Origin of the sequence: Paenibacillus polymyxa (assembly GCF_018614975.1) — a bacterium.
GTDB classification, from domain to species: Bacteria; Bacillota; Bacilli; order Paenibacillales; family Paenibacillaceae; genus Paenibacillus; species Paenibacillus polymyxa_E.
In genome coordinates this window covers 749,731-804,740 of sequence record NZ_JAGGNR010000008.1, presented here as the reverse complement: position 1 = coordinate 804,740, position 55,010 = coordinate 749,731, and the positions used below count along the sequence as shown (strand labels likewise).

45 protein-coding genes and 1 pseudogene (1 of these 46 running past the window's edge) are annotated in these 55,010 nt (G+C 46.8%); 36 read left to right on the top strand and 10 right to left on the bottom strand.

Annotated features, from left to right (window positions below; all coding sequences use genetic code 11):
- Positions 1-160: 160 nt before the first annotated feature.
- The 7 genes from J7E78_RS07005 to J7E78_RS06975 all read left to right on the top strand — a co-directional run bounded on the left by J7E78_RS07005 (position 161) and on the right by J7E78_RS06975 (position 10,432).
- Positions 161-1,600, top strand: coding sequence for an NAD-dependent malic enzyme (locus J7E78_RS07005; protein ID WP_074094504.1), 1,440 nt, complete (start codon positions 161-163; stop codon positions 1,598-1,600).
- Between the two features lies 1 nt (position 1,601).
- Complete coding sequence (locus J7E78_RS07000; protein WP_215075525.1) at positions 1,602-2,324, top strand: HD domain-containing protein; 723 nt, start codon at positions 1,602-1,604, stop codon at positions 2,322-2,324.
- A gap of 300 nt (positions 2,325-2,624) precedes the next feature.
- Positions 2,625-3,692: an FUSC family protein gene (locus tag J7E78_RS06995; protein ID WP_215075524.1), complete on the top strand. Its 1,068-nt coding sequence runs from the start codon at positions 2,625-2,627 to the stop codon at positions 3,690-3,692.
- A 150-nt stretch (positions 3,693-3,842) separates the two neighbouring features.
- On the top strand, positions 3,843-4,334 hold the full coding sequence (locus tag J7E78_RS06990; protein WP_251034844.1) for a pyridoxamine 5'-phosphate oxidase family protein: 492 nt from the start codon (positions 3,843-3,845) through the stop codon (positions 4,332-4,334).
- Between the two features lie 244 nt (positions 4,335-4,578).
- On the top strand, positions 4,579-6,954 hold the full coding sequence (helD, locus tag J7E78_RS06985; RefSeq protein ID WP_215075523.1) for an RNA polymerase recycling motor HelD: 2,376 nt from the start codon (positions 4,579-4,581) through the stop codon (positions 6,952-6,954).
- Positions 6,955-7,264: 310 nt separating this feature from the next.
- Positions 7,265-9,124, top strand: a complete 1,860-nt coding sequence (locus tag J7E78_RS06980) for an adenine deaminase (RefSeq protein ID WP_215075522.1) — start codon at positions 7,265-7,267, stop codon at positions 9,122-9,124.
- A 387-nt stretch (positions 9,125-9,511) separates the two neighbouring features.
- Positions 9,512-10,432: a hypothetical protein gene (locus tag J7E78_RS06975; RefSeq protein WP_215075521.1), complete on the top strand. Its 921-nt coding sequence runs from the start codon at positions 9,512-9,514 to the stop codon at positions 10,430-10,432.
- 155 nt (positions 10,433-10,587) lie between these two features.
- On the opposite strand, the gene J7E78_RS06970 is transcribed toward J7E78_RS06975, so the two are convergent.
- Positions 10,588-11,508: an AraC family transcriptional regulator gene (locus tag J7E78_RS06970; RefSeq protein WP_215075520.1), complete on the bottom strand. Its 921-nt coding sequence runs from the start codon at positions 11,506-11,508 to the stop codon at positions 10,588-10,590.
- A 172-nt stretch (positions 11,509-11,680) separates the two neighbouring features.
- Here J7E78_RS06970 and yicI point away from each other — a divergent pair, with 172 nt between their 5' ends.
- The 3 genes from yicI (at position 11,681) to J7E78_RS06955 (ending at position 16,555) form a co-directional block, all read left to right on the top strand.
- Positions 11,681-14,002 carry an alpha-xylosidase gene (gene yicI, locus J7E78_RS06965; RefSeq protein WP_215075519.1) on the top strand — a complete coding sequence of 774 codons (2,322 nt, stop codon included), beginning with the start codon at positions 11,681-11,683 and terminating at the stop codon, positions 14,000-14,002.
- A 74-nt stretch (positions 14,003-14,076) separates the two neighbouring features.
- Complete coding sequence (locus J7E78_RS06960) at positions 14,077-15,087, top strand: phosphotransferase family protein (protein ID WP_215075518.1); 1,011 nt, start codon at positions 14,077-14,079, stop codon at positions 15,085-15,087.
- Positions 15,088-15,253: 166 nt separating this feature from the next.
- Positions 15,254-16,555, top strand: coding sequence for an MFS transporter (locus J7E78_RS06955; RefSeq protein ID WP_215075517.1), 1,302 nt, complete (start codon positions 15,254-15,256; stop codon positions 16,553-16,555).
- 151 nt (positions 16,556-16,706) lie between these two features.
- Here J7E78_RS06955 and J7E78_RS06950 read toward each other — a convergent pair whose 3' ends face one another.
- Both J7E78_RS06950 and J7E78_RS06945 read right to left on the bottom strand, forming a co-directional pair.
- Positions 16,707-18,050, bottom strand: a complete 1,344-nt coding sequence (locus J7E78_RS06950; protein WP_215075516.1) for an MFS transporter — start codon at positions 18,048-18,050, stop codon at positions 16,707-16,709.
- A 30-nt stretch (positions 18,051-18,080) separates the two neighbouring features.
- On the bottom strand, positions 18,081-18,503 hold the full coding sequence (locus tag J7E78_RS06945) for a MarR family winged helix-turn-helix transcriptional regulator (protein WP_215075515.1): 423 nt from the start codon (positions 18,501-18,503) through the stop codon (positions 18,081-18,083).
- Positions 18,504-18,759: 256 nt separating this feature from the next.
- On the opposite strand from J7E78_RS06945, the gene J7E78_RS06940 reads away from it, so the two are divergent.
- The 3 genes from J7E78_RS06940 (at position 18,760) to J7E78_RS06930 (ending at position 20,475) form a co-directional block, all read left to right on the top strand.
- On the top strand, positions 18,760-19,233 hold the full coding sequence (locus J7E78_RS06940) for an RbsD/FucU family protein (protein WP_215075514.1): 474 nt from the start codon (positions 18,760-18,762) through the stop codon (positions 19,231-19,233).
- A gap of 127 nt (positions 19,234-19,360) precedes the next feature.
- Positions 19,361-19,582 carry a hypothetical protein gene (locus J7E78_RS29985; protein WP_397330466.1) on the top strand — a complete coding sequence of 74 codons (222 nt, stop codon included), beginning with the start codon at positions 19,361-19,363 and terminating at the stop codon, positions 19,580-19,582.
- A 272-nt stretch (positions 19,583-19,854) separates the two neighbouring features.
- Positions 19,855-20,475 (top strand): TraX family protein, encoded by a 621-nt coding sequence (locus tag J7E78_RS06930; RefSeq protein ID WP_251034843.1) that lies wholly within the window; start codon positions 19,855-19,857, stop codon positions 20,473-20,475.
- Between the two features lie 111 nt (positions 20,476-20,586).
- Here J7E78_RS06930 and J7E78_RS06925 read toward each other — a convergent pair whose 3' ends face one another.
- Positions 20,587-24,261, bottom strand: a complete 3,675-nt coding sequence (locus tag J7E78_RS06925) for a non-ribosomal peptide synthetase family protein (RefSeq protein WP_251034881.1) — start codon at positions 24,259-24,261, stop codon at positions 20,587-20,589.
- A gap of 79 nt (positions 24,262-24,340) precedes the next feature.
- Entirely contained in the window at positions 24,341-26,083 is a 1,743-nt protein-coding gene (locus J7E78_RS06920; RefSeq protein ID WP_215075568.1) for a methyl-accepting chemotaxis protein, read from the bottom strand.
- Between the two features lie 510 nt (positions 26,084-26,593).
- On the opposite strand from J7E78_RS06920, the gene rpiA reads away from it, so the two are divergent.
- From rpiA to J7E78_RS06850, 15 genes and pseudogenes are all read left to right on the top strand, one after another.
- The gene (rpiA, locus tag J7E78_RS06915; RefSeq protein WP_215075512.1) at positions 26,594-27,265 is read left to right on the top strand and encodes a ribose-5-phosphate isomerase RpiA; all 672 of its coding nucleotides are present in this window, start codon (positions 26,594-26,596) and stop codon (positions 27,263-27,265) included.
- Between the two features lie 27 nt (positions 27,266-27,292).
- A pseudogene (locus tag J7E78_RS06910) lies at positions 27,293-27,781 on the top strand (GNAT family N-acetyltransferase); the annotation flags it as partial.
- Positions 27,782-27,796: 15 nt separating this feature from the next.
- Entirely contained in the window at positions 27,797-28,258 is a 462-nt protein-coding gene (locus J7E78_RS06905) for a MarR family winged helix-turn-helix transcriptional regulator (protein WP_017689273.1), read from the top strand.
- 216 nt (positions 28,259-28,474) lie between these two features.
- Positions 28,475-28,879, top strand: a complete 405-nt coding sequence (locus tag J7E78_RS06900; RefSeq protein ID WP_251034842.1) for a cobalamin B12-binding domain-containing protein — start codon at positions 28,475-28,477, stop codon at positions 28,877-28,879.
- Positions 28,831-28,977: a hypothetical protein gene (locus J7E78_RS29285; protein ID WP_311516948.1), complete on the top strand. Its 147-nt coding sequence runs from the start codon at positions 28,831-28,833 to the stop codon at positions 28,975-28,977. Before J7E78_RS06900 ends, J7E78_RS29285 begins: the two co-directional genes overlap by 49 nt.
- A 75-nt stretch (positions 28,978-29,052) precedes the next feature.
- A complete protein-coding gene (locus tag J7E78_RS29980) occupies positions 29,053-29,208 on the top strand; it encodes a hypothetical protein (RefSeq protein WP_215075511.1) in 156 nt (51 codons plus the stop codon).
- A 36-nt stretch (positions 29,209-29,244) separates the two neighbouring features.
- Positions 29,245-30,207 carry an alpha/beta hydrolase gene (locus J7E78_RS06890; RefSeq protein WP_215075510.1) on the top strand — a complete coding sequence of 321 codons (963 nt, stop codon included), beginning with the start codon at positions 29,245-29,247 and terminating at the stop codon, positions 30,205-30,207.
- A gap of 57 nt (positions 30,208-30,264) precedes the next feature.
- Entirely contained in the window at positions 30,265-30,615 is a 351-nt protein-coding gene (locus tag J7E78_RS06885) for a hypothetical protein (RefSeq protein WP_215075509.1), read from the top strand.
- A gap of 17 nt (positions 30,616-30,632) precedes the next feature.
- Positions 30,633-31,346, top strand: coding sequence for a class I SAM-dependent methyltransferase (locus tag J7E78_RS06880; RefSeq protein ID WP_215075508.1), 714 nt, complete (start codon positions 30,633-30,635; stop codon positions 31,344-31,346).
- Between the two features lie 112 nt (positions 31,347-31,458).
- A complete protein-coding gene (locus J7E78_RS06875; protein ID WP_215075507.1) occupies positions 31,459-31,596 on the top strand; it encodes a hypothetical protein in 138 nt (45 codons plus the stop codon).
- Between the two features lie 55 nt (positions 31,597-31,651).
- A complete protein-coding gene (locus J7E78_RS06870; protein ID WP_215075506.1) occupies positions 31,652-32,089 on the top strand; it encodes a GNAT family N-acetyltransferase in 438 nt (145 codons plus the stop codon).
- Between the two features lie 219 nt (positions 32,090-32,308).
- On the top strand, positions 32,309-32,767 hold the full coding sequence (locus tag J7E78_RS06865; RefSeq protein ID WP_215075505.1) for a MarR family winged helix-turn-helix transcriptional regulator: 459 nt from the start codon (positions 32,309-32,311) through the stop codon (positions 32,765-32,767).
- Positions 32,764-35,931 carry an MMPL/RND family transporter gene (locus J7E78_RS06860; protein WP_215075504.1) on the top strand — a complete coding sequence of 1,056 codons (3,168 nt, stop codon included), beginning with the start codon at positions 32,764-32,766 and terminating at the stop codon, positions 35,929-35,931. Before J7E78_RS06865 ends, J7E78_RS06860 begins: the two co-directional genes overlap by 4 nt.
- 199 nt (positions 35,932-36,130) lie before the next feature.
- Positions 36,131-36,757: an SGNH/GDSL hydrolase family protein gene (locus J7E78_RS06855; protein WP_215075503.1), complete on the top strand. Its 627-nt coding sequence runs from the start codon at positions 36,131-36,133 to the stop codon at positions 36,755-36,757.
- A 92-nt stretch (positions 36,758-36,849) separates the two neighbouring features.
- Positions 36,850-37,911 carry a phosphotransferase enzyme family protein gene (locus J7E78_RS06850; protein ID WP_215075502.1) on the top strand — a complete coding sequence of 354 codons (1,062 nt, stop codon included), beginning with the start codon at positions 36,850-36,852 and terminating at the stop codon, positions 37,909-37,911.
- 113 nt (positions 37,912-38,024) lie between these two features.
- Here J7E78_RS06850 and J7E78_RS06845 read toward each other — a convergent pair whose 3' ends face one another.
- Positions 38,025-38,702, bottom strand: coding sequence for a tetratricopeptide repeat protein (locus J7E78_RS06845; protein WP_311516946.1), 678 nt, complete (start codon positions 38,700-38,702; stop codon positions 38,025-38,027).
- 120 nt (positions 38,703-38,822) lie between these two features.
- Positions 38,823-39,698 (bottom strand): helix-turn-helix domain-containing protein, encoded by an 876-nt coding sequence (locus J7E78_RS06840; RefSeq protein ID WP_215075500.1) that lies wholly within the window; start codon positions 39,696-39,698, stop codon positions 38,823-38,825.
- Positions 39,699-39,890: 192 nt separating this feature from the next.
- Between J7E78_RS06840 and J7E78_RS06835 the strand changes: the two genes are divergently transcribed.
- The gene (locus J7E78_RS06835) at positions 39,891-41,408 is read left to right on the top strand and encodes a tagaturonate reductase (RefSeq protein ID WP_215075499.1); all 1,518 of its coding nucleotides are present in this window, start codon (positions 39,891-39,893) and stop codon (positions 41,406-41,408) included.
- Positions 41,405-42,919: a UxaA family hydrolase gene (locus J7E78_RS06830; RefSeq protein ID WP_215075498.1), complete on the top strand. Its 1,515-nt coding sequence runs from the start codon at positions 41,405-41,407 to the stop codon at positions 42,917-42,919. The genes J7E78_RS06835 and J7E78_RS06830 overlap by 4 nt, the downstream gene beginning before the upstream one ends.
- Positions 42,920-43,020: 101 nt before the next feature.
- Here the strand turns inward: J7E78_RS06830 and J7E78_RS06825 are convergent, their stop codons facing one another.
- From J7E78_RS06825 to J7E78_RS06815, 3 genes are all read right to left on the bottom strand, one after another.
- Complete coding sequence (locus J7E78_RS06825) at positions 43,021-43,707, bottom strand: AlkZ-related protein (RefSeq protein ID WP_215075497.1); 687 nt, start codon at positions 43,705-43,707, stop codon at positions 43,021-43,023.
- A 34-nt stretch (positions 43,708-43,741) separates the two neighbouring features.
- Positions 43,742-44,698, bottom strand: a complete 957-nt coding sequence (locus J7E78_RS06820) for a helix-turn-helix transcriptional regulator (RefSeq protein ID WP_215075496.1) — start codon at positions 44,696-44,698, stop codon at positions 43,742-43,744.
- Positions 44,699-45,136: 438 nt separating this feature from the next.
- Entirely contained in the window at positions 45,137-47,164 is a 2,028-nt protein-coding gene (locus tag J7E78_RS06815) for a beta-galactosidase (protein ID WP_215075495.1), read from the bottom strand.
- 127 nt (positions 47,165-47,291) lie between these two features.
- Here J7E78_RS06815 and J7E78_RS06810 point away from each other — a divergent pair, with 127 nt between their 5' ends.
- From J7E78_RS06810 to J7E78_RS06785, 6 genes are all read left to right on the top strand, one after another.
- Positions 47,292-48,125 carry an AraC family transcriptional regulator gene (locus J7E78_RS06810; RefSeq protein ID WP_215075494.1) on the top strand — a complete coding sequence of 278 codons (834 nt, stop codon included), beginning with the start codon at positions 47,292-47,294 and terminating at the stop codon, positions 48,123-48,125.
- A gap of 143 nt (positions 48,126-48,268) precedes the next feature.
- Positions 48,269-49,057, top strand: coding sequence for an alpha/beta hydrolase (locus tag J7E78_RS06805; protein ID WP_215075493.1), 789 nt, complete (start codon positions 48,269-48,271; stop codon positions 49,055-49,057).
- An 83-nt stretch (positions 49,058-49,140) separates the two neighbouring features.
- Positions 49,141-49,806 (top strand): SGNH/GDSL hydrolase family protein, encoded by a 666-nt coding sequence (locus J7E78_RS06800; RefSeq protein WP_215075492.1) that lies wholly within the window; start codon positions 49,141-49,143, stop codon positions 49,804-49,806.
- A gap of 12 nt (positions 49,807-49,818) precedes the next feature.
- Positions 49,819-50,700, top strand: coding sequence for an SMP-30/gluconolactonase/LRE family protein (locus J7E78_RS06795; RefSeq protein ID WP_215075491.1), 882 nt, complete (start codon positions 49,819-49,821; stop codon positions 50,698-50,700).
- A gap of 391 nt (positions 50,701-51,091) precedes the next feature.
- Positions 51,092-54,172, top strand: coding sequence for a X2-like carbohydrate binding domain-containing protein (locus tag J7E78_RS06790; protein ID WP_215075490.1), 3,081 nt, complete (start codon positions 51,092-51,094; stop codon positions 54,170-54,172).
- A gap of 270 nt (positions 54,173-54,442) precedes the next feature.
- A protein-coding gene (locus J7E78_RS06785) for a response regulator transcription factor (protein ID WP_215075489.1) crosses the window boundary here: on the top strand, positions 54,443-55,010 show its start. Its footprint extends 980 nt past the window's final position; the window shows 568 of its 1,548 coding nt (coding positions 1-568); its start codon is at positions 54,443-54,445; its stop codon lies off the right edge, out of view.

The window sequence follows — 55,010 nt, the reverse complement described above, 5'->3', positions numbered from 1 at the left end:
GGGGGGAGCATATCACATTGGTGTTCAGGGCATCTTTTTTATTTTATGCATTTGGCTGTTGAACGACTTTTTCTGGACAAGATGAAGGATAAACGTGTCCGCGCAGCGAAGACAAACACGTAACATGTAACTCAAGACTTGCAGTCTGGGAGGAATGGAAATGAATCAAAGAAATCTGGATGGGAACAGCATTATTATTCGACTGGAAATGACAACTAAGGATATCAAGTTTGGCGAAGTGGCCTCGGCCATCTCGGAAGCTGGGGGAGACATCATTGCCATCGACGTGATTTCCACCAATCAGGATGTAAGCGTGCGCGACTTGACGGTCGCAGTTACAGATGCACAAGATAACAGTAAAATTATAGAAGGGGTGCGCCAGCTTAAAGGTGTGTCCATTATTAATGTATCGGATCGGACGTTCCTGCTTCATCTGGGCGGTAAGATCGAAGTAACACCAAAGACCCCGATTCAAAACCGGGAAGATCTGTCACGTGTGTACACTCCGGATGTGGCTCGTGTATGTTCAGCCATTTCAGAAGAACCCGGCAAAGCCTTCTCCTTGACAATTAAACGGAATACAGTGGCCGTCGTATCTGATGGCAGTGCAGTGCTTGGGCTTGGTAATATTGGGCCTCGTGCAGCGATGCCTGTCATGGAAGGTAAAGCGATGTTATTCAAACAGTTTGCAGGTGTGGATGCTTTCCCAATCTGCCTGGACACACAGGATACCGAGGAAATCATACGTACGGTGAAAGCGATATCACCTGGTTTTGGCGGCATTAATCTGGAGGATATCTCGTCACCGCGTTGTTTCGAAATTGAACGTCGTCTGAATGAGGAATTGGATATTCCTGTATTTCATGATGACCAGCATGGCACAGCGGTTGTGTTATATGCGGGTCTGATCAATGCGCTCAAACTGGTGGGCAAGTCCATTGAAGATGTGAAGATTGTGGTCTGTGGTATCGGTGCAGCAGGTGTAGCATGCAGCAATATATTATTGTCTGCAGGAGCCAGCCGGCTTATAGGTGTCGATCGTGAGGGTGCGATTGTACGGACACAAACCTATGAGAATGAAGTCTGGAGTGACTATGCAGCTCGTACTAATCCCGAACTGGAGACTGGCTCGCTGCGTGATGTCATTCGTGGAGCCGATGTGTTCATTGGCCTGTCCCGCGGGAATCTGTTAACTCGCGAAGATGTACAGACCATGGCAGAGGATCCAATCGTGTTTGCAATGGCAAACCCGGTACCTGAGATTATGCCTGCCTTGGTGGAAGACATTGTGGCTGTAATGGCAACAGGACGATCCGATTATCCGAATCAGATCAACAACGTGTTATGTTTCCCAGGCATCTTCAGGGCAGTTCTGGATTGCCGAGCCACCGAAATTAATGAAGAAATGAAGCTGGCAGCCGCTCAAGCGATTGCATCGGCCATTACGGACGAAGAGCGTACGCGTTATTACATTATTCCGAGTGTGTTCAATGATAAAGTGGTCAAATCGATGCGCAGTCGCGTGATTGAAGCAGCTATTAAGACGGGTGTAGCTCGCCGTATTCCGCGTGAACAGGCCCGTGAAGGCGGGGAATCGTAAGATGTCAGAGAACCCTCTTCAACCTGGCGGGAATCTGCAGGAATTAGGGAACATGCATAATATAGATGGGATAACGGCAGGAGAGTCCGTTCTGCGCGCCGCCCGATCCTTTGTTCAAGGGGACTCATCCAAGCATAGTGATGGTCATGACTGGCCGCACATTGAAAGGGTAACCGCACTTGCGGTTGAACTCGCTCAACGCATGGGTGCAGATCCATTGGTCTGTGAGCTGGCTGCATTATTACATGATGTACCGGATGAGAAGCTGAATGAGAGCTTGGAAGCCGGGATGGCCAAACTGAATGACTGGCTGGATACCCAGCCTCTTGACCCGGATATACGTAATAAGGTTGTGGGTATTATTAGTACCATCTCATATGCGGGAGGACAGCGTCCTGCGGTCAGTTCGCTTGAAGCACAGGTTGTACAGGATGCAGATCGACTGGATGCACTGGGTGCGATTGGGATCGCACGAACCTTTGCCTTTTCAGGAGCCAGAGGGCGTGAGATGTACGATCCATCCCTTCTCCCACGGGAGCAGATGACCCGTGAGGAATATCGCAATGGGCGCAGCACAACGATAAATCACTTTTACGAGAAGTTGTTCAAGCTTAAGGATCTGATGAATACCTCCTATGGCAAGGAGCTGGCGGAACAGCGTCATGATTATATGGTGCAGTTTGTGGACCAGTTCAAAAGGGAGTGGGAGGGCACGGACCGTTAGGCAGGCATAATAAGCATGAGCATTCCACAGAGGTATCATAAGTAACAGAGGCGAATCTTTGAAGTGGCGAACATCCATTTTGAAGATTTGCTTCTTTTTGGGTTAATAATGTGTATTAACATACATAAAGAAATCAATTTCACAATACCTCTGACTTATGACATGGCAACGGAAGACCTTACATGGTACAATAAATCGTTCTCCTGAATGAATTCAGGCAAAAAAAGAAATATGGGGTAATAATGAACATGATTATCAAATGTAAAATTTCAGGTTCGGTAAAGAGGAGGGGTCACCACCATGTCGTTTGGTGCACGTGTACTTAAGACGGGGATCGCGGTCACGCTTGCCTTGTACCTAAGCAGCCTGTTCTTGAACCCGCAATCTCCCGTGCCTGCCGCAATCGCGGCTATATTCGCCATGCAGCCTTCCATCTATCGTTCCTGGAAATACTTCTTGGATCAATTGCAAACGACCACGCTGGGAGCTATTGTCGCCCTGGTGGGGGGCATGGTGTTGTCCAATGAGCCAATTGCCGTTGGATTAATTATTGTACTTGTCATCATGATCTGTCTTAAATTGAATATGGGTGAGACGGTTGGCCTGACACTGGTCACGGTTGTATCCATTATGGAAGCCTCGGGTGACTGGCATTTTGCACTCAATCGTTTTCTGTTGACACTGGTTGGTATTGTATCGGCGTTTCTCATCAACATTACGGTATTTCCTCCGAAACCGAAGCTTCAGTTCGTGAAGCAGATCCATAGTGTATTCAGCGGTATGTCGTTGCTTCTGCGAACATCGATCTCGGATGAGATCAAGGAAGTTGTATTCCGGGAGGAGAAAAGCAACCTGGGCGGTTCCATTAAGTCTTTGTCCGACAAGTATAACTTGTTCGAAGAGGAACAGAAAAAGATGAAACGTTCGAAAATCAGCGAAACTCGTCAGATGGTGGTCTACAAACAAATGCTGCTGAGTCTGCAAAAAGGGTATGAGGTGCTGGATTCGGTGGAACGCCACTATTTCCAGGCACCGCGGACAACGGCCATGGATCAGTTTTTTGACTCACATCTAGAACTGGTTATCAAATTTCATGAGCATGCACTGCTCAAGTTCGAGGATAAGCTGAAACCTAATGGGGAAGAGGCCGCACAGTTTGTATTGGATAATGACCGTTTCATGGAGCAGGCGATCACCCAGTTTGATATCGACAAGGAAGGGATGTTACGATTGTCCATCGTGGCTGCTGCGATCTATGATTACGGATATCAACTGGAACGTTTGAATCGACTTGCCGAACATGTGCATAGCGCCAGTGAAGACAAAGAATCACAGGACAAAATTTTGAATTGGCTTAAGTGGCCTTAGGCATGATTCGTAATCAAAATTAGACTTTTTGAACAACCCCTCTAAGTGCGAATTGCGTACCTGCTTCGTGATCATATACAATGGAACTACAACATAGCCCGGACCATCGTGTCCGGGTTGTTTTGTCATACATATGGCTGAAGGGCATGAATGAATTTTAACGAACTGAGGGATAGAGACATGATTATAGAAGAATTGGACGCTGAACTAATGGATTGGTTGAGTGGGACAAATCTGGAGCATAAACAGCATGAAGCCATGCAACTGCTGACCGTATCTGACGATCAGTGGCCGCATCAGGCGATGATCAGTATGGGGGAAGTGATTGCGATAAATCCGCATCAGCTTAGACTGGCTTTATGGCAAGGTACACAGACCAGTATGAACATGAGCAAAACAGGCAAGGCTACCTTGATTGCGGTTCAAGGACATCGATTGTTGCATATCCGTATAGAAGTAGAACGGCTGCCTGAGCTTAAGGGAGCTGTTCATCCGAGGGATCGTTTTCAAGCACAAGTGCTTCATGTACGTGTGGATCACGCGCCATATGCGGAGATCACTTCAGGAATAACCTTTCAATTAAAAGATGAACTTGGAGCAATTACACGCTGGAAAGAGACGATTGAAGAATTACGGAAGTAGGCAGGAGTAGCTAAGTCAGTTGAGGACCCGATGATTGGGTAATAATGAAGAAGAAAACAACAAAAAACGCCTCCGCTTGCATCGGGACGTTGTCACTGGTACAATAAAAAATGGTTTTCAGAAAATTAGAACTAATTAACATATAATTAAAATGTTTACTTTCTAATAATTATACCATTGCCTTTTCGGGCTTGTCAAATGGGATTTTGAGGACACAATCCGGGGAAAGAGGGGCTATTAATATATGAGTACAGAGCAGCAATGGAATGAGGAACAACAACGGGTCAACACCGTGACCGATCAGATTGAACGCAAGATCACAACGTTAGAAGATGAAGTAGGGTCCTTCCGGGACGAAGTAGTTGGCATGAGAAAAGACTTCTGGGACGAAGTTACGATGAACTTCAGTGAAGCGGATGATGTCGGGGAGACTTCAACCAGCATGAGGCAGCAGTCACAGGTACTGTCCGATCGGGAGCGTAGCCATCTAAATACAGCGGCTGCGTTGGACAAAATGAAACGACTGCATCATTCACCGTATTTTGGCCGCATTGATTTCAAGGAAGACGGGTATCCAAATGCAGAACGCATTTATCTGGGTATCGCATCGTTACTGGATGAGAAGGAAGAATCCTTTCTGGTCTACGACTGGCGTGCACCAATCTCTAACCTGTATTATGACGGAGCGCCGGGTCCAATTACGTACCAGACTCCAAGCGGGGAGATCAGCGGTGATATCGAGATGAAGCGGCAGTTTGTCATTCGGGACGGACGTATCCGTTTTATGTTTGACACGGGAGTTACGATTGGTGATGAGTTGTTGCAGGCTGTGCTTAGTCGAACATCGGATGCACAGATGAAGAGTATCGTAGCGACCATTCAGAAGGAGCAGAACCGGATTATTCGCAATGACCGGACACGTATGCTCATTGTGCAAGGCGCGGCCGGCAGTGGCAAAACATCCGCAGCGCTACAGCGTGTGGCCTATCTTCTCTATAAATATCGCGAGCATCTGCAAGCGGATCAGATGGTTCTTTTTTCACCCAATCCAATGTTCAACAGTTATGTCTCCACGGTACTGCCTGAGCTTGGGGAGGAAAACATGTTGCAAACGACCTTCCAGGAGTATCTGGAGCGCCGTTTGGGTCGTGAATATCAACTGGAAGATCCGTTTATTCAGCTTGAATACGTACTTACGGGGACGGAAGATCCCGATTACGATGTTCGCATGTCCAGCATTCGCTTCAAGTCGTCCGAAACTTTCCTGAAAGTCATTACGCGCTATAAGGAAAGCATGTTGTCAGGTGGCATGAAATTCAAGCCGGTTCGCTTCCAGGGCCGAGCGATTGTCACGTCAGAGGCTATAGCTGAGAAATTCTACAGTTTCGAGTCGTCCGTTAAGCTGGTGAGCCGACTGGAGATGTTGCGAGACTGGATGCTGAAAGAACTGTCTGCCTTTGGTAAAAGTGAACTGGACGCACCTTGGGTTGATCAGCAGCTTGATCTGATGGAGGCGGAGGATCTGCAACGTGCCTATCAGCGGTTGAAGCGCAAGCAAAAAGGAAAGACCCATACGTTTAATGACTTTGAGCAGGAAAGAGAAATTCTGGCACGGATGGTCGTCAGTGACCGACTCAAACCGTTGCGAAAATGGATTAAGTCCTTACGATTTGTTGATATAAGACAATTATATGGACATCTGTTCAACGATCAGGCTCAGATGGAGCGATTGCTGGGTGACGAAGCGCTGCCTGCTCAATGGGATGAAATCTGTAATATGACGTTACGCAGATTGAAGCTTCAGGAGTTGGCATATGAAGATATTACGCCATACTTGTACCTGCGTGAGCTGATGCTTGGATTCCATATTAACTCCAATATTCGTCATGTCATTATTGATGAAGCCCAGGATTATTCTGCGTTTCAGTTGGCATTTATGAAGAGATTGTTCCCACGGGCGAAAGTAACAGCACTTGGTGACTTTAATCAGGCAATCTACGCCCACTCTTCAGTACTTAGTGGAACAGGACCCTTAACTAACCTATACGGACCAGACAACACGGAAGTGATTGAGCTGACCAGAAGTTATCGATCTACCCGCGAGATCGTGGAGTTTACACGTGGTATGGTGCCTGGTGGGGAAGAGATTATTCCATTTAACCGCAGCGGGGAGAAGCCTAAAGTTATCGTTTCTTCTGATTCAGAGCGTCATATAAACGTGATCACGTCAGACCTGAAGCACTTGATTAAGGAAGGGTACGAATCGGTTGCAGTTATCTGCAAGACTGCGGAAGAGAGCAGAGATGTCCATGCTGCATTGAGTAAGGCGCTGCCCACAGCACCGAAGTTAATCAAGAAAACGACGCTGGCTTTTGAGCAGGGGGTTCATGTCATCCCGGCGTATCTGGCCAAAGGTGTCGAGTTCGATGCTGTCCTGATCTATGATGGCTCTGCGGAGCAGTATGCTCAGGAGCATGAACGAAAATTGTTCTACACGGCTTGTACACGAGCGATGCATCTGCTGCACGTTTACTGCGTGGGTACACCGAGCCCGTTCATTACCGCCCAGTCGGAAGAATGGTATGATCTTGGCAAGGTGTCTGCTGCGCAAGTGGACTGACATAGCACTTCATATGCATGAAGAAGGCTTCCGTTCAATCGAACGGGAGTCTTTCTGTATATGATACATATATCGGGAAGAAGCTAGCTTAACGAGGAAATTATACGTGATGAGGTTCCAGCCATATAAGTGATCGTATTACATGAAAATACCTAACGTGAACTCGTAAGGATTGGGTTCCATGGATAAATATGACTTCATAATTTGTATTCAAGCACAATGGATGTGATTTTTCTTTACACACGAGGTCCGGGCTCATATAATCGTAACAATATATTTTTTTGGATCGTTTATTAAAGGAGGCAACAAAATGAACAAACCATCTTTTGAACGGCCACTTATGGCCGATTGCGTACCTGATCTGGTCGCTACAGCACGGGGAGATTTGCCGGCGACTTTGGTCATTCGGGGAGGTACGCTGGTAAACGTGATATCGGGTGAGATTTTGCCGGAGATGTCCATAGCTGTACAGGGAGCTCGAATCGCTTATGTTGGTAAAGATGTAAGCCACACCATCGGAGAACATACCCGGATTATTGAAGCAAACGGTAAGTATATCGCTCCTGGTTTGCTGGATGGACACTGCCATATCGAAAGTACACAGATGAAAGTAACCGAGTTTGCAAGAGCGGTGTTGCCTTCAGGTACAACCGGAGGTTTCTTTGACCCGCATGAGATCTCTAACGTGCTTGGTCTCAAAGGTCTGAGACTGATGCTGGATGAAGCGCGGACCACACCGATGGCTGCTTATATGCAGGTGGCTTCCTGTGTGCCTTCAACTCACCCCGGACTGGAGACGACGGGTGCTTATATAGGACCTGAGGAGGTCGCTGAAGCCCTTTCCTGGGGCCCGGACATGATTGGTCTTGGTGAAGTGATGAACTTCCCTGGGGTAGTTTACGGGGACGAGACGATGATCGGTGAGATACAGGCGACCCTCCGGGCAGGTAAAGTGGCAGACGGTCATTTCACCTGGGCTGCAGATGACTGGCGTCTGCCAGCGTATGCAGCGAGTGGCGTTACAGGGGATCATGAATGTGTGACCAAGGAAGATGTGGTTGAACGTCTGCGACTCGGGATGTACGCGAAGATGCGCCAAGGTTCGGCATGGCATGATGTGGCTGAGACAATCAAAGCCTGCACTGAGCTTGGACTGGATACACGCCGGATGATGCTGGTGACCGATGACCGAAGCTCTGAATCCCTGCTCAAAGAAGGGCATATGGACTTTGTTGTTCGTCTCGCAATCTCCCAAGGCGTGAAGCCTGTCACTGCTTTCCAAATGGCAACCATTAACACGGCTGAGCGCTTCGGAGTTGCGCGTGACATTGGTGCGGTGATTCCGGGCAATATAGCCGATATTATTCTGCTGGATGGCCGGTTGGCGGATGTGCGTGTGGGCATGACAATTGCTGCTGGGCAAGTCGTGGCTGAGAATGGGAAAATGACGGCGGTATGGGACAGCTTCACGTACCCTGAGGAAGCGCTGAACACGGTGAAGTTAGAAGCTAATATTCGGCCAGAAGATCTGGAATTGGCTGCACCAATTCCAGAGGGGACGATTGGTGCCAAAATCATTCATGTCACAGAGAACCATGTGGATACGAAGGAAAAACACCTGCCAGTCACCGTAGAGAACGGCAAGGTTGTGGTTTCAACTTCAGGGGAAGTATGCAAAATTGCGGTATTGGAGCGTCACAAACAAACCGGGAATCGAGCGGTAGCGCTTGTTGGAGGCATCGGCTTCACATCATCTGCAGCGATTGCGATGACGGTTGCTCATGATAGTCACAACCTGTTGATTATCGGTAATGATGATGTGCTAATGGCTGAAGCAGGTAATCGCGTCATTCGTATGCAGGGCGGGGTCGCCGTGGTAACGGCAGCAGGTGTAACCGAATTCCCGCTGCGGATTGCAGGTTTGATGTCAACGGAGCCTTTCGAAGTCGTTGCAGCCCAATCCGCAGCAGTCAGTGAAGCTTTACAGTCTGCAGGATGTACGTTGAATAATGCGTTCATGACGCTTTCGTTGCTCGCGCTGGTTGTGATTCCAGAATTACGTTTGTCTGACAAGGGTCTTGTTCGGATCTCGGCAGAAGGTATTGAACTGGTGTCCCTTTTCGATGAAGTGGTTGACAATACACCGGTAGCTCCATCGGGTAATGAATGAACAGAAATGTCGACTAGACATCATTAAATAGGGTTCCATATAAAGCCGCCTCAGGGCGGTTTTTTTGTGTATTTTTGGAAAAAAATAGCTTTCTAGGTCTTCTGGAGCTTGGTGTACATATGGCAATAATGACTGAAGTCATGCTGAAATAAGGATTGAATTTGAAAACAATGAATAATTGTGACTTTTGAACTATACATACAGAACTACGAAATCCCGAAATATAGTTATATGATTCTTTCGTCGTAAGTCTTAGAGATGATATTGCATATAGAAGCAATCTGAATTCGTCGTACCTAATAAGTATCCATTAAATGAATATGAAACGACACAATTTCATCCAGATTTGCACGTCAGAGCTGATAACTTCAGAGGGAGTGTACAAATATGAAAAGCAAAAGGAGTTACCGTTTTATCTTATTACTGAGTTGTTTGATCCTGTGTGCGAGTACAGCCTGTTCTTCCAAAGCCATTGCGGATGGTTCAGTCGACAGTTATGCAACGATTCATGGAAAACTTGATGTGCCGGTGAGAGCGACTTGGGTGTGGGATACCACCCAGATCAGAAGTAATCCTCAAGAGGTGTTGAATTACGCTACTGCGAACAAGATCAATACGGTCTATCTGCAGATGAACCGGGATATAAAGATTCCTGAGTATAAAAGTTTTATCCGTCAGGCGAGAGCCAAGAACATTGCGGTTGACGTCATGGACGGAAGATCAGCTTGGGGGTTGACGGAAAGTCGGGAGCAGATTGCATCTTTCCTGGACTGGATCGAGGCATATCAGGCGCAGGCGTTGTCCAATGAGAAGTTTGCTGGTATTCATCTGGATATTGAGCCACATGTGCACCCACAATGGAAAACCAATCAGGCCAGTGTGATTACCCAGTGGCAAGGCAATGTGGAGTACATTGTTGAACGAGCATCGCGGATGAAGATGCCGGTAGCAGCTGATCTGCCTTTCTGGCTCGATAACTACAAAATTCCGGGTTCCACGATGGCCGTGAGCAGTTGGATGATTCGCAAGTTTGATTCCATCACCATTATGGCTTACCGCGATACAGCTGCTGCAATCTATAGTGTAGCGAAGGATGAACTTGCAGAAGCAGCTCTGCTTGGCAAGACGATCTCGATCGCCGTGGAAACAAAGCAAAGTAAGGAAGGTGACTTCATTACTTTTTATGAAGAGGGATCTGCTTATATGGAAACACAATTAAAGTTGGTCGAAAAAATGGCTTCAGTACATGCGTCCTTTAACGGTTTCTCCGTACATGAGTACACTTCATGGAAGACGCTGAAAAAGTAAGACGCCAATAAAATCCTTAGCGCTACATGTAGTAGTATATGAAATGAGTTCTAATGGAGACAACGTGCCTCAGAGCGTTATCTTGTTCGTTCTTGGAAAGAGGAAGTGGATCAAGAAGGTGTTTACAGCTGAATAGCTGTGAGCACCTTCTTTTTTTATACCTGAACCAAGGCAGATTCCATGGCTACGTTCTCATAGAACATTTTGCGATACTGTGAAGGTGTGGTGGCTTTATGCTTTTTAAATGTAGTGATGAAGTAGCTGAGATGCTCAAAACCTACATCCAGTGCGATATCAACAATCTTGTGATCCGTATTCTCAAGCTGAACGCAGGCCTGTTGAACACGGTAATAGTTAATGTAATCAACAGGGGTTTTCTGCACCATCTGTTTGAAGAAACGGCAGAAGTGTCCTTCGCTCATATTGGCTTCATCGGCCAGTTCTTTCAGCTTTAATGGTTCAGGATAACGCTTGTGGATATAACCGAGCACGGATTTCAGGCGCTCTACCTTGTCATGACTCCCTGTAGCCATGGTGCCTTTGAGCGGAGCAGGTCTCATATGTTCGAACATTCGGGCAAATATGAGGTATAGGTACGCTTTTGTTGACATTTCACACGTTTCGGTTTGGGTAGCATGATCGGCAAAGATACGTTTCAGGAGATCCAGAATTTCTTGTCCCCAATCCTCATCTGCCTTGATGTGACTGGGGGGAATCACCGTTTTGCGTACCAGTGGACCGATGAATTTCTCTTGGACTGTATCGAAGGTACGGCTGCCAAGCAGCTCGGGATTAAATACAATCGAAGAGAATACGCAGGGTATATCACCCTTCAGATACCCCGCATGAATCTCGCCTCGATTGATGAAAATGGCTTCTCCAGCTTGAACCTGGACGGTGTTCATATCGATCTGAAAGACGGCGCAGCCCTTGGTCACCATGGTGAGCTCCATCTCATCATGCCAGTGGCAATCGAGAATGCTATCCCCGTTCAGTTGTTGAATATCCGGGTACACACTGACGGGATACATGGCATTGCCGTGAATCCGGTCCTCCCGTAATCGTTCACGTTCCATATCAGAGTCTCCTTTTGTATCATTATTAATGTAATCGTTTCCATAGATTGGTGGTGATGTTCAAGAATCGGATGGTTATTATCAAAATCGTGATATATATGGTCAAAATAAGAGAAGAAATTCGTTATAAATATCAATATCATTATAATATAACCAAAGGGGGAAAGAAAACATGAAATTTACTGATGGATTCTGGATGACTCGTGAAGGGTACCAGATTCAAAACCCGACTGACATTCGTGATATTGTGCAAAAAGACAATGCTGTGACCGTATACGCGGCAACTAAATATATTCGTTCCAAAGGCGACACTCTGAACGGTACATTGCTGAAAGCAACGTACAGCTCACCTATGCCTAACGTTATTCGTGTAACTCTGAATCACCATAAAGGCGGAGTGAAAAAAGGGCCTGTATTTGAGCTTAACACGCAAGATGCAAACGTTGACATCTCAAAAAATGAACAAGGCGCTGTTTTGAAAAGTGGCAACCTAGAAGTTCAAATTGACAAAACAAACGGTTGGGACATCAGCTTCCTGTATGGAGGAAAACGGATTACAGGTAGCGGTCAAAGAGCGGCTGGTTATATTACAGGCCCAAGCAAGGAAGCGTACTTCCGCGAACAGTTGGATCTTGGTATTGGTGAATACGTTTACGGACTTGGTGAGCGCTTCACGCCGTTTGTTAAGAATGGCCAAATCGTCGATACCTGGAATGAGGACGGCGGTACAAGCAGTGAGCAGTCCTATAAAAACATTCCGTTCTACCTGTCCAATAAAGGATATGGCGTATTTGTAAACCATCCGGAACGCGTATCATATGAGATTGCATCCGAGAATGTATCTAAAGTGCAGTTCAGCGTAGAAGGCGAGACGTTGGAATACTTCATTATCGGCGGTGACAATCCTAAGGATGTACTTGATAATTATACGAAATTAACAGGTAAGCCAGCGCTTCCACCAGCATGGACATTTGGTCTGTGGCTGACAACTTCATTCACAACGGATTATGATGAAGCAACGGTTAACCATTTCGTAGATGGCATGGCTGAACGTGATCTTCCGCTGTCTGTATTCCATTTTGACTGCTTCTGGATGAAGGAATACCAATGGTCTGATTTCGTATGGGATGAAGCGATGTTCCCGGATCCGGAAGGTATGCTTGCACGTCTGAAAGAAAAGGGTCTTAAAATCTGTGCTTGGATCAATCCATATATTGCAGAAAAATCCTACTTGTTCGATGAAGGTATGGAGAACGGCTATCTGGTCAAAACAGCCGATGGCAGCGTATGGCAATGGGATATGTGGCAAGCAGGTATGGCTCTGGTTGATTTCACGAATCCGGATGCTGTGAATTGGTATAAGAGCAAGCTGGAAGTCCTGCTGGATCAAGGTGTAGATTCCTTCAAGACTGACTTCGGCGAAAGAATTCCGACAGATGTTGTGTATTTTGATGGTTCTGATCCGGTTAAAATGCACAACTATTATACACAGCTCTATAACAAAGCTGTATTTGAATTGCTCGAAGAGAAAATTGGCAAAAACGAAGCTGCCCTGTTTGCACGCTCTGCAACAGCAGGTGGGCAACAGTTCCCGGTTCACTGGGGCGGTGACTGTTCTTCCACGTATGAATCCATGGCTGAATCGCTTCGCGGTGGTCTCTCACTTGGTCTTTCCGGTTTCGGATTCTGGAGCCATGATATCAGTGGCTTTGAGAGCACAGCAAGCCCGGATGTATACAAACGTTGGGTACAATTCGGACTTTTATCTTCACACAGCCGCTTGCATGGCAGCACTTCGTATCGTGTGCCTTGGTTGTTTGACGAGGAATCCGTGGACGTTGTTCGTGACTTTACCAAACTCAAAATCAGCCTGATGCCGTACCTGTACAATTCTGCGGTGGAGTCGACGGTAAGAGGTATTCCGATGATGCGTGCTATGCTGCTGGACTTCCCAGAGGACCCAACAACCTATAGCCTGGATACGCAATACATGTTTGGTGATTCCATTCTGGTGGCTCCAATCTTCAACAAGGAAGGTGATGTGCGCTACTACCTGCCTGAAGGAACTTGGACGAACTATCTGACAGGAGCGAAAGTACAAGGTGGACGCTGGATCAGTGAAAACCATGACTTCAAAACACTGCCAATGATGGTTAAGCCAAATAGCTTGATCGCTGTCGGTGCTGTGGATAGCAAACCGGATTACGACTTTGCGAATGATGTGTCCTTGCACTTGTTCGAACTGGCTGATGGTCAAACGGCTCAAGCTGTCGTTGTGAACCAAGCGGCTGAACAGGAGCTGACGGTTAACGTTACACGTAATGGATCAGTGCTGGAAGTTCGTGCTGAAGGTGCAGGCAAACCATGGAACTTGGTGCTTCGCGGTATGGAGAGTGTATCTAACGTTGAAGGTGGGTCCCAGGTGTCTGGTGGTGCCAATGTTGTTGTCATTACGCCAGCAACAGGCGCAACTGCACTTACAATTCAACTGTAACATGATATAGTAGACGAAAGGACGGTACCAAAAGGTGCCGTCTGTTTGTCTAAGAAGATAGGAGATCGAATGAAATGAGTACAACGAATTCGGGTTTACACCGCACGATATCATCAGAGATGCTGCATCATCTGGTAGAGATTGATTTTGGAAGCGATACTAAAGTGAAGGGGTTTGGTATCCTGCAAGGTGGACTTTTTAATACAACCTATCGGATTCAACTTGAACATACATCCTATACGGATGTGATTTTACGTTTGGCTCCAGAGCGGGGAGAGATGGTGGCTGGTTCTGCGAGTGATCCCCTTTTTTCGTTCGAACGTACGATGATGGCGGCTGAACCGATTGTGTATGAATATTACCGCAAGGCAGGCATTCCTGCTCCCAACATTATCGCTTGTGATGACAGCGGATCCATCATTCCAAGAACGTACATGTTTATGGAGTTTATCCCGAGTAAGCAACTGGATCACGTATCCATTTCAAAGGAAGACAAAAAGCGATTGTACCATCAGCTTGGCGCGTATACCGCCATCATGCATCAGATCGAGGGTGCATCGTTTGGCTGGCCGCAAGGAGATGGGACGATTAAAGGCTCGGATCAATGGTCCGAGGTGCTGCACTTTTTTGCAGAAGAAACGGCACTTAAAGCGGCACAAGCCGATTATATGTCAGGTGTGGGGGAAGAAATCGCAGCTATTTTCATCAAGAATAAAGACTTATTCGATCAAGTGACCCGTCCGGTACTCGTTCATAATGACCTGTGGGAAGCAAATGTACTTGTTCATCAGGAAAATGGTGAGCTGAACATTGCGGCCATCATTGACGGAGATCGTTCCATGTTTGCCGACAGGGAGTTTGAAGCCATATTGTCAACAGAATCAGCGGATTTTCATGAAGGATATGATCGTCCACTGGACTCATCGGCTGAAGGACAGGCACGCAGGCTTGCGTACCGAATACTGTCTTCGTATTTTAATGCCTACGTTCATGAACATCAGGTCAATCAACCTGAAGATGGTCAGAAGTATCACCAGCGTACGCTGGATTTACTGGAGCAATGGAAGCAACTTGGATATAACTAACTTCATACCAAAGCAATATTGAACCCAAAGAAGCTGTCTTGCACGAATACGTGCAGGCAGCTTTTTGTGTGAACAAGCGGTAACATCCAGCATGTCCTGAATAATCAACCTCCGAAACAAGCACAATAATGCTGTTGTGTGTAGAATCTGTAAAGGTGGTTGTGGTATGAACGACAAAAAGTGGGACCTCGTCGCACTTGCTTCCATCCCTTTAATTATGACCTTGGGTAACTCCATGCTTATACCAATCCTGCCACAGATTGAACGTGAATTGAGAGTATCTGCATTCAAGGTCAGCATGCTCATTACAGTCTACGCTATAGTTGCCATCCTGCTTATTCCTCTTGCAGGGTACTTGTCGGATCGTTTTGGCAGAAAAGCAGTTATCATTCCCAGCCTTATCATTGCAGCCGTCGGAGGTGCAGTAGCTGGTGTGGCAGCATGGATGTTGAACGGAAACATAGCCTACTGGACCATGCTGGGTGGGAGGTTATTGCAGGGAATAGGAGCTGCCGGCGCATTTCCTATCGTTATCCCATTGGTTGGGGACATGTTCAATGATGAGAACGAAGTAAGCAAAAGCCTGGGGATCATTGAGACCTCGAATACGTTTGGTAAAGTCATAAGTCCGATTCTGGGTGCAGCGCTGGCGGTCTGGTTGTGGTATGCGCCATTCATGGCTATTCCTATACTTTGTGTGCTTTCACTGGTTCTTGTTATTTTCCTGGTGAAGACTCCCCGGAAAAAAGAAAAGCCTCCCACCTTTCCTGAATTTGTGGCATCCATTCGTGACGTATTGAAAGAAAAGGGACGCTGGTTGTATGCGTTGTTTGCAATCGGCGGTATTTGCATGTTTGTCATCTTTGGTGTGTTATATTATCTATCCGAAACGCTGGAGAGCGAATTTGCCCTGAAAGGTGTTCTTAAAGGACTTGTCCTTGCGATTCCGCTGGCAGCGTTATGTCTGTCTTCTTTCCTGGCAGGGAAGTGGATTGGAAAGAACAAAACGCGAATGAAATGGCTTGGCTTCGCAGGACTTGCGCTTCTGACGGTATCCCTTGGCGTTATAGGTTTATTCGATAATATCTATGTTGTAGTAGGTCTTTTCACATTGGGAAGTGCCGGAATAGGTGCAACGTTACCATGTCTGGATGCCTTGATTACAGAAGGCGTGGACAAAAAACAGCGGGGCACAATCACGGCTCTGTTCAGCAGCATGCGATTCATTGGGGTATCTCTCGGTCCACCTGTCGTTTCGTTGCTGATCGGTTCTCATCATTTCTTGCTTTTTGGTGTGCTCGCTGCGTCTGGCGCAGTGGGCGGGTTGCTCACATTATTCGCAGTTAAGCCGGATAAGGGAGATCAACCTACTTCAGGAAGCAAGCAGAAACCGGATGAAACATCTATGGATGTGATCGAGACAAGTAGAAGGTATACTCCCATAGGTCGCAAGAAAAGTCCATTTTAGATAGACGGTGCTGAATGCTATATTCATTTCCATGCTGTCTTAATTTTAACATTCGGATCTGTTCCAATAAAACGCGTTTACGCCTAAGAAAGCGGATAAATTTGCTTTCTCGGTGTGAACGCGTTTTTATGTTCAGAATGACCTTAACCAATCATTCGTGTTTACTTTTATTCGACTGGCTAGTTTCGGTGTTGCCAGCTCCAGATTCTGAATTCTTGGATTGATCTTGAGGTGGTTCCGTTGCAGTGATATGAGTATGAGCGAGCAGAGCATGAGGTTCAATGGAGAAGCTGCCGCTTCGTTTTCCCTGAATCAGATATATAAGCAAGAACAGAATCATAAACATCACGGAATATCGGTACATATCGGTATAACTGGTTATGGCGGCAATGGCGCCGAGAAGAAGGGCACCGGTCGCAATCCCCAGATCCAGCGAGTTCAAAAACATGCCATTAGCCATACCCCGTTGAGTAGGAGATACAACTTGAATCATCCAGGTCTGCAGGGACGACTGCATGGAACCATAACCGATTCCGTAAATAAAGGCAGCAATGAACAAGACGGACATGGAGGTTGCATACGAGAGCAGAATGAGGCCGAGAGCAACGAATATTGCCCCTGGAATGAGCAGTGCTTTTGGACCCTTGTTGTCATAGATTCGTCCGGCAAATGGTCTAACCAATAACACGGCGAGTGCATTGAACAAAAAGAACAGCGCAGGATTGGCCAGATTGGCTTCCTTGCCATACAACACGATGAATCCGACAAGTCCACCATAGGTGATGGATAACAGGCAGTTCAGCACACTTGGCAGAATCAGCTTGCGGTTGAAAGGTATTTTCTGTTTCGGGTTGGATCCTGAAGCACTTGTTGTGGCTTGTGGCATGATGGTTGTACTGTTATCGGTTCTGACTGCTTTTTTGCGTGTCAGCGAATAACTCAGTGGATAGATCACAGCGAGGACACCCGCAGTACATAACATGAGGGTTACAAAGCCAGCACCCTGGAGCAGAGTCACCCCAATGATTGGCCCCATAGACATAGCCAGGCTAGTCGATAGACCAAAGTATCCCATACCTTCACCCATTCGTTTGACGGGCACAATGTCCGAGGCCATCGTTGGAAAAGCGGTACTGCTCATACCAAACCCGATACCAAACAACATTCTCAGCAACAAGAGCACAGCTATGCCGGCAGCAAAATAATAGCCGAGCGTTGCCAGCAGGGCTACGGACAGGCCTATGTAGATCATGGCGTTACGAAGGCCCTTCTCCAGTGCTTTCGCGGAATAGAGACGGGCTGCAATGGCACTTAGTGCAAACAGACAGGTGAAGAGGCTGACCTCAAACGCATTAGCATGAAATCGCTCCTGAACGTAGGACGGAAGCGGAGAGACGATCATGTGCAGTTGCAAGAATAACAAAAAGTTGCACAGCATCAGCAGTATAAAATCAGTGGTCCATAGTCTAACTTGTTGTGTAGATTGTTCTTTCATGATGATGTATTCCCCCTGAGTTGTGATTCATTACAAGTTGCGGTTAATGAGGGAAAGAGTATGTTTAAATGCTTCCATCTGGTCTTCAGATATACCTTCAGCAAGTTCTTTATTCATTTCTCTTTCAATCGGAACGAGGATATCAATTAACGCTTTGCCTTCCGTGGTGAGATATAACAGGTAGGCTCTGCGATCCTGTTCGCTGGTCCGGCGTTCTACCCAGCCTTTTTTCTCAAGCAGATCAATAATCCGCGCAGTGGTGGGTTGGTCTTTGAAGACACGTGTAGCGAGCTCCTTCTGATTCACACCTTCACCGCGGTCAACATTAAAGAGAACAGAAAATTGCTCTGTCGTAATATCATAAGGTTTGAATCGCGTTGCAAGTAAAGCTACAGCTTTACGATGTGTGAAACCCAGCATGAATCCAACAGATTGTTCCAGTGTATAGTCCATGTGATTGCTAGACCTCGCTTTCCATAATAAAATGTCCCAATTAATTAGTTGTTATAACAACTATATGTCAAACAAGTTTTTTTGTCAAAATGAAATATTCTCATATCGAACGTACGTGTGCGCTGTGCAATGATCTAAAAATACTGTTAGAATAGTTATGAAACCGCTCTTATGGAATCGGTGTCTAACGTGCTTGAAGAGTGGAGAAAACCAATTTGCTCTAACTAATGTTGGAGATGACCAAGGAGAGCTGTGTATGCTAAAGAATATACCCGCAATAATACCTCCAGAGTTACTCAAAATCATGTCTGAAATGGGTCATGGAGACGAGTTGGTTCTGGCGGATGGCAATTTCCCCGCAGCCAGTCATGCCAAGCGACTGGTACGCTGTGATGCACTGGGAGTCGTTGAACTGCTGGATGCCATCCTGCAACTATATCCACTGGATACCTATGCCAAACGTCCCGCTGCTGTCATGCAGGTTGTAGAAGGAGATCAGGTAGTACCGATCATATGGGAAGACTACCGCCGGTTGATTGAAGAATACGAAGGCATTACGGATGCTTTTGATCATGAAGAGCGATTTGATTTTTATAAACGTGCTTCGAATGCCTATGTGATTGTTGCAACTGGTGAGCGCGCGCAATATGCCAATCTGATTTTGAAGAAAGGCGTCATTTTCCCCGATGCTGATCCTGGTCAGGAACAGCAGAATGCTGAATCGAACTGAATAATTACGGCGACGGAGCAGAGGATGCTTTGGTCGCCTTTTTATTTTTTACCATTGCGGAGTCAATATAACAAAACGTACAGAATTGGCATGGACTAGATAAGCACGATGCAATCTGGGAGCGCGCATGAATGAATGTCAGCTCACTGCTCAAGATACTACAAACTTTGATGCAGATGATGAATGGGGAAAAAGAAAGGACTGTTTTACAATTGAAAGAAATACAAACAAAGAGACGCTGGTCTCCATTCCAGAGGAGGTGAGTGAAATGCAGCACCGAATCAGACAAGCGGGTCTTCCAGATTGTAACGAAGTGGGACAATTGTTCAATGAGTACAGGATGTTCTAAAACCAAAATGCTGACATTGAGGCAGCACGTCAGTATATTAGAGAACGAATGGAACGCCATGAATCGGTGATCTTGGTAGCAGAAAAGCCACTCTCGAATGGCTTATGCGTTAAGTAACACGCAGGCGCAAGCTTTATATGAATCCGAAGGATATGCACAGGATACCCAATTCATGTATTATGAACATAATGTATAAGAGGTTGTACCAAAAGACGAACTATATAAATGAATGGCAGACTCGTGTCGTCGGGAACAAGGAGGGGAGTCGCAACATGATGCAGTGGATTGCCATGATCACGATGTTAATAGATCATATAGGGGCTGTCTTTTTTCCACATATTATAGAACTGAGGATTATAGGTCGTATCGCTTTTCCAATCTATGCTTTTGCAGTGTATATCGGTTATAAACATACACGAGACGTACAAAAATACATATGGCGGCTGTTCTGGATCGCGATCATATCACAGGTGCCGTTCATGGCTGCGTTTAATCATTATTCTCTGAACGTGGTATGGACATTGTGGTCAGCCCTGTTGGTATTATTCGTTATTGATAAATTACCATCTAAACTACTGGGGATTCCTATTGTAATTGGAGCAGGTTGGTTCATGGAAATTAGCCAGATGGATTACGGGATGTACGGGTTGTTATTGGTTCTGTTATTCCGTTATTTCCAGGGTCCTGTGCTTGTCGTGGCACATGTCTTGTTAAATGCACTATATCTTCTGCTGCATAACAGCTCTGTGCAAATGTATAGTGTGCTCGCAACCGCCGGCATTGCTATTGCTCAGTATTACCAAGCGGGATTCCGTATGAAGGGGCCACGTTGGGTCTGGCGCTATTTCTATCCAGCGCATCTTGTCATCATTGCAATTATCCGATGGGTCTGAAAGAATGATCCAAAAATGCGAAGTAAAGAAGCCATCTTATCGTCAGTGAATGACGATAGATGGCTTCTCTTCGTGTGACCTTATTAATTAATTGCTAATGATAGAGTGAACTTACTCCATTGCTGTAGAAGTGCCATTATGGCGCCGAATTGCAGTCGGGAAATACCCAATCTGAACGGCGTAGTCTAACATGGCGGAGATGAAGCGATCGTCTGTTCTCGCACATGAGATTCCGGCAGGTTCCACATAAGCCGTTGTGACAGGGCAAGCATAGACATATGCTGAATCCTTCGCACCGTCACCTTCGAGCTGTGCAATAGCCAACTGAAGAGCTTCCGGCTCCTTGCTGATGCTGGCATCGAATAACCAACGTGTGTAATCCGCAAAAGGTAGCGTTTCAACTTCATAACCAGCCCGATTCACAGAACGGATCAGCTCATCATAGCGGATCGGCTCCGGATTACAGATGTGGAATACACGACCTGCTGTATCCTGACGTAAGGCCAGATGAACAATGGCTTCACTTGCATAATCGATAGGTGTAAAATCAACCATCCAGTTCGCGGCAGGAGCCTTGCCGAGCAATAACATCGCTTTGATCATGCGATAAAAGGCGTTGCTATCAATATTGGACTGGAAGCGCCCAGTTTCGGAGTGGCAAGTGAGATTACCTGCACGATAGATGCTGACAGGTACACCTTGCTCGGCGGCAATCATGAGCACTTTCTCGGCTTCAAGCTTGCTGTCCGAATACAGGTTGTCCACATGCAAGTCAGCAGGGAACCGATCATATTGCAACGAGGATTCCCATTGTCCGCTGAGTGCGAGATCTTCCGGAATACCCATCGTGGATACATGGTGGAAGGAAGCACCTGGTTTGCTGTGAATCAAGTCTAGCAATGCGACCGTTCCTTTCACATTCGTTTTGGCGAACTGATCGGCATCGCCGAAATGACGGACGTCTGCAGCGCAGTGGATGACACGGTCAATTCGTTCCTGAACATAAATTGTTTGGTCAGCGGACAGACCGAGATTAGGTTGTTCGAGATCCCCTTCTATAATCTCCACGCGAGTGGAGAGCTGGTCAGTCAGTTGTTTGCCGAAATAGCCTTCCAGCACTTTAGTCAAACGTTCCATTGCAGTTATTCCATTGGATGGTCGACGAACAAGGGTGTAGATTCGTGTACTGGAATTCAGAATTAACTGTTGCAGCACATGAGAGCCCAGATAACCAGTCGCTCCGGTCAGTAACACATGCTCAGGTTCACGAATGAGCGGATAACCTAACTGGGATGTTAGCTCGACAGGGTGTTCGGATAATTGTGTAATCATGCCTTCGGTCACCACTGAATCCGTAACTTCTGCAGGACTGAGAGACAATACTTCCACACGACGAGCGAGAGCGCGGACTGTTTTCTCGGCAAAGAAGTCGGCAATTTTCAGTTGCGGATAATGTGGCTTCAGAATGACCAGTACATGAATGACCCGGAGTGAATCACCACCGATATTGAAGAAGCTGTCTTCGACACCGAAGTCATCATGCTGAAGGATTTCTTTCCATGCGTCCAGGATAATGGATTCCGTCTCCGTCTCAGGCATGACCCGGTCAGGACGATCTTCATGTCTTTCCACATGAGGCAGGGATACCATCGCTTTGCGATTGATTTTTCCAGTTGGTGCAATCGGCATTTCATCCAGCTGACAGATCCACTTCGGTACAAAATAAGAAGGAAGTTTCTCCGTCAGTTCTGCCTTGATGTCCGAAACAGAAAGGGTACTGCCATCTTTCGATGTAAAGTAACCAACCAGCATATTTTGTCCATCGGATTCTTTCTTCGGAATGACGGCAACGTTCTGGATCTGATCAAGCCGTGCAAAGTGATCTTCAATCTCTCCGATCTCAATGCGGTGACCACGAATTTTTAGCTGTGAGTCACTGCGACCAACATATTCCAGCAACCCGGTATCCAGCAATTTGGCAATATCGCCAGATTTGTAGATTTTCGCACCTATCGCAAACGGATTCTCAATGAATGCTTGCTTTGTACGTTCTGGCTGATTCAGATAACCTTTGGCCAGTGCAGGGGTAGCAATATATACCTCACCAGGTACACCTGCCGGACAGAGCTGTTGTTCTTCATTTACAATGTATACTTTGTAGTTATGAATCGGTTTACCAATGGGGATGTTCACCACATGTTCTGGAACCTGCTCACTTATGCGGTGAGTAGCTGTGGCTACTGTACATTCGGTAGGTCCATACACATTAACAATATCAATCTGGTTTCCAAATTTGCGCTGGAAGGCACGAACCTGTTCACCATATAGGGCTTCTCCGGCTACAGTAATGATTCTGACTTTGGCCAGCTTGTGGAAACCTTCATCGGATAAGTAGGAAGCAAGCTGATTGAAGAAAATCGTAGGCAGTATCGTAATGATGGTTGTTCCTGTCCGTTCGATTGCACTTGCGAATTCTTCAACGGATACACGTTCTTCCGCAGACAACAGATATAATTCTGCTCCATAGAACAAGGCGCCAATGGTATCCCACACGGATGCATCGAAGCTGTATGTAGCAAACTGGGTTAATACATCACCTGGTTGAATGTCACAATCACGCTGAACCACACTGCCAAGATTGGTTACACCCCGGTGGGCAATCAGTGCACCTTTGGGTTTACCGGTCGACCCTGACGTGTAGATAATATACGCAAGATCGTCTGGCTGTATATCCAGATTGGGGTTACTTGCTGCAAATCCGGCTAAACGACCATCCACAGCGAGAATCTGACGGACTGTAGCTATACTGGAGAACAAGCTGGAAGCTTGGGCAAACGAGGCTTCCGTTGTCAGCACGAATGAGGACGCCGTATCTGCCACGATATAACTGTTACGTTCTTGTGGATGCTCAGGGTCGATCGGAACATATGCACCACCTGCCTTCAGAATACCAAGCAGGGAGATGATGGTCTCCGGACTTCGATCCATAAAGATACTGACGAATTCACCTTTCTGCAATCCGTTGGATAACAGAACACGTGCAACCTGATTAGCTCGTTCATTCAATTCCCTGTACGTATAACTTTTGAATGGCGATGTTATCGCCGGTGAATCCGGATATGCTGCTGCCGTTGCTTCGAACCAGCCATGAACCGTCTGATTCTCTGGTTCGAGAACAGAAGTATCATTCATTTCACGGTAAAGCAATCGATCTGAGGCGGAAAGAATATCTACCGTACCGATTGCTTTCTCACCGTCACGCATAAGGGCGAGTAGAAGAGTCTGATAATATTCTGCATATCTCAGCACGGTAGACTCTTTCAACAGTGAACTATCATAGAACAGATCGAGGATGAGCATGTTCTGATCATCTCGAACGTTCCAGTTTAATATTTGAGGAGCTTGAGGCAACTGTACACTATTCAGCATAAAAAACGTTTCAGGGTATCCACCGTTTTGCAACGTGTATTCAATCTTGAGCTGCTCTGACACCTGATGACATAGTTGGCTGAAGGTCAATTTCCCCTGAATCTGTAATGAAAGATAGGAAGCTGCCTGATCGGGGGAAAGTATACCTATGGCAAGTTCCTGTTCAGCTGACAATCGGAATAACAAGGCTGCATAAGCTGAGAGGAGTATCGGGTACACCATCTGTTCTCCATACTTCTGTTTAAGTTCACGGCTCAGAGAAGCATGTAATGTGATTTGAGCAGACTGATAGGAGAATGATTGTTGACGTCGCCCAAAATCCAGTGGAATCTGCAGAACTGGCAAGCTGGATTCCATGGAATGGGAAGAAGATGGTTGTTTTTCAATCACTTCAGTTATTCCTCCTTGGTTCAAACCGAATGTTTGTGGATATACATTATTGTTTGCTTACATTGAAATGAGAGATCAGTTCTTGCAGTTCCTCAGACATGCTGTTAAGGCGTGTGGAGGAGTCTACCAGTGTTATTAAAGATGCTTTCTGCTCATCAACAGATAAGGAAATTTGTTCACTGCTGTTTGCTGTTTTACTTACGCTTGAAGACAAATCATCCGCTGTAGCGGTCATTTCCTCCGTACCCGCAGAGATTTCTTCCGTCGCACTTGATACTTCCTGAATCTGATTAGATACTTTTTTCGCTGCTTCTAAAATATCTTCGAACAGTTGTCCTGTTTGATCGGCTACGCTGAGCCCTGTATCTACTTCTGACGTACCTTGTTCCATTGCACGTACAGCTTGTTTAATTCCAGCTTGAATCTCTTGGATCAATACGCCAACCTGGCTGGTCGCTTGTTCAGACTGCTCGGCAAGTTTGCGTACTTCACCTGCAACAACTGCAAATCCTCTTCCTTCTTCACCAACACGAGCTGCTTCAATGGATGCATTAAGAGCAAGCAAGTTTGTCTGGCTGGAGATTCCCGAGATGATATTGAGAATATCGCCGATTTCCTGTGAACGACTCTCCAGAACCTCAATGGCAGAAGCGGTATTCTTAACCGATTCCGTAATCAGATTCATCTGTTCAGATACCTGACGGACAACGCTATTACCTTGTTGCGAACGACGTTCCATCTCATAGGCTTCATCCGCTACACTTGCCGAGCTGCTGGCAATCGTCTGGATTACGGTAGCCATCTCGGACATGGCACGTGCACTATCCCGGGTTGCCTGTTCCTGTGAACGAATGTTGGAAGTGATTTGAGTCACATTATTATTAATGGAATCTGCATTCTCACTGTTGCGCTCGGAAACTTCATATAACTCTTTGGCAGACTGATTTACTTCTTGTGATGTGATTTGCACTTTTACGATAGTATCGTTGATTTTGCGAACCATGGTGTTGAACTTCTCGTTAACGAGTCCCAGATCGTCTTTGCCTGTCGGAATGTTGACATTCAAATTACCCCGACTGACGTCATCAATTCCTTTGATCAAGTGACGGATAGGGGAAAGTGTGTTTTTAACTACAAGGTATTGGATAATCAGGAATAACAGCAAGAAGGCCACAAGGATGATAATTCCGTTTTTGAGCAAGGAGTTCAGTCCCGCGGGTACGGCTGATGCATCTGCATCAACGGCAAAATATGAGAAAATCTTACCGTTGCTGTCTTTGATTGGATATGCAATGGTTGTCCATGTACCGAAATCATCGGAATAAAATGTTGTGAATGTCGGGCGATCCGTATTAAGCATTTCTTTCAGTGCATTGGCTACAACGACCGGTTGCTCATACATGTCACCAATATTTACGTTCTCACTTTGAAAAGCCTCTCTTAGGTTGGTCGGCATCGCTACAAGGGAAGTTAATCTCTTGTTATCGCCACCGAGCTCAACACCGAAGATGTAGGCTTGTGCAATGTTAGGATAATATTCTTGCATCTCATCGAAATACGCTCGTAATTTCGTTTGTGTTGCTCCGTCATAACCGCCTTCATCAATAGCAGCTTGTACATCGGCTGGGTTGATATCTTCAGCCCACTTCTTGGTGATTTGTGCAACCTGTCCATGCAATTGATCGACTAGAACCGTTTTCTGAAAATAGTAACTGCTTGCGATAAGTGCTACCCCGATGATAATGATATTCGTAAATGAGAGTAACAAATTTTTAGAAAAAAATGACATGCTTTTCCAGCTTAATGATTTCACTAAATTCCACTCCTGATCTTCTTTAAATTAAGAAACTTTAGGGTTGCTTTGGTACAGTGAACTAGATCATTCCATAATCCCCTCCAAAGGAAATTTATGCGACCATGGTCTTGGATTATCAGTCGCTTTCGTAGAGACTTATGTACCGTATGAACCATAGGTGTCTAATTATTAAAACACATCTATAATTAATATGTCGTATAAAATGTCGTTAAATTGAATAGTATCGTTAAATATATTTTAATATTTTACGTATTTATGGACATATCAGATGGTTTATAGGTATTTAGAACTGTTTATTTTTAAATTTCCCATTTTTTAGCTTCATTCTGTATTCTATAACATGGTGGGTAAAAATACATCCTTCAACAAAACAAAAATATGTTGGCAAAGATGCAACAGAAGGCACGGATATACATCGGAAGCGGTTTTATCTATAATAACTACATATGCATTTCTCAAATTATGAGCAGCGGGGGTTTATAGATGAATCTTAAACAGATAGCAGCAGAGCGTGCGGCAGAATATGTTGAAGATGGAATGAAGGTTGGATTAGGTACAGGTTCAACAGCTTATTATGCCATCTGCCGAATCGGTGAGCGCGTGCGTGATGGACTGAACATTCAAGCGGTTGCCACTTCGGAGGCTTCGGACAAGCTTGCCCGTGAATGGGGGATTCCCATCGTCCCATTTGACCAGATTGGACGTCTGGATCTGACCATTGATGGCGCTGATGAAGTCGATCCCGAATTTAACCTGATTAAAGGGGGGGGCGGGGCTCTTCTGCGTGAGAAAATCGTGGCGGCCAATAGTGACAAATTGATTATTGTAGCGGATGGCAGCAAAGCCGTGCAAAAGTTGGGGAAATTCCCGCTTCCGGTTGAGGTTGTTCCATTTGCTTCTGAGTGGACCTTCCAGGCGCTCGAAAAACTGGGGTGTCAACCACAGTGGCGGATGGATGGACAGCAACGTTATCGGACGGACAACGGAAACCTGATAGCGGATTGCCACTTGGAGGCGATTGATCACGCTGCGGACCTGAATGTTCAATTGAACATGTTACCAGGTGTTGTTGATAACGGGCTATTTGTTGATATGGCCAGTACAGTCATTCTTGCCAATGCGGACGGAAGTATTGAAGAGCTTCATCGTTCTTAATACAGTGATGACGAACCTGAATGGAAGCAATGGGATGCACCCTATTACCCACTTAAACACGAAAGTTATGAAAGTTTTGAACAAGGTATGCTCAAACGGTTGGACGTAGATCCAAGTGATTCCAAACCGGTATCGATCCGTATTATAGAATCCGACAGACAAATTGTGGGTACAATCAGCTATTACATAGAAGATGAGTTATCCATGTGGCTGGAAATGGGGATTGTAATATACAGATCTGTCCAGTGGGGACGCGGGGTTGGCACACGCTCACTTGTCATGTGGTCAAGTCATTTGTTCGAACAGATGCCTTTGGTTCGGGTTGGATTGACTACTTGGTCTGGTAATGAACGTATGATGCGTGCGGCTGTGAAAGCCGGATTACAGGTGGAGGGGCGAATGCGGAAGTGTCGCATCGTTCGAGGGCAGTACTATGATTCAATTCGTATGGGGATGCTCCGTGAGGAGTGGGAGCAGAAGCTGGCCTCTCATACGAGCCGAAATGTAAACAACTGATGGAGGATTATTGAAATGCTGAACACGGAGGACAACCGGGAACTGTCTTTACAATTATTTGTGGTTCTTGTTCGGGCCTACAATTCTGTGACCTCACGTTCCAATCGGGACATCCAGAGTCATGGTCTGAATACGACAGAATTTGGTGTGCTTGATTTGTTATATCATAAGGGACCACAGGCATTGCAAAAGATTGGTGAAAAGGTGTTAATGTCCAGTGGTAATATTACGTATGTTGTAGATAAGTTGCAAAATAAAAATCTGTTGTTTCGTCGACCATCCAAGGAAGATCGGCGTGTCATTTACGCTGAGTTAACCGAGGAAGGAAGAGAATTGTTCACACAGATATTTCCTCAACATCATCAGGTCATCATTGATGCTTTGGAAGGACTTGATCCTTCCGAGAAAGTGGATGCGATTAAGATGTTGAAGAAGCTGGGACTGGCGGCAGAAGGGAAAACTGACTTGCGTTCATAACGCAGGTCAGTTTTTTTTGTGGAACTCCAAAAGTACAGGCTTATACTGGCTGGCTGACTTGCAAGGCCCTCCATAAAATAGGAAGATTGTTCTATACATTCATCGTGTGTAAAACATGATTATCGAAAGTTCATGTATAATGGAACAGAACGATTAAGAGCGGAATGGATGGATTGGATCAAGTAGAAGAACCTATCCCGATTGGAAGTCAGTTACTTGGAGTCACAGGCGGGTTACATCAACGAATCCATGCCATATGGAAATGCCGCGCAATCGTACTTGCAGTGTTTGTTTGAGAATAAACGGAAAGAAGCGTTCGAGATCATTGAAGCCCAGTTAGAAGCTGGGGTGACGATTCGTGATATTTATCGATATATCTTTCAGCCCACCCAATATGAAATTGGACGATTGTGGCAATGCCATCGTATCAGTGTGGGGCAAGAACACTTTTGTACGGCAGCGACCCAGTCATTCATATCACGTCTCTATTCTCGCTGGTTGATTCATACGGGTCAGGATAGAAGGCTAGTTGCTATCTGTGTAGCAGTGAACAACATGAGATCGGACTGCGTATGCTCACAGATGTGTTCGAGATGGAAGGTTGGGATACCGATTATCTAGGAGCCAATGTTCCCAATGGAAGTGTAATAGAGGCTATAGAGTGGCATCAGGGCGATGTTGTTGGACATGTATCGTACCGAAACATCTGGCAAGATTGAGGTGATGCGCAGACATATTGTGTCCGGCGACCATGTTGCTGCATCCGAGTAGCCCATGATCTGAAATCAGGAAGTTTGAGTCTGGGGATTCGTTATTTATCTACTTTGTTTGCCCGGATAGAGCAATTCGCGAAGGAAGGTCAATCACGGAAAGCAGAACCTTTGCTGGATGCTTTGTTACCCGCCTATCAAGCAGCATGTGAGTCACTGCAACGAGTAAGTAAAGATTGAACATATCTTAATAAGGAAAGAGGGTAGGGCTCGTTCATGTTATTCTACGTACTTGCAGCACTGGTGCTGATCGTTCTTGCTCTTTTGTGGGCAGGTGGGCTTTATTTCTTCAAAACGGCCATTCGCCGTACACCAAAAACGTTTTTGGTGGATAATCCGAATCTGATGCCTGAACCGGACAATGAAATCATTAGCAGTGCTTCTGACCTGAAGTGGTTGGATGCTCAGCCTACAGAAGAAATATCTCTTCAATCACATGATGGATTAAAACTGTATGGTACATGGCTCGGTTCCAATAAAGGGTCGGATCAGACGGTTATTCTGGCACATGGTTATTCGGGTAGAGGCAGAGAAATGGCTGGATTTGCCCGGTTTTATGCGGAAAAGCACGGTTATAACGTACTTATGCCAGATGATCGAGGTCATGGACAGAGTGAAGGTGATATCATCGGTTTTGGCTGGTTAGATCGGAAGGATTATGTCCAGTGGACCAACTGGGTGCTTGAAAAAGTGGGTACACAAGGGGAAATCATATTGCACGGCATATCCATGGGAGGAGCAACCGTACTGATGACAGGTGGTGAAGTCCTGCCGATTCAGGTTAAAGCGATTGTCTCTGATTGTGCGTATACCTCCGTAGAAGAAGAACTGACATTCCAGTTAAAGCAATTATACAAACTTCCTGCATTTCCGTTTATACCTGTCACAAGTCTGATCTCCCGGTGGAAAGCAGGGTATTCCTTTAGAGAGGCTTCGGCTCTTAAGCAGCTTGCCAAAGTTAACGTTCCCGTGTTATTCATCCACGGTGAGGCTGATACGTTTGTACCAACGGAAATGGTGTACAGATTGTATGAAGGTTGCCCAACCAAAAAGGAATTGCTGACCGTCCCCCGTGCGGGTCATGGCACAGCGTTTCAAGTTGATCGCACTGGATATGAGGCTGCACTGGAATCCTTTATGAAGAACAATCTGTCGCAACCAGCATCCGTAATCAAATGATTCTCGTATTGTATTATGGGTATTCATTGATAGGACAGATGTGGAAGGAGGCGGAAGATGGCGCGCACACAAAGGAGATGTTCTTACTGCCATGAGGGAATGGAAGAAGATGAGTTTAAGTGCAAATCTTGTGGTAATCTGGTTACCACAAAAACGACAATGCCTGAACAACCTTATATGACCGAATATGAAGAATCGGTATTGGATCGTTATTCCATCGTCTTGCTTGTACTGATTACGCTTTTTCTCGCTCCGGTGGCTATTTCCATTGGTGGAGTCATGTTATTTAACGACAGTTCATACAAGAGGGATACGGGTAAATTGCTTGTAACGGCTGGATTCGTCATCATGATCATTTTTTCAACCATTCTATTCGCCGGTACTGGGACATTGACGTTTAACTTCTAAACGATGGGGGTGTTTTAATGGGAAACGAACAATTTGAGGCTGCGCGAAAAGCAGAGGCAGGTTATCATTCAAATTTCTATCAGAATAATGAATTATTCGCCTCCGGTACCTGGATGTCGAGGCCCATGCCTATGGTGATGGATATGCTGGAACGTCTACTTGCTCACAAGGAGGAATTGCGTGTCCTCGATCTGGGATGCGGAGTGGGAAGGCATACGATACCGATTGCACAGCGTCTTGCAAAAACGAAGAGTGAAGTCATCGGTGTGGATTTGCTGGATGAGGCCATAGACGGACTTCGCAAGTATGCGAAAGAATATCAGGTTGATCATATCGTGCGGGCAGTGAAAGCAGATGTTGAACATTATGCTGTGGAGCCAAACTATTTTGACTATATTGCTGCATGTTCTTGTCTGGAACATGTCTCAAATAAGCAAGCCTTCATGGAAGCGATAGACCGGTTACAGGCCGGAACTCGTACAGGGGGCATACATTGTATTACGATGAGTACCAATGTGGAGGAAAAAGAAATCAATACAGACAAGGAGATTGAACCATTAATTGAGCTGAACCTGCCCACAGCCGAGGCTATTGGTATACTGGAGAAGGCTTACAAAGGCTGGAATATTCTGCTTCAGGAACAGGTTACACAGACGATTGAAGAGGAAAAGTATGATGAACCGACACAATTTCGTTGTGAACTGCTTCGTTTTGCTGTACAAAAGCAATAAACTCTCTGCCGGGACCTGACAATGGACCCGGCACTTTTAATGTGTGGTCTGAAGGGAGATCGTTAAGGATGAATACATATGTAATAGGGATGGAGGAGGTAGCCACACGCGTGTGGCTGTCGCAGATCAGAACGGGAAGATTTTATCCTATGTGAAAAAGAATGGTTGCAACCGCTATCACGATACCAATGCTGAGCAAAATGTGCTGGAGGGTATCGGAGTTGAATCGGCACACGACTTGAACTTTTAGAGGCTAACGTCTACAATACGATAACGGAAACAAGCAAGGTATAGGAGGAATCAAGGTGTTAATTAATCTGAAATCACGCATACAGGAGCCGGAAGTACAGGAACTGTTGTCCTACTCGGTCTTTCCTGATCCGGATCACTTGAACCGTGCGTTGCAACAATATGTAGAGAAAGACGAACTGCAAATGGCCGGTTACGAAGATGAGGGACAATTGATCGGTCTGATCGGATATGAGAAGACAGGAACAAGTGAGGTTACCATTCATCATATCTCGGTTTTGCCTGAAAACCGCTTTAAAAATTATGGACGTGGTATGATCTCACAACTGTTGGCAACATACAATCCTGATAGACTGATTGCTGAGACCGAGCTGGAAGCCGTCGAGTTTTATCGGAATACGGGGTTTGTGGTATATAGTCTGGGTGAATTATACCCAGGTGTGGAGCGATTCCGTTGTGTGCTTGAAAAAGAGGAAGATACTGACGAAGAGTAGCACAGAGGCATTTTATTACTTTAAGAAATAAATGGATTATAACCATTACAGGATGTTGGATTTGGCAATCAGCTGAGTCGGACGTCCTGTTTTTTTGTCGTTTTCATCAAAAAAGCAGGAAAAAAGTATTGCTTTATAAGATTGTTTCATTATAGAATAGTTTCACAGAAGAATAGTTCGTTAAGCGAACTATATGGATTCGGGAAAGGAGAATGAAGAATGAATACACCTGATGCAAAAAGTTTGGTGAACCGTTATTTGGATGCTTCTTTTCTGGTAAACAAGCGGTTCGATACGCGGATACGCGAACAAGTGGGGCAGACCATAACGACCGATCAGTTCTGTGCACTTCGTCTGATTGAAGAGAAACCTTCCTGCACACCCTCCGATCTGGCAGAGCTTCTGTGCATAGGCAAGAGCAGCATTACCGCTTTGGTCAACAAGCTGGTAGATCGCGATTTGGTCCATCGGGCAGGGGATGAACGCGACCGCCGCGTTGTATATCTGACACTGACGGATACCGGACGACAGGTATACAGGGAGACAGAACAGGAAATACAGCAGATTCTGGAGCCGTATCTGGTTCATTTTACACCGGAAGAGGTTCGAATTTTCATTGAATCTTTTGAGAAGCTTGCAGCTTTGCTAACGCATGAAGGAGGACAGGAGAACGAATGAGAGCGATACTAAAAGCAAGATGGTGGTTAATGGGGCTATGGGTTGTTGTAGCTGCCGTGTTGATGTTTACTGCCCCTAACATGAGTGAACTGATTCGGGAAAAGGGACAGTTTTCGGTTCCGGAAGGGTACTCTTCCACCCAGGCAGCAGCGATTTTGAATGAAGCTGCAGCACAAAAAGGAGAGCAGCAAGGCAGCCAGATCGCTCTTGTATTTTATAATCCGGAAGGTCTGGGTACTACAGGGAAACAAGAGGCAGAGAAGGCCGTTAAGCGATTGGAGGCCGACAAGGAGAAGCTGGGCATTCTGTCCATTCTGGAACCTTTCTCTCAGCCTGAATTGTCAGAGAAGATGATCTCAGCTGATGGCAAAACGATTCTAACATCGCTATCCATTGATCAGGGAGATCGTACGGTCAAGGAAATGCGGGAAGACCTGAATGAAGCATTGAAGTCCGTCAATGTGGAGCACTACATAACCGGTAAAGGTCTGATTGATGAGGACACCATTGAAAGTTCACAAGAGGGGCTTAAGAAGTCGGAATATATTACTGTTGTCTTTATTTTACTTATTCTGTTCCTGGTCTTCCGTTCGTTTGTAGCTCCGTTTGTACCGCTACTGACGGTGGGGATCAGCTACATTGTATCGCAACAGATTGTCGCATTCCTGGTGGATGGGCTCGACTTCCCGATATCCACGTTTACACAGATCTTTATGGTCGCAGTCATGTTCGGGATTGGTACGGATTACTGCATCCTGTTGATCAGTCGGTTCAAGGAAGAACTGGCTCATCATGAGAATACGTGGGATGCCATCATTGCTACCTATCGTACTGCCGGTAAAACGGTACTCTTCTCAGCACTAGCTGTGCTGGTTGGATTCATTGCGATTGGCTTTGCCCAGTTTATGTTGTACCGCTCTGCGGTTGCCGTAGCTGTAGGTATTGCTGTGATGATGCTTGCTCTAGTTACCATCGTGCCATTTTTCATGGCGGTGCTGGGCAAGAAGTTATTCTGGCCGTCAAAGGGTTCACTTGAACATGCCGAGAGCAAGATCTATGGTGCAGCTGGTCGCTTTTCACTAAAACGTCCATGGGCTGCACTGCTCATCGTTGCAGCAGTCTGTGTGCCTCTTCTGGCAACCTACGATGGTAAATTGTCGTTCAACAGTCTCGATGAGATTGGTGAGAAATATGATTCCGTAAAAGCATTCAACATTATCTCTGACAGCTTCGGTCCGGGTGAATCGCTGCCAGGTCAGATCGTTATTCAGAACGATGAAGCGATGGATAATGCGAAGTATATGGCCGTTGCCGAGAAAATCAGCCGGGAAGTAGAGAAAGTAGCCGGAGTCTCTGGTGTCCGCAGTATGACACGACCTACGGGTGATGAGATTAAAGATTTTGAAGTTACACAGCAAGTCGGAACATTATCGGATGGACTGGGTGAAGGCAAGACGGGTCTGGACAAAATCCGTGATGGCCTGAGTGAAGCCAGCAGTCAGCTAAGTAAAAATGAACCACAGTTAAAAGAAGCTGCTGATGGAGCAGGTGAACTTACCAAAGGAACCTCCCAGTTGCAATCGGGTATCACGCAGCTAAGTCAGGGACTTGGGCAGATTGAAAAAGGCATTCGAGATGGTTCGGCAGGTGCAGGAGATCTGAAAGCAGGGCTCCAGCAAGCCAAAACGAGTGCAGATCAACTTGCGCAGGCGAACAATCAGTTGCTTGAAGCCTATCGTCAGGCGGGAGCAGGGGTCGCTGCACTGGAGGATGGAACCCGCGAACTGGAACAACAGCTGAACGGGGTTTCAACAGCTCTAACCAGTCTGTCTGAATCCTTCACAGTACTTGAAGAGCGTTATCCTGAATTGCAGCAAGATGCTGATTACCAGCGTATCAAAGGCACGATTGGTGAAACAGGTTCTGGTACAGCGCAGCTTGCTCAAGGTTTGGGTCAGATTAAGACCAAACTTGGGGAAGCCGCTGCTGGAATTAATCAGGCCAATGAAGGGTTTGCCTCCGCAGCAGCCGGACAAAAGGCGCTTGCCGATGGCCTGGGCCAGATTGTAACGGGAATCGGTCAGTTGCAATCCGGTCTCAAACAGGCTGCTGATGGTCAAGGGAAAGTTATCAAGGAGATACCATCCATTCAGAATGGACTTGGCCAGCTTCAGGGTGGACAGGAGAAAATTCAGCAAGGCTTCTCGGATCTGAGTGGTCAGCTGACACAACTGACAGATGGACTGAACCAGAGTGTCGATGGCATCAAGCAGGTTTCGGGAGGACTGGATTCAGCGCAGGACTACCTGACGCAATTGCAAAATTCACCAGATTCCGATCTGGCAGGCTGGTACGTTCCTGATGAAGCACTGAACAGCAAAGACTTCACACAGGTGTTTGATACGTATCTGTCCGAAGATCGGAAAACGATGACGATTGATGTTATTTTCGCCGAAAATCCATACGGAACAGAAGCCATTGATCGTGTTCCTGACATTGAGGCGGCAGTACATCGTGCGGTACAAGGCAGTACGCTTGAAAAAGCAGACATTGCCATAGGTGGCGTTACGAGTACGTTTGCAGATTTGCAGGAGATCTCGAATAACGACTATACACGTACTGTAATGCTCATGCTGGCGGGTACATTCATTATTCTGGTCGTGCTGCTTCGCTCGGTCATTATGCCATTGTATCTGATCGTTTCCTTATTACTGGCTTATTTCACATCGATGGCGCTAACCGAAGTGATCTTTGTTAATATCCTTGGATTCGCAGGCATTAGCTGGGTTACTCCGTTCTTCGGGTTTGTCATGCTGATTGCACTCGGTGTGGATTATAGTATCTTCCTGATGGACCGTTTCAATGAGAACAAAGGCATGAAGGTACAGGATGCGATGTTGTACGCGATGAAGAACATGGGCACCGTTATTCTATCTGCCGCGGTCATTCTGAGCGGTACATTTGCTGCCATGTATCCATCCGGTGTTCTCTCGATGATGCAGATTGCCACAGTAGTCCTTAGCGGACTGATCTTGTACTCTCTGCTGTTTCTGCCATTCTTCGTCCCAGTGATGGTGAAGATGTTTGGCCGGGCCAACTGGTGGCCATTCCCGAACAAGGAACAATCAGATTCCGTTGATTCGGATCGGACCATAGGCATGTAATGCATTGCAATGAATCAGGCTCTGCCGCGTTATGCGGCAGGGCTTTTTTCTTTTTTGCCCTGACAGGAAAGCTACAACTTGTGCAAAAGAAAGGTGCATGCCTAAGGACACCATCCCGCGCCTTGTCTTGCCACTCATCATAAGATATAGAGCAGTTCATTATTGTTCAGAGAAATCACAGCAGAGAGGAGCGGGCGGGATGGTATATCGATATGTGGCTATAGGCGATTCATTAACGGTAGGTACAGGAGCGTTGCTGGGCACCGGCTTTGTTCCTTTATATCGGCGAATGGCAGAAATGAATGTTCGTACGTTTGTATCCATGGAAAATATGGGCGTAAATGGACTGACGTCGGGGGAGATGTTGCAGATGATCTCTTCGCATCCTAGAGTGCGGCAATCGCTCCGTGAATCGGATATCATTACCATATCCATTGGCGGGAATGATCTGATTCGTACGTTTAAAGCAAGTAATGGCATTCCAAATGCCAGTAAAATGACACAGGTGCTGGGAGAAACCCGCAGTAATGTATCCCAGATCATGCGGCACATTCGGCAGTTAAAGGGCAACAATGAGTATATGGTCCGATCCATCGGATTGTACAACCCGTACCCACAAGCGACGGAAGCTGCGTACTGGGTGCGCCAATATAATTCGTTTTTGAATGGAGCGGGATCAGGTAACTATGCGTGTGCTCAGGTGTATGACAGGTTTGAAGGTCGTGAGCGTGAACTGTTGTTCTGGGACAGAGTACATCCCAATGCAAGAGGATATCGTGTCATTGCAGAGCAGCTTAATCGGACGGGATATTATCCGTTCTCTTGATCACTTTGGAACAGAACTAGACCAAGCGATGGACTTCCTTTAAGATAAATAGAAGACAGTTTCATTTTGTGAGATAAAGGGGTTAATTTTTGGTGCAAAACATCGATTCCGGTTCCTTCCATCCTTCAGAGCAGCAGCGTATATCCGAAGTGTTGGCCTTATATGGTTTCACATCGGATTGGAAAGGCGAGCGTGGAAAGGGTGGAATGAATAATTCAACTTACATGCTCCATGTAGACGGGACTAATTACGTCATGAGACAATATGAAACACATAATGATCCGATGAAAATTGCCTTTGAACACGAGGTGCTGGAAGCCCTCCAACGTTCGAACTTTATGCTTGATACACCTTCACCTGTAAGGCGGTTATCTGGTGAGGGAGGTACATTCCTTTCTGTAAAAGATATCCTGACTGGTCATACCAAAATTGTGACTCTGTTTCAATATAGGGAAGGCGTCAATCCCATCTGGCATACACCAGATCAATTGATTGGGCTCGGTAAAGCGGCAGGCGCCCTGTCTTCTGTTATGGCTACGCTGGATATACCATTTGAACCTGTGTATCCACCATACTATCGAATTCAGGATGCGTATCCGCTCTGTTCACCAGAACGATTATTACAGCTATGCACATCGCCGCCGGAGCAATTGGCCGCATGTGCGAATGAGCTGAAGCAACTGAGAGATGCGCTGCCAGATCTGTTTGAAGCTCTGCGGGGAATGGAACATCTGCCGCATCAATTGGTTCATGGGGACGTGAACGCTTCGAATGTATTGGTAGATCAGCAGGGTGGTGAAATCTGTGCCATTTTGGATTTTGAATTTGCGACATGGGATTTGCGGGTAATGGAGCTGGCTGTTCCGATGTCTGACCTCCTTACCATGGACAAGAGTGAAGATTGGATGTGGCAGGCACAGGAGGGACTGATCAGGGGATTTCGGGAACAGGCCAGCCTGGAACCGGAAGAGTTGCTGGCCATACCTCGATTGATTTTGCTGCGCAGTCTGGATGTGGTCATGCATTTCATCAGTCGGATGTTCGAGGGTACAGATGAGCCAGAAGTGGCTGTGGAGCAGATTGTAAAACTCAAACAGCGGATTGACTGGATGCGTCTTCATGAAGAACGACTGCGTGAGATATTGGTGTATTAATATCGTTGTTAAGAATAAAGTGCACTGGTTCTGCTCATACGAGGGCAGAGAACAGTGCACTTTTATTGGTTAGAAAAGTGATATATGAAAATCACAGCGTATAGCGGATGACATTACAATCCACGTTTGCGGAACCAACTGCGGACAGCCCACCGGCGCTCCTGACGTTTTTTGTATTTGGGCAACGAACGATAAACATTCAACGATTGCTCGTATGCCTGTTTTGCATCAGCATTGCGCCCAAGGGAACGGTGAACCGAGCCAAGCAGATAATAAGCTTCACTGGAAGAGGAATGAATCTCCTGAAACTGATGCACATAATCCAGCGCTTTGTCCTCATGGGTATCTTTGAAGGCTCCAGCAAGGGTTAGGTACGGACGTCCGTACTTGACTCTGGGGTTGATCTCGAGGGCTTGCAAAATATGACGTTCGCCTTTTTCGATGTTGCCCAAATGAAGCTCAGTTGTCCCTAATGCCTCCCAGTACTCAGCCGATTGTTCGTATGGGCGCTCCAGTTCAAGCAATAACGCATGTGCCTCATTGTAACGCTTGCGCTCAATTAACAGGCGAGCCAGTTCCAGCTTGGAAGAAACTTCATTGGGACTCATGGCAAGCTGTTGCCGAAGCCGGGAGATGTTACGCATACGTTTGAGAGGTTTGGTGAAGCTTGGGAACACCCCAACGTAACGACGATCCAGGAAATACAGAATAACGAGTAAAATGAGGATGGCGATGAACGGATTACCTACAATCCGCCATAGAAGCCCAAAGATAAGAAATTTAATAAGCACAGGTTCAACTCCATTTATGATGTAATACAGACCGAAATTATCATACCACATCTTCCATATGAAAGAATATGTGGATATATATGATTAGGGCGTGGACCTATGTTCCAGGCTGGTTCTATTTTAACGTGAACTGTTCATGGTTCTGCGGTAAGCTGCGGGCGTTGTGCCGGTTAATTTTTTGAATTGACGGTAAAAGTGGGGCAGGCTGTCAAACCCGCAAGCATCGGCAACGGCTGCCATCGTCTCATCACCTTGCACCAGATGCTCTTTCGCCATAATAACTCTTCGCGCTAATGTGTAATCCGTGAGAGTCATCCCCGTGTATCGTTTGAAGGCACGACTGAAATGGGCAGGGGATACAGAGGCGTACTGCGCCAGTTCAGGGAGGGAAAGGCCATTCCGAAGGTTATCATCAATATGAGAGATCGTAGAAGAGAGCCAGGAAGGACCCGGAGCGGATTTACCCGGATTTGCAGGTCCCGCAGCTTCCAGACGTTCCAGAAAAATGAGCAACAGTTGCAGCCTTAACAGGGCCGCATGTGCGCTTAGATGATGACCGAGCTGGAATTCGGTCTGAATATCATCAATGAGGGCGGCCACCTGTAATTGCTCCTCTGTGTTCAAATGCCTCTTATACAAGCGTTGTTTACGACAACGTTCAAACAGGCTTAGCAAAGAAGAAGCAGCACCTCCGGCGGTGGATGCCAGCAAGCCCGGGCTGAAGAACAATGCGGAAGATGTGACAGGATTGCCTGCATCCGGCAAGGCTCGATGAACCGTGCTGCCCGGTATAATGAACAGATCTCCTTCTTGCATATTCTCAAGTCCCGTATCAATAAAGATGCTTCCCTGACCCCGATATACATAGATAATTTCATGCCAGTCGTGAAGGTGATCTGGCAATTCGTTCTGAGGGGATTTGGTGTCGCTGTACACCAGGCGGAACGGAATACCGGATTCTGCCTGAATAGTCGTACGAACAGGTGAACGTTCCATATAGACTCCTTTCCAGACGATCGTCTTCAACGAGATGTTATACCTGGTCATGAGAGAGTATATTTACCGCAATATAAGCAATTTAATTTCCTTTTATTGATGATACAATGAATTTAAAGCGTTTACAATAAAAGGGTGCAGAGCCTTCGAGCTGCATTCCGACAGTACAAATAATCGATGAGGTGAGTGTCCATGTCGGCAAGCACAAAACGGCCAAGGTTGAAGCTGAATTTACTGGGGAGCGATGGTCAGCGCAAGTGCAAGGAGATTATGGAGCGTCCTGTGAAGGTTTTGCAGATTGGAGAAGGTAATTTCTTACGAGGATTTGCAGACTGGATGCTTCATGAGAGTGCCAGACAAGGCAAATTCCATGGAAGTGTAGCTGTTACGCAACCACGACCGGGAGGCAAGGCCAAGCTGGAGCAGATTCGAGATCAGGACGGATTATATACGATGATTACGCGAGGGCTGTCTCAAGGAAAGCCGGTTGAGCGGACAGAGTTGATCTCCATTTTCTCACAGTGTATCAATCCGTATGAGGAATGGGATGCCTTTCTGAACTTGGCGGAACTGCCTTCACTTGAGTTCGTTATTTCCAATACAACCGAATCAGGATTGAAATATACGTATGCGGACTATATCGAGGGTGAACCCGTCCAATCATTTCCGGGGAAATTAACGGTTTTCCTGTATCAGCGATATTTGAAATTTGATGGTGATCCATCCAGAGGTTTGATTCATCTGCCATGCGAGCTGCTTGAAGGCAATGGTGACGTGCTTCGTAGTTGTGTTCTCCGTCATAGTGAGGATTATGGTTATTCGGATGGCTTCCGTTCATGGATCGAGAACCATAATCACTTCCTGAACAATCTGGTAGATCGAATCGTAACAGGTGCGCCGACCCAGGAGGAAGCCGATTCCCTGACGAATCGCTGGGGGTACGAGGATCAGTTGATTAATACGGCAGAGCCCTATCATTTCTGGGCCATTCAGGGTGATGAATCATTGGACAAAAAACTTCCTCTCAAGCAGGCAGGTCTCAATGTACACTGGGTGAAAGATCTGAAGCCTTTTCAGGTACGCAAAGTTCGTATTTTGAATGGGGCACATACCTTAATGTCATCACTAGGTATTCTCCAAGGCAAGCAGCATGTGAGAGAAACGATGGAAGATCCACATTTTGGCACATGGATCAGGGAAGCTGTGCATCAGGAGATCGTCCCTGCTCTGGATATGCCCGATCATCAACTGGACCAGTATGCAGAAGAAGTGTTCGAACGGTTCCTTAACCCGTATATTGATCACAAATTGCAAGATATTGCTTTGAATACGATCGGAAAATTCAAGGTTCGTGTGCTGCCTACACTTTTGTCTTACGAGCAACATCAGGGAAGTTGGCCAGAACGTTTAATTCAAGGGTTTGCTGGATTATTGTGTCTCTATCGTCCGGTAAATACGCCAGAGGGTTACAAGGGACAACGACTGAATGGAGAGGACATTCTGCTGCGGGATGACCCGGATGTCCTGGCTGCTTTGGCTGCACACTGGGAAGGTTATGACACGCTTAACAGGGATCAGAAGCAACTGGATAACCGGGTGGCGGCTGTGTTGTCGGATACCCTGATCTGGGGCGAAAATCTGGATGCAAGAGAAGGGCTGCGTGCAGTACTTGTTCGTGAAATCGGATTGTTGGAAGGTGAAGGGAAATGAACACAACAAGTACAATCAATGACTGGATTGCCATTCAACCACAGGATGATGTCATTATAGCGCTTCGGGATTATGCCAAAGGAGAACGTATTACATTGCCAGACGGTGTTTCCTTTACACTGCTCGATGACGTGCCGAAGGGGCATAAAATTGCTGTGCATACCCTGGCGCCAGGTGATGATGTGATGAAGTATGGTTTCTCCATCGGGATTGCCCAAGAGCAGATTGAGCAGGGAAGCTGGATTCATAGTCACAACCTGAAGACGGGTCTGCACGGATTGCTTGAATATGAATACCAACCGGGGGCCCAGGTTCAGACGGACACGCCTCCGGAACATCTGCGCTCATTCGATGGATATTTACGTCCCAATGGTGAAGCAGGTATTCGTAATGAAATCTGGATTGTGAATACGGTTGGATGTATCAATAAAGTGTGTGAAGCTTTGGCACGTATGGGTCAGTCACAGTTTGGAAGCCGGGTAGATGGTGTATTTCACTTTCCACATCCATTCGGGTGTTCACAGCTTGGTGATGATCTGAAGTATACACAACAGTTGCTGGCCTCCTTGGTGGAGCATCCGAATGCAGGAGGCGTGCTTGTCATCGGTCTGGGCTGTGAGAACAATCAGGTCGATGAATTCCGTGAGTGTATTGCTCCGGAATACCGCGGCAAAGTAAGGTTTCTCAAAGCACAGGAGACGGATGACGAGCTTGAGGAAGGGCTTCGACTAATGGAAGAACTTGTGGAAATCGCTGAACATGAACAGCGGCAGCCGCTTCCGCTCAGCAAACTCAAAATTGGTTTGAAGTGTGGCGGTTCTGATGGTTTATCGGGCATTACAGCCAATCCGCTGGTCGGTGCAGTTGCTGATATGCTGGTTGCTGCCGGGGGTACGGCGATTCTGACGGAAGTTCCGGAGATGTTTGGTGCAGAGACGATCTTAATGAATCGGGCTGCCAATGAGCAGGTATTTCACGATTTGGTGGATTTGGTGAACGGCTTCAAGCAATATTTTGTGAACCATGGCCAGAACATCTATGAGAATCCTTCACCTGGGAATAAGGCTGGTGGCATCACAACGCTTGAGGAAAAGTCACTTGGATGTACGCAAAAGGGAGGACGTTCTTCCGTAGTTGACGTTCTGCGCTATGGGAAACGTGTAACTCAAACCGGTCTAAACATTGTAGAAGCACCGGGTAATGATCTGGTGTCTGTTACGGCATTGTCTGCAGCAGGTGCACATATCGTGCTCTTCACAACAGGGCGGGGCACTCCCTTCGGAGGTCCGGTACCTACCGTCAAGATTGCGACCCAATCCGATCTGGCCAATCGCAAAAAACACTGGATTGACTTTAACGCAGGCCAGCTGTTGGAGGGGCAGACGATGGATGAGGTCAAAGTACAGCTGTTCAGCCAGCTGATTGACATTGCTTCAGGACGGTCACATACACTCAGTGAGCAGCATGGATTCCGGGAAATTGCCATATTCAAGGATGGCGTGATTCTCTAAATCCATTCTGGATGGAGAGTGTTAATCGTCTGGGTTACATTAGATGGTGAACCACAGCCAGTTCCGGTTGAAATCTGCACGACAACCGGAATTGGCTTTATTTAGATTCCACGGATGCCAAGCGCTTTGGAGATGCTTGATAATGCAGCGGGTGAGGCATGTTGCTGTAGTTGCGTAGCCAACAGTTCACGCGCCTCTTCTATGCTGCCTTCGAATGGCTTAATGCCATGACGTTGCATCCAGTGATCTGCGGTCTCATATGCGGAGCTGTTCCATGCGACTTTGCCTTCGGCGAGCCCCTCTTTTTCTTTGGTTCCACTGATTACAATGGCTGCACAGCCCTGAAGGTCCAGAAGTCCACGGTCAAATGTTTTTTTGTCCTCTTTTGCTCCGAAACCGGCTTGTGATCGCAAGGCACGTCCATCGATGCCTTCCTGTTCTGCAACTAACGCATGGAGTTTGAAAGCTTCACGGGAGAGCAGACCTGCTTCATACTGTTCCTTGATGGTTCTGGAGTCGGCAAGCAGTCGGTGTACCCAAGGGAAGTATTCAGATGAGACAAGAAGCGCTTTCTTTTTTACAAATTTTCCATATGCAGCAATGCCCTCTTCAGCCAGGCGTGAACGCCATAACCAAGGATCGAGTTCATCATCCTTGTGCCAATGTTCTTTGGGGGTTAGCGATGCCAGAGAAGGATATTCTGCAAATAGGGGTGCCAGAGGCAGCAGCCCTATAGACTGGATACGCTGTACTGCTTCTTCGTACGTTATAACGGCTTCATATGTCATGATTTCAGTAGGCTCCTTTTCGTGTGTAGTCAGGCTAGGACTTGGTTGAAGCAAGGTATCTCCGGCTCACTTCCTCGGCATGCTGACGAATCTCGCTGCGAAGTTGGAGGGGTTCGATCACTTCGGCTTCACGTCCCAATCGGTAAAAGAATCGTACGGCCCAGTCCCATTCCCCTGGTGGACAAAGGAATGACAATTCCCAGAGATCCGGGGCAATTTCAATCATCTTTTCGCCGATATGCTCGTCCTGTTCAGCTTCAATCATTCCCCGATAACTCAGTTGTGCCTTAACCAGGGTTGGCGGCTGTTCTGGAGGGATCGGCTTGCTCTGCTGTTGGTCCGCCTGTTCGTTAAGCACCTGTGCTTCCTGTGGTTCGATCGCCTTGACTTCAATAATTCGATCAACCCGGAACAGACGCTGTTCACCATGTTCGATGGAATATGCTTCACAGTACCAGAAGCCGGAGGAAGCATATACCCGTGTGGGACAGATATACAACCATCGCTGACGCGATACGGAGCGATATAGCACACTAAGCCACTCGTGTTCGGGTATGCAAGCCAGCAGTGCGTCCAGATGAGGAAGAATGTAATTGCGGTCTGGAATATGATGATGCAGCTGTTTGAGCATGGGATCAATTCGCGACATGATATCATCCGGAATAATGGCCTTAACTTTGTTCATCAAGGTCCAGCGTTTCTCATGAAAGGGCGTATCCGCGTAGCGACTCAGACCCTCAAGAGCGAATATGAGCGTCGCTGCCTCTACCGGGTCCAGCTGTAGTGGGGGTAATACGTAACCCTCCATAAGTCTGAAACCGCCTCCCGGACCCGAAATGGCAATAATGGGCACGTTCATCTCGGAGAGGGACTGAATATCCCGGAGAATCGTGCGACGGGACACCTCAAATTTCTCGCCTAATGAGTGTGCCGTTTCGTGACCATGTTGTAATGCCATTACGATGGCAGCAAGCCGATTTGTTCTGTTCATGTCAGCCACTCCGTTTCGATCTGCGCCGCCGGAAAGTGATGTCGTAGTTCTATTTCTATTGTAACAACGAATAAGTGACATCATGAGTGTCACCAATATTTCAACTGTTCATTATTTTATAGTGGATCGGCATCAGGATTCACAAGCATGTTCCGGCAGGCTTTGTTAAAATGTGTTTCTCGTCCAATTCGCTTTGCATACTGATATTTCCTTCTATCAAAAAGGCCACAGATCATGCCAAAAACCCGCATCCGATGTAGACGGATACGGGAAGTAGCAGCTTTTGGCTTACAGAAGACGATAAAGGTCTGAAATCTATACCAATATTCTCGCTGAAGACAATAACAAGTATAAAAGGAATGAATATGTGACACTTTGTATCACGGGTATTTCTATCACATTATATTATTCCGAATGATTCCAATGAAGCGAAATCGCTTATTTCATTTCGAGCAATTGCACCCCGCGGGCTTCAATCTCAACACTTCCCAAAAGCTCACGATTGGTGAGCAGATCATGTGCCTTAGCTGTTCCCAGATCATAGGATTGCGTGGTTGCGTTATGGTTCATGACAAACAGGAAGGGTTTGCCGTCTTTGGTTCGTGCGCTTACTTCAACACCTTCTGGTGTCTCAAGCAAGGACTCTACGTTCTTGGCTGCTGCAAGCTGTCCCAGCAAACCATCCAGGAAGGTCTCATCCGGGTCGGATGCAACGTACCAGGCTTCACCTTGACCATAGGTATTACGTGTCACAACAGGCATGCCTTTATAAAAGTCGTCTCCATACTCCGCGATGACTTCGGCTCCTTCACTGTGCAGCAGATCACACAACATGCCGCAGCCATACTCTCCTTGAAGATCACCGCAGGCTGCTTTGAGGACAATGCTGTTCTTTTGCTCAGGCAGTAGCGCATCAATCTCTTCCACCCAGATTCCGAGCAGTTTACGAAGTTCTCCCGGATATCCACCTGTGGTCACGAGATCGTTTTCGTTGACAATGCCACTGAAGAAGGTCGTGAGGAATGTTCCACCTGCTTCAACATACTTCTCCAGTTTGGCGGCAAACCCTGGTTTAACCATGTAAAGAACAGGGGCAAGGACAATGTCGTATTTGCTCATATCCGTATCCACACTGATGATATCTACTTGTATGTTACGGCGGAAGAAGGCTGCGTAGTATTTATGGATCTGATCCACATAGTTCAGGGCAACTGTAGGTCCGCTTGATTTTTCGATGGCCCACCAGTTATCCCAGTCGAACACAATCGCTACTTTGGATTCAACAGATGCATCCAGCGTGGTATCTCCAAGGATCTGCAATTCCTTGCCCAGCTCAGCGACTTCGCGGAATACACGTGTATTCTCATGCCCAGCATGCTCAATAACTGCACCATGATACTTCTCACAGGCACCGATGGAGCGGCGAAGCTGGAAGAACATAATGGTATCGGCCCCGTGCGCAACAGATTGATAACTCCACAGACGCATGACTCCCGGACGTTTCAGTGAGTTATATGGCTGCCAGTTCTGCTGGCTTGGTGTTTGCTCCATCAGCATGAACGGTTGTCCATCCTTCAGTCCGCGCATAAGGTCATGAGCCATTGCCGTGAAGCTGACAGGAGTGGCGAGACCAGGATAACTGTCCCAGGAGACGATATCCAAATATTTTGCCCATTTGAAATAGTCCAATTGCTTGAAGAATCCCATCAGATTGGTAGTAACAACGGAGTCCGGGATGTGTTTTTTGATCGCTTCGTATTCCAACAGATAACAATCCAGCATGCTGTCGGAGTTAAATCGGGAGTAGTCCAGTGAGATTCCCTGGAACGTTGAATTGTTGTTGCCCCAGTGTTCGCTCAGGTTGCTCGGTAATACAATTTCGTCCCAATCGTAGAAGGTATGCCCCCAGAAATTTGTGTTCCATGCTTTGTTGACCTGTTCCAGAGTCTGATAGCGTTCTTTAAGATACACGCGGAACGCTTTCTCACAGTTGTCACAGTAGCACTCACCGCCATATTCGTTGGAGATGTGCCATACGAGAACTGCGGGGTGATCCTTGTATCGTTCGGCCAGTTTATCCGCAATCTTCTCAGCGTATTTGCGATAGGTCGGGCTGTTGGGGCAGGAATTATGGCGTCCACCGAATTTGCGTTTGCGTCCATCGGCATCCACACGAAGCACATCCGGATATTTCTTTGCCATCCAAGCCGGATGGGCAGCAGTGCTTGTTGCAAGGCATATATAGACACCATTTTCATATAGTCGATTAATTAGTTGGTCGAGTTCTTCAAAACGGTAAGTAACTTCATCAGGCTGAATCAGTGCCCATGAAAATACGTTGATTGTGGCAATATCAATGCCTGCCAGTTGGAACATGCGCAGGTCTTCAAGGTGGGTTTCGTGATCCCACTGTTCCGGGTTATAATCGCCGCCGTAGAACATTTTGGGTAGTTTGCTGCTAATCAATGTGTTCACCTCTTGTATAAGAATAATCCTATACTATATGATACATATGACTTTTAAAATATAATAAAAGTAATGACTGATATAAGAATACGGAAGTCTATTTCAGCTTATACCCAAGGAGGCACCCATGCTTATATCCCCCCGACATCAACGATATTTCATGACATCCCGTGATCAGCCGCTGCCCCTTTATATTGAGAGCCTGGGTTATAACGGCAATCAGGAGAAGGTGTCCAGACCTGTTGGTTATCCCTGTTACCACTGGCTTCAGACAGTAAAGGGAGCAGGAGAATTCAAGTTTGCCGGGTCCACGGTCGTACTGGGGGAAGCATCCGGTATTTTGCTGCCACCGAATGAACCGCATGAATATGTGCGCGCCCAAGGAGAGTGGGAGACATTTTACATTACTTTTGGCGGTTCCCAGTGTCCGGCAATCTTGGAGTCACTTAGTCTGGGTGAAGCAGCGTTCTACCAGTGGGAGCAGAGCAGTCCGTTCAATGATTACGGCCAGGAAGTGCTGGATTCCATCAGAAGTGATCAGGATTTGTCGGGACTCGAAGCGTCAGCGGATATATACCGATTTCTGATTTTGCTCAAAAAACATGGCATGACGGGTAATCGTTCTTCCATCTCACATGCCGTGGAGAGACTCGCTCCGCTCATTGCATTCATGGAACAGCATTATGCGAATCCCGAGATTGGGCTCGAACATATGGCTGACCTCACAGGGATCTCATCCAGACATCTGAATACCTTGTTCAAACAATCCTTTGGCATGACAGCCTACAGTTATTTTATTTTGCTGCGAATTCGCAAAGCCAAGGAAATCATGACCGCAGACCATAGACCCACGATTAGGGAAACTGCAGTTAGGGTTGGCTTTCGGGATTCAAGCCATTTTGTAGCAACCTTTCGCAGGATTGAGGGGGTCACTCCTGAACAGTTCCGTAATTTGTACTAACATGTACCTGAATGATCAAAAAGTGATGCCAGGAAGGTATTGATGCGTTAGGGTCATTACCGTTATGATGGTATCGATTCTTGAGATTCGAAAACGTTTAAACGGACCCATGGTTCCGTTCTACTTGGAGAGGATGATTGAAGATGACAACAACTATACCCCTATGGGATCATGCTGCACCTTATGCAGCCCAGGGCCATGAAGACGAAATGCCACATTTGATTCCATTTATTCAGCCCGGTTCCGAGAGCGCTGTCATTGTATGTCCAGGGGGCGGCTATGGATTTTTGGCTGATCATGAAGGTGCTCCAATAGCCGAATTGTTGAACCGTGCAGGTATAAGTGCATTTGTCCTGAAATATCGGGTGGCACCTCATCAGCATCCTGCGCCAATAACAGATGGTCAGCGTGCCATACGTTATGTTCGTGCTCATGCTGAGCAGTACGGCATCAACCCTGCCAAGGTTGCAGTACTTGGTTTCTCCGCAGGCGGACATCTCACAGCAACACTGGGAACGCTGTATGACGAGGGGCAACCGGATCATGAGGACCTTATTGAACGCCAAAGTTCACGCCCGGATCGAGTTATTCTCTGTTATCCGGTCATTACGATGGAGTCCTATGGACATGCAGGTTCCCGTGAAAATTTGCTTGGATCGGATGCATCTGCCGAGCAGATCAAGGCTCTCAGTGCGGAGCAGCAGGTGAGAGCGGATGCTCCTGAAGCATTCATCTGGCATACTAGCGCTGATCAGGCAGTGCCTGTGGAGAATAGTTTACGTTACGCACTTGCATTGGGTGCGCATGGCATTCCCTATGATTTGCACGTTTTTGAGAAAGGCTCACATGGTCTTGGATTGGCTGAGGACAACCACGCGATTCGGGTATGGTCAGATCTGTGTCTCACATGGCTCAAGAATCAAGGCTGGTAATCGCTGGATGGTAGCAAGTAAACAGTCCTGACTATTCCGAGTATTCCGTACATTAGCGCTTTAGAGCGAAGGAGAAAATGACGATGAAATTGCAGAAAAATGACAAGCTTCTGTTTATCGGGGATTCGATTACAGATTGTGGTCGGGAACATCCTGTAGGCGAAGGCAGTTCAGGTCTGGGCCATGGTTATGTTGCGCAAGTCCATGCACTATTGCGGTCCATCTATCCGGAATTGATGTTGCGTGTCCAGAATGTGGGTAATGGTGGAAATACGATTCGTGATCTGAAACAGCGCTGGGATCGTGATGTGCTTGACCTTAAACCGGACTGGCTGACGATCATGATCGGCATTAATGATGTATGGCGTCAGTTCGACAACCCATTGTCAACAGACTCACATGTGTTTCTTGAAGAATACGAATCCACATTGCGTGAATTGGTGGCTTCGGTTCGTCCCAACCTGAAAGGTCTGGTACTGATGACGCCTTATTATCTTGAGGCCAATCCGGAAGACCCGATGCGGGCAACGATGGATATCTACGGAGAAGCGGTACGCAGGGTAGCGAGTGAGTATGATGCGGTGTATGTGGATACACAGGCTGCGTTTGCTCCATTTTGGGATCATTTCTATACGTCTGTGCTGACTTATGACCGGGTACATCCGGATGCAACGGGCCATATGGTACTGTCCAAAGCATTCTTGGATGCCATCGGATTCGAATGGTCAGGCGGCGTCAAATCTGAATAAGGACGTGATGGCATGAGCAACGTAACTGTAGCAGTTCAAACCCCGGCATTACTGGGGGAAGGTCCAAGCTGGGATGCGGAAAACAATCGATTATTGTGGGTAGATATTGAAAGCTTCAAGGTGCATGTGTATGATCCGGCTACAGGGCAGGATCAGGCTTATGATGTCGGTGAACATGTCGGGGCTGTTGTTCCGTATCGTGGTGACGAAGTTGTGGTTGCTTTGCGCAGTGGATTCTATACGTATCACTTGCTTACGGGTGAGCTGAAGGCCATTGAGGACCCTGAACAAGATAAGGATACCAATCGTTTTAATGATGGAAAATGTGATGCGAAGGGCCGCTTCTGGGCAGGCACGATGAGCATGAATAATGAAAGAAAAGCCGGATCGCTGTATTGTTTGGAGCAAGGGCACTCCGTTCGAACAATGGTACAAGGTGTGTCTACATCCAACGGTCTGGGCTGGAGTCCGGATCGGCAGACCATGTATTACATTGATACCCCGACACGTTCTATTGACCGGTTTGATTTCGATTTGACGGCAGGTACGATACAAAATCGGACAAGTGTCATTCACATACCGGAGGAATTCGGTTTTCCGGATGGGATGACGGTTGATGGTGAGGGCATGCTGTGGGTTGCGCACTGGGGTGGAGGAAGAGTCACTCGTTGGAACCCGCATACATCAGAACTGTTGCAACAGATCGAGGTACCGGCAGATCAGGTAACATCCTGCTGTTTTGGTGGACCGGATCTCGCAGAGTTATACATTACAACAGCACGTATAGGGATTAAGGAAGAACGTCTGAAAGAGACACCGGATGCAGGCTCACTTTTTGTCATCAGACCGGGCGTCAAAGGGCAGAAGACTCACGCTTATGGTAGCCAGAAATAACAGGTGCCAACTATGTAGTGAACCTCTGCCTGGTTTGCCAGGAAAGAAACGATTCCTTTTTTTACTCTTATATAAAATGTCGAAAGGTGCTGTTCTAACAGCATCTTTTTTGATGTATAAACGATTTTAAACACTGAAAATATTTTACAAAAATCGGAATTTGTACAGAGGGGTTTGAGGATTGCTATCGAATGTTATTTATTGAAAGAATTATCCATATAACCGCGAATCAGGAATAATTATGTAAGCGCTTAACAATATGGCTGGAAGGGGGTGAGGCTTCTTGTATCGAGGGATGCATTGATTCGTCTGGCACGCCATCATCAGCACGATGAGACAGCGGGGATAGACCGAAATGCAGTAACGAAGTAGAAGAGGAGGATCAGTTGATATGAGAACGTTTATGGGGAAATTGCGAATGATGAGCCTGACGGTTGCCGTAGTAACCGCTTCGCTGGGAGGACTTGCTGGAACGACAGCAGCGGCACCGAGTGAAGCCTATGAGTGGAAAAATGTGGTGACGGGTGCAGGAGGCGGGTTTGTACCGGGCATTATTTTCAACGAGTCGGAAAAGGATTTGATCTATGCCCGTACGGATATCGGGGGAGCCTATCGCTGGAATGCGGCTGACGAGAGCTGGATACCCTTAACGGATTTTGTCGGCTGGGATGACTGGAACAAGAATGGTGTGGACGCCCTGGCTACGGACCCGGTTGATCCCGATCGGGTGTATATGGCAGTCGGGACGTATACGAATTCGTGGGACCAAAATAATGGCTCCATCTTGCGCTCTACGGACCGGGGAGATACATGGCAGACCACAACACTTCCGTTCAAAGTGGGCGGCAACATGCCGGGACGTTCGATGGGAGAACGCCTGACCGTGGACCCGAATGATAACAGTATTCTGTATTTCGGCGCACGAAGTGGTCATGGGTTATGGAAGAGTACCGATTACGGTGTGACCTGGAACGAAGTCACAAGCTTCCCGAATCTGGGAAATTATGTGCAAGACCCTTCGAATGAATATACCAGTGACATCGTAGGTCTGGCATGGATTACATTTGACAAAACAACAGGTTCAGCAGGGCAAGCAACCCAGACAATTTATGTGGGTGTTGCGGATAAAGATCAAAGTGTATATCGCAGCACAAATGGCGGCCTGACCTGGTCAGCTGTCGCTGGTCAACCTACAGGTTATATCCCGCATCATGGTGTGTTTGATTCAGACGGAAGCCTCTATATTACCTACAGCGATGGTGTTGGACCCTATGATGGGGAAAAAGGTGACGTGTGGAAACTGAACACGTCGACAGGTATCTGGACCAACATCAGCCCTGTTCCAAGCAGCAGCACGGATAATTATTTTGGATATGGCGGATTGGCTGTCGATGCACAGAATCCCGGTACATTGATGGTTGCCACATTGAATTCATGGTGGCCGGATGCCACCTTGTTCCGCAGTACAGATGGCGGAGCGACGTGGACACGCATATGGGAATTTGAAGGATATCCGAACCGTAAATTACGTTATACACAGGATATTTCGGCAGCGCCATGGCTCACATTTGGCACCAATCCCGCCCCACCCGAAACAACTCCAAAACTGGGCTGGATGATCGGTGATCTGGAGATTGATCCGTTTGATTCGGATCGCATGATGTATGGAACGGGTGCTACGATCTATGGAACGAAGAACCTGACAGACTGGGATGATGACGAAAAAATCAATATTTCAGTGATGGCGAAAGGGGTTGAGGAGATTGCCGTACTGGATCTAATCAGCCCGCCAAGTGGTGCACATTTGATAAGTGGAGTGGGGGATGTCTCCGGATTCCGTCATAACAATCTGGACCAGGCGCCAGCTACCATATTTACGAGCCCGAACTATTCTTCCACAGAAAGTCTTGATTTTGCAGAGTTAAGTCCAAATACGATGGTTCGCGTAGGTAAAGCAGATTATGCTGCTGATCCAAATGCAAAATCCATGGGTTTGTCCAGTGACGGAGGGACTACGTGGTATAAAGCTAATGCAGAACCTGCCGGCACAACCGGAGGGGGGACTGTAGCCATCTCTGCGGATGGTAATCGACTGGTATGGAGCACATCAGACAAAGGTGTACATTATTCGACTGGCGGCAATTCATGGACGGCAAGTACGGGCATACCTGCACAGGCAAAAGTGATTTCGGATCGTGTCAATCCAAACAAATTCTATGGATTTGCAGCGGGTAAAATCTATGTGAGTGTGAATGGTGGTGCTACCTTCACGGCATCACCTGCGACTGGGCTTCCGATGGAAGGGAATTCTGATCTGGATGCCGTTCCAGGTGTTGAAGGCGAACTCTGGTTTGCAGGCGGTAGTGAGGAAGAAGGTCCTTACGGATTATGGCATTCCACGGATTCAGGAGCGACATTCACGAAGCTTGCCAATGTAGAGGAAGCAGACAGTATCGGATTTGGTAAAGCGGCCCCTGGGCAGAGCGTTGTTGCATTATACACGGTTGCACAGATCGATGGAACACGTGGATTCTTCCGCTCCGATGACGGTGGTGCCAATTGGGTTCGTATCAATGATGATCAGCATCAGTATGCTCGTGTAACCACGATTACGGGTGATCCGCGTTTGTATGGAAGAGTATATCTCGGAACAAATGGCCGCGGAATTTTGTATGCTGACCGTGTTGGAGGTAACAATGGCGGAGGAGACGACGGGGGGACACCAGTGACCAACTCTGCGATTACACCGGTTACAGCCGAATTTGATCGCAAAGAAGACAATCAGGTTGATATTCCAGTCACGTTAACACTGAAGGGCAATACACTTGCATCCATTCGCAACGGGAATGCAACGCTGGTCTCAGGTACGGATTACACGTTAACAGGTAATGAGGTCGTATTAAGTAAAAGCTACCTGGCTTCACTGCCAAATGGCGCAGCGGTGCTAACCTTTCAATTCAGCGCAGGCGCTCCTACGACCTTGAATCTGCTCATTAAAGACACGACAGCTGCACCTGTTGGAACCATACGCATTGAGATGTTTAACAGCAATACTTCAGCAACGGGTAGCTCGATTAGTCCCAAATTCAAACTGACCAATACCGGTACTACAGCCTTGAATCTGTCTGATGTTAAAATCAGATACTATTACACGATAAACGGTGAACAGCCTCAGAACTTCTTCGCTGACTGGGCGACAGCTGGCAGTTCGAATGTAACAGGCACGTTCAGTACACTCAATCCGGTTCGGACAGGTGCTGACCACGTGCTTGAGATTGGATTCACAGCTTCCGCTGGAACTCTGAATACGGGACAAAGCACGGAAATCCACACGCGCATCTCCAAAAACAATTGGACCAACTATACGCAAACGGATGACTATTCTTTTGCAGGTAGTCAGACTTCCTATACGGACTGGTCCAAAGTCACCGGTTATATCGCGGGAAGTCTCCAATGGGGAATAGAACCATAAATGAGTGATTTAACGAAATAAAGGATTGAAATAGGTCCTGATTCGCCGAATGATCAAATGGCGAGTCGGGGCTTCTTATTTTGTCGAAATATAGTGTAAACTACAGATAGTTACCATTGCTTAAAGGATCGTTTTAGGATATAAAAAGATGTACAATCAATTTTAAATTAATGTAACCGCTAACACTGGAAAGTGTTTGTAACCGATATATAATAGTTGGTATAGCCTGTACAGATATAGAGGAAAGATTAGACAAGGGGGTCAAGGGTCATGAACCGGTTGTGCAAGGTGCTGATTGTTGACGATGAGTTTCTGGTAAGGCAGGGCATAAAGCACCATATGAACTGGGAAGCGGAAGGATTTATCATTGTGGGTGAAGCTTCCAACGGTGAAGAAGGATTACAGCAGGTGGACCTGTTAAAACCGGATATTGTGATTACCGACATTGTCATGCCTGTCATGGATGGCGAAACGTTTGTCCGTACACTAAAAGCTAGTAATCCGCAGATTGAAGTTATTGTACTTAGCAGCTTCAGCGAGTTCGAGTATGTACGTTCCACGCTTCAGCACGGGGCAGCCGATTATATACTGAAACCAAAGCTGGATACGAATGAATTATTGCAGGTCCTTCAACGCACAGCAGGTAAAATTCCGGAGCTGCAGTTTGAGCCGTCGCACGATGGCTGGAGACTTGGACAACTGATGGAGAAGATGTTATCCGGTTTTACACTGGATGAAGATAACGAAATGCCGATGATACGAGATACTTTTCCGTACGAATCCTTTCGTTTGCTTGTGTATAAACCCATGGATGCTGGATGGAATCCACTGAAGCTGG

Coding starts and splice junctions, on each gene's coding strand:
- J7E78_RS07005 (WP_074094504.1), top strand. CDS start 161: ATGAATCAAAGAAATCTGGATGGGAACAGCATTATTATTCGACTGGAA.
- J7E78_RS07000 (WP_215075525.1), top strand. CDS start 1,602: ATGTCAGAGAACCCTCTTCAACCTGGCGGGAATCTGCAGGAATTAGGG.
- J7E78_RS06995 (WP_215075524.1), top strand. CDS start 2,625: ATGTCGTTTGGTGCACGTGTACTTAAGACGGGGATCGCGGTCACGCTT.
- J7E78_RS06990 (WP_251034844.1), top strand. CDS start 3,843: ATGAATTTTAACGAACTGAGGGATAGAGACATGATTATAGAAGAATTG.
- helD (WP_215075523.1), top strand. CDS start 4,579: ATGAGTACAGAGCAGCAATGGAATGAGGAACAACAACGGGTCAACACC.
- J7E78_RS06980 (WP_215075522.1), top strand. CDS start 7,265: ATGAACAAACCATCTTTTGAACGGCCACTTATGGCCGATTGCGTACCT.
- J7E78_RS06975 (WP_215075521.1), top strand. CDS start 9,512: ATGAAAAGCAAAAGGAGTTACCGTTTTATCTTATTACTGAGTTGTTTG.
- J7E78_RS06970 (WP_215075520.1), bottom strand. CDS start 11,508: ATGGAACGTGAACGATTACGGGAGGACCGGATTCACGGCAATGCCATG.
- yicI (WP_215075519.1), top strand. CDS start 11,681: ATGAAATTTACTGATGGATTCTGGATGACTCGTGAAGGGTACCAGATT.
- J7E78_RS06960 (WP_215075518.1), top strand. CDS start 14,077: ATGAGTACAACGAATTCGGGTTTACACCGCACGATATCATCAGAGATG.
- J7E78_RS06955 (WP_215075517.1), top strand. CDS start 15,254: ATGAACGACAAAAAGTGGGACCTCGTCGCACTTGCTTCCATCCCTTTA.
- J7E78_RS06950 (WP_215075516.1), bottom strand. CDS start 18,050: ATGAAAGAACAATCTACACAACAAGTTAGACTATGGACCACTGATTTT.
- J7E78_RS06945 (WP_215075515.1), bottom strand. CDS start 18,503: ATGGACTATACACTGGAACAATCTGTTGGATTCATGCTGGGTTTCACA.
- J7E78_RS06940 (WP_215075514.1), top strand. CDS start 18,760: ATGCTAAAGAATATACCCGCAATAATACCTCCAGAGTTACTCAAAATC.
- J7E78_RS29985 (WP_397330466.1), top strand. CDS start 19,361: ATGAATGAATGTCAGCTCACTGCTCAAGATACTACAAACTTTGATGCA.
- J7E78_RS06930 (WP_251034843.1), top strand. CDS start 19,855: ATGATGCAGTGGATTGCCATGATCACGATGTTAATAGATCATATAGGG.
- J7E78_RS06925 (WP_251034881.1), bottom strand. CDS start 24,261: ATGGAATCCAGCTTGCCAGTTCTGCAGATTCCACTGGATTTTGGGCGA.
- J7E78_RS06920 (WP_215075568.1), bottom strand. CDS start 26,083: ATGTCATTTTTTTCTAAAAATTTGTTACTCTCATTTACGAATATCATT.
- rpiA (WP_215075512.1), top strand. CDS start 26,594: ATGAATCTTAAACAGATAGCAGCAGAGCGTGCGGCAGAATATGTTGAA.
- J7E78_RS06905 (WP_017689273.1), top strand. CDS start 27,797: ATGCTGAACACGGAGGACAACCGGGAACTGTCTTTACAATTATTTGTG.
- J7E78_RS29285 (WP_311516948.1), top strand. CDS start 28,831: ATGCTCACAGATGTGTTCGAGATGGAAGGTTGGGATACCGATTATCTA.
- J7E78_RS06890 (WP_215075510.1), top strand. CDS start 29,245: ATGTTATTCTACGTACTTGCAGCACTGGTGCTGATCGTTCTTGCTCTT.
- J7E78_RS06885 (WP_215075509.1), top strand. CDS start 30,265: ATGGCGCGCACACAAAGGAGATGTTCTTACTGCCATGAGGGAATGGAA.
- J7E78_RS06880 (WP_215075508.1), top strand. CDS start 30,633: ATGGGAAACGAACAATTTGAGGCTGCGCGAAAAGCAGAGGCAGGTTAT.
- J7E78_RS06865 (WP_215075505.1), top strand. CDS start 32,309: ATGAATACACCTGATGCAAAAAGTTTGGTGAACCGTTATTTGGATGCT.
- J7E78_RS06860 (WP_215075504.1), top strand. CDS start 32,764: ATGAGAGCGATACTAAAAGCAAGATGGTGGTTAATGGGGCTATGGGTT.
- J7E78_RS06855 (WP_215075503.1), top strand. CDS start 36,131: ATGGTATATCGATATGTGGCTATAGGCGATTCATTAACGGTAGGTACA.
- J7E78_RS06840 (WP_215075500.1), bottom strand. CDS start 39,698: ATGGAACGTTCACCTGTTCGTACGACTATTCAGGCAGAATCCGGTATT.
- J7E78_RS06835 (WP_215075499.1), top strand. CDS start 39,891: ATGTCGGCAAGCACAAAACGGCCAAGGTTGAAGCTGAATTTACTGGGG.
- J7E78_RS06830 (WP_215075498.1), top strand. CDS start 41,405: ATGAACACAACAAGTACAATCAATGACTGGATTGCCATTCAACCACAG.
- J7E78_RS06825 (WP_215075497.1), bottom strand. CDS start 43,707: ATGACATATGAAGCCGTTATAACGTACGAAGAAGCAGTACAGCGTATC.
- J7E78_RS06820 (WP_215075496.1), bottom strand. CDS start 44,698: ATGAACAGAACAAATCGGCTTGCTGCCATCGTAATGGCATTACAACAT.
- J7E78_RS06810 (WP_215075494.1), top strand. CDS start 47,292: ATGCTTATATCCCCCCGACATCAACGATATTTCATGACATCCCGTGAT.
- J7E78_RS06805 (WP_215075493.1), top strand. CDS start 48,269: ATGACAACAACTATACCCCTATGGGATCATGCTGCACCTTATGCAGCC.
- J7E78_RS06800 (WP_215075492.1), top strand. CDS start 49,141: ATGAAATTGCAGAAAAATGACAAGCTTCTGTTTATCGGGGATTCGATT.
- J7E78_RS06795 (WP_215075491.1), top strand. CDS start 49,819: ATGAGCAACGTAACTGTAGCAGTTCAAACCCCGGCATTACTGGGGGAA.
- J7E78_RS06790 (WP_215075490.1), top strand. CDS start 51,092: ATGAGAACGTTTATGGGGAAATTGCGAATGATGAGCCTGACGGTTGCC.